Raw genomic sequence first — 54,296 nt, forward strand, 5'->3', positions numbered from 1 at the left:
GGGTGCCTTTCGGATCAGCAGTCGTAGGGCGGGTCTTGACCCGCCTGCTGTTCCGGTTTCGCGGAGATCAAGATCAAGAGCTTTCGCGCCGTGACGGCGCGAGCCACCTTTCTTTGCTTGTGCAAAGAAACCTGGCGCAAAGAAACACACCCCGCCTTCGCGCCCGACGCTACGCGTCGGGTTCGCGGAGCCGGCGGGATTCTTCGAAGGTGCATCCTGCCCCTGCGAAAAACGCCGCACATCCCTGTGCGGCGCCCCCGTATCAAGTACGGGGCAGGCTCTGCGGGTCTTGTCCGCCGGCTCCGCCGCTACGGAGGGGGCCCGAAGATCAAAGGCAACGACAAAGGCAAAGGCAACGACAAAGGCAAAGGCGCGGCTTTCGCCGCTCCTGCGAGAGCCAGCGGGTCAGGCCGCCGCGCCGCGGCGCTTCAGCATCTCGAACGCCGCGCGCAGGCCCTGCGCCTCGCCGCCGCAGGGGCGGCCGGGGCGGTCGCTGTCGTTCCAGGCGTACACGTCCACGTGCGCCCACGGCTGCGTGGCAGGCACGAAGCGCTCCAGGTACAGAGCCGCGGTGATGCTGCCGGCCATGCGGGTGGAGCTGCCGTTGGCGATGTCGGCGACGTGGCTGGTCAGGTAGCGCAGGTACGGCCGCCACAGCGGCATCCGCCACATCGGGTCGCGCACGCGCGCGGCGGCGGCGAGCCAGGCGTCGGCCAGCGCGTCGTCGTTGCTGTACAGCGCCGGCACGTCCGGGCCCAGCGCGATGCGTGCGGCGCCGGTGAGGGTGGCGAAGTCGAGCAGCAGCGCCGGTTCGAGTTCGCCGGCCAGCGCCAGCGCGTCGGCCAGGATCACCCGGCCCTCGGCGTCGGTGTTGTCGATCTCCACGCTCACGCCCTTGCGCGTGGCGACCACCTCGCCGGGACGGAACGCGTCCGGGCCGATCGCGTTCTCCACCGCAGGCACCAGCAGCGTCAGCCGCAGCGGCAGCTTGCGCGCCATCACCAGCTCGGCCAGCGCCAGCGCGTGCGCGGCGCCGCCCATGTCCTTCTTCATGTTGCGCATGCCGTCGGCGCCCTTGATGTCCAGGCCACCGGTGTCGAAGCACACGCCCTTGCCGACCAGCACGACGTGCTCGTGCGCGTCATCGCCCCAGTCCAAGCGGATCAGCCGCGGCGCGCGGTGCGATGCGCGGCCGACGGCGTGGATCGAGGGGAAGTTCCGTTCCAGCAGTTCGTCGCCGACGATGCTTTCGAACTTCGCGCCGTGCTTCTGCGCGATGTCGCGCGCGACGTCCTCCAGCTCCTGCGGACCCATGTCCTGGGTCGGCGTGTTGACCAGGTCGCGCACGCGCAGGCAGGCGGCAAGCACGTCGGCCACTTCCGGGTCGATCTCGTCCGCGACCAGCTGCGCCGGCATGCGCGTCGCATCGCGGTAACGGGTGAAGCGGTAGGCGCCAAGGCCCCAGCCCAGCTGCAGCGCGCGGCGCGCGGCGGCATCGAGTTCACCGCTGATCTCCCAGTGTCCGCCGGGCAAGGCCTGCGGTGCATGCGCGTACGAGAACGGGTCGAGCGCATCGCCGATGCCCAGCACCGCGCCGGCCAGCGCGCCGTCGCCGCCGGGCAGGGTCAGCTGGGATCCGGACGTGGCGTCGAAGCCGTGCATGCGCATCCACTGCACCAGCGCCTGCGGCTGGCGTTCGCGCCAGGCGTCGAGGCCGTCGCGGTTGACGAGGTACAGCGGGCGCAGCGTCAGCGCGGGGTCGCGCTCGGCGAAACCGTTGGGCAGGGTCATGCGGTGGCAGCCTTGGGAAGTCGGGGCGAAGCCGCGTCAAGCCAGTCGGCCAGCGCGGAGAGGGTGTCGAAGTGCAGGTCCGGGCGGATGTCGTCGTGCGGCCAGTCGCGCGATTCGCGGTCGATCCAGCAGCTGCGCAGCCCGGCGCGCGCGGCGCCGAGCACGTCCATCTCGATGTGGTCGCCGACGTGCAGCACCTCGCCCGGGGCGCAACCCAGGCGCATGCATGCGGCGTGGAAGATGCTGGCCTCGGGCTTGGCCGAGCCGTGCTCGCGCGGGCCCAAGTTGAAGCGGAAGTGGTGGCCGAGCCCGATGCGGTCGAGGTCGGCGTTGCCGTTGGTCACCGCCGCGACCGGCACCCGTGCGGCGATGCGGGCCAGCGCGTCGATGGCGTCGGGGTAGCACTCGACCTGGTTGCGCGCCTCGTAGAACGCCTCGTACGCGGCCCCGGCCAGCGCCGGGTCGCCGCCGCTTTCGCGCAGCGCGTGTTCGAGGGTCAGCAGGCGCAGCGCGCCGAGGTCATGGGCCAGTTGCGGGTTTTCGCTGAACACGCGCTCGCGCAGCTCGCGCATCGCCGCGGCCGGGAACCGCAGCGCGGTGGCCGGGCTGTGCTCGCGCATCCACGCGTCGAGCACGCGCTCGATGCGTTCGCCGATGGGGGCGAACGGCCAGAGCGTGTCGTCGAGATCGAGGGTGATGGCACGGACAGGGAAGCTCACACATCCATTCTACGCCGCCGTCTCGCGCGGGGCTGTGGAGTCGCTACTCCAGCAGCCGCGCCCAGCCCTCCATGCCCTCGATCTTCGCCAGCACCAGCTTCACGCACACCAGCAGCGGTACCGCCAGCAGCAGGCCGATGATTCCCCACAACCACCCGAACAGCATCAGCGCCAGGATCAGGATGAGCGGCGAGAGCGCCATGCGGCGGCCGAGGATGATCGGGGTGATGATCTGGCCTTCGAGCGTGTGCAGGCCGAGGTAGATCGCGGCGGGGACCAGCGACGGGCCGATTTCGTCGTAGGTGATGAAGCCCATCAGCAGCATCAGCACCACGCCCACCAGCGGGCCGACGTAGGGGGCGAAGTTGAGCAGCGTGGCCAGGGTGCCCCACAGCAGCGCCTCGGGCAGTTCCACGCCGAGCCAGTACAGCGCGCCGGCCAGGACCATGCCCAGCGCGGTGTTGATCAGGGTGATCGTCAGCACGTAGCGCGAGATCTCGCGTTCGATCGCCTGCAGGATGTCGACGGTGATCTTCTTGCGCTGGCGCGTGGGCAGCAGGGCGATTGCGTTGCGCTGCAGGTTCTCGCCGAAGACCATGAAGAAGTAGGTCAGCAGGACCACGGCCAGGACCGAGGCGATCATCTTCGGCGTGGCGGTCAGCGACTTCCACGGGTCGCTGTCCTGGATCGTGACCACCTGCACCTTGGCGGGCTTGCTGTCGCTGTTGGTGACCTGGGCGAATGTCTGTGCGGCCTGGTTGGCCTGCTGCATCGGCTCGGTCATGCGTTTGATCTTGGGCGTGAGCAGGCGCAGTTCGCGCGGGGCCTGCTGCACCCACTCGCTGGCCGGGACGACGAGTTGCCGGCCCAGCATCACGGCGGCCGCCAGGCCCACCAGCAGCAGCAACAGCGCGCCGAGGAAGCGCGGGATCCAGAGCCTGCGCAGGCCGCGCAGGATCGGGTTGCCGACCAGGGCGAAGAACATCGCCAGCGCGATCGGCAGCAGCACCGCCTGCGCCGCCCACAGCGTGTAGCCGATCGCCAGCGTGGCCAGCACGACCAGCGCGGTCGATGCGCGCGGGCGCGGCGGCGGCGCGGGTGGGGCGCTGCCGTCGTCGGTGGCGATCGGTTCCTGCGCGCTCAAGCGATGTCTCGGTCGATGGTGGGAAGAGGGGTGGAAAGATCAGCGCTGTTCGGAGATCTCGGTCGCCGCCTCGGCCGCGCCCGGAGGCGTGTTCCACGTCGGGTCGGGGCGACGGCGGTCGCTGCGCGGGAGTGGTTCCGGCGCGTCGGTGGCCGCTGGTGCCGACGTGGCCCCGTCGACGGCCGTCTGCGCGGCGGCCGCGGCCTCGCCGGCCTGGTTGGCGGCATCGTCGGCGCGATCCACCGCCTCGTCGGCGCCGGCCGCGGCGATGCTCGACTGCAGCGATGCGGCCAGGCCTGACAGCGCGCCGACCAGCTGGACCCAGCGGCCTCCGCTGCCCAGCTGCTTCAGCGCCCGGGTCGGGTCGGCGCGGCCGGCCAGGAAGCCGGCGGCCAGCCCGGCGAGGATGATCCGCGCCGGCGTCCAGCTTTCGCGCCAGGTGGTCTTGAGTGCGGCCGCGCGCACGCCGGTCTGCAGTGCGCGGCCATCGACCAGCTGCTCGCTGCGCTCGACGCGTCGGCGGATCGCCTCGAACTTCACTGCGCACCCGCCTGCGGCGCCGGCGCAGTTTCTTCGTCCGCCTCGTCGTCGTTCTCGTCGCCGATCCCGAAGCGTGCCAGCTGCCGGCGCGTGGCGTGCATGCCGGCGTGGTCGAAGAACACCGAGACCCGCCACGCCGCGAAGCCGGTGACGCCCAGGCTCAGCACCGCGCAGATCGCGAACGACGCCAGCCACGACAGCCCCAGTGAGTGCAGCAGCGCGGTCAGCACGCCCATCACCAGCAGCCAGGCCGAGGCGCCGAACACGATCGCCACCGCCACCCAGGCCAGCGCGCGGCCCATGGCGCTGCGCGCGAGCGCCAGGTCGGCCGAGACCAGCCTGCGCAGCGCGCGGCCGGTGTCGAGCGCGGAGTCCAGCGTCGCGCGGCCGGCGGCGCCGATGCGGCGCACGCTTTCGTCCAGGTGCGGCGGCTTCCCGTCGCCGGTGTCGTTGCCGGATTGTTCCTGCGGCTCGCGCTCGGTCACGTCATTCCCCCTGTGACCGCGGCTTACTTGTCTCCGCCGCCGCTGCGGGCGAGCTTGGCGATGATCCAGCCGGCGGCGAAGGCGACGCCGAACGAGGCGATCGGGCGCTCGCGGATCAGGTCGGCGGCGCTGTCGACCAGGTCCTGGCCCTTGACCATCAGCATGTCGACCTGTTCGCGTGCGGCGCCCGCGCCTTCCTCCATGGCGGCGATGCCTGACAGCGCGCTGTCGGCGAGATCCGCCTTCACCTGCGCCTTGCCCAGGCGCGCCTCGTCGCCGGCGACGCTGGCGGCACTGCGGAAGGCTTCGCTGGCGTGGCCGGCGGCCTGCTTGAGGTGGTCGCTGGCCTCGCCGAGGTTGCTCTTGAGGTTGTCGGTGTGGGTGGGATTCATCGCTGGACTCCGGTGGTGGGGCGGACAGTTCCCCGGATCATGGCCGATTCCGGGTCGGCGAGGCGTGAGGGGGCCGCTCACCGCATCGGCAGCGTGCCCTGGCTGTTGCCGCGCAGGATGCGCAGCACCAGCGACTGCGGATCGTCACCGACGCTGGCGCGGAAGCTGGGCAGGTCGCCGAAACCGCCGCTGCTGGCGGCGACCACCACGTCGCCCTGGCGCAGGCCGTTGCGTTCGGCGCGGCTGCCGCGCGCGACTTCCTCCACCAGCACGCCGCTGATCCCGCGGCGGCGCGCGGCCTCGGGCAGCTCGGCGAAGCGGGCGCCGGCCAGGCGCGGGTCGAGCGTGGCTCCGTCCAGCGCGCGCGGCTGCTCGCGCAGCGTGGCCGAAAGCTGCAGCGGCTTGCCCGCGCGGCGCACGTCCAGCGTCACCTTCGCGTCCGGCGCCTGCAGGCCCTGGAAGTTGCGCAGCGTCTCGCCGTCGTCGATGCGCTGGCCGTTGGCGCCCACGATCACGTCGCCCGGCTCCAGGCCGGCCTTCTCGGCGGCCGAGTCGGCGTACACGCGCGTCACCGCCGCGCCGCGCGCGACGTCCAGCCCCAGCGACTTGGCGATGCGCTCGTCCACGTCCTGGGTTTCCACGCCAAGCGTGCCGCGGCGGACCACGCCGCCGTTGGCCAGCTGGCGCATCACGCTGGCGGCCAGGTCCGACGGGATCGCGAAGCCCAGGCCGATGTTGCCTGCCATCGAACCGCGCGGGTTGAAGCTGGCGGTGTTGATGCCGACCAGCTCGCCGGCGAGGTTGACCAGCGCGCCGCCGGAGTTGCCCGGGTTGATCGAGGCGTCGGTCTGGATGAAGTTCTGGAAGCCCACGCCCGGCACGTTGCTGCGGCCGACCGCGGAGACGATGCCCGAAGTGACCGTCTGGCCGACGCCGAACGGGTTGCCCACCGCCACCACGAAGTCGCCCACGCGCAGCGCGTCGCTGTCGGCCAGCGGGATCGCGGTGAGGTTGTCGGCGTGGATCTGCATCAGCGCCACGTCGGTGTCCGGGTCGGAGCCGACGAACTCGGCCTTCACCGTGCGCCCGTCGGCCAGCGTCACCGTCACGTCGTCGGCGCCCTCGATCACGTGGTGGTTGGTCAGCACGTAGCCGTTGGCCGCGTCGATGATCACGCCCGAGCCCAGCGACTGGTTGAGCTGCTGCTGGGTCAGCTCGGGGAACATGCGGCGGAAGAACGGATCGTTGCCGAACGGACTGACCCGCACCACCTGCCGCGTGCGCACGCTGACCACGGCCGGCGTCACCTTCTCCAGCATCGGCGCCAGTGAAGGCAGTGGCTGGCCGGCGACCGCGCTGGGCAGCGCGGAGATGGCCGGCACCGTGGCCGGCGCGGCGGGTTCGGCGTTGGCGGGCTGCTCCAGGCCGGCGCGGATCGCGATCGCGGCGAAGCCGCCGAAGGCGGCGGCCAGGGTCAGGGCGAGCAGGGTCTTGCGGGTCGAGGGTGCGTGCATGTGGTGTCTTCCGGAGGCCAGGTCCGGCGCCGGTGCGGTGCGGCGCGGAAGGCGTCCCGGCCCGACCGGGACGCGTTGAAGCGTTCAGTTTCCGCATGGACCCTTGAATTGGCAATGAAGTTCGCCCCGCAGCCCGCCCTGCGGGGCTCGACCGCCCTTATGGGAGCGGCTTCAGCCGCGAGCTTGGCTCCCTCCCCTGCGAAGGCAGGGGAGGGCTGGGGAGGGGTGCCTTCTGGATCAGCGCGAACCGTGGACACCCCCTTCCAGCCTCCCCCTGCCGTCGCAGGGGGAGGGGCCGAGCCCCGTACTTGAAGCCATTCCCGCAACCCTTCGGCCCCCGGATTCCGCTCCGATCCGCCATTCCCTCGCCCCCGTATCCGCCCCGGACCGGCGTCACAAATTACCCTCTGCCAGCAGTTGACTTCGCTCCGGGGCAGGGTTAGCTTGGATGCCCGGTCGGCCACAACATCTTGGGGTCGGCCGGGAAGGTAAGGCCCAAGCATTGGGGGTCGCCTGGGTTTTCGTGTGAACACGACACCACGGGGGGTGGTGCGCGATGGGAGCAGGATCCACCGGCAAAAACCGCTGAATTCCAGCGCGACGCGAAACCTGCGGCGCGGCTTTGCCGTCGCCGCACAGGCACCCCGGCGGCGCGGCAGGACGGAACGGCGGCACCCGTCAACGCAACAGTTCCAACGCACCAGAACAACCGGACAAGAACAACAGGCCCCGGGACGACCCGGGCCAGCGATCAGGAAGGAGATCCAACCAGCATGAGCACCGTGCGCCTCGAGGCCGTGAAGAACACAACCACGAAGGACATCCCGATGCAGCCGGCTTCGGCCGACATCTGGGACAAGAAATACCGCCTCAAGACCAAGGCCGGGCAGGCCGTGGACGCCGACATCGACGGCACCTACCAGCGCGTGGCCAAGGCCCTGTCCGAGGCCGAGCCCAACGCCGAGAAGCAGAAATACTGGAACGAACGCTTCCTCTGGGCCCTGCGCCGCGGTGCGATCCCGGCCGGCCGCATCACGTCCAACGCCGGCGCCCTGGCGCACAAGCCGGCCACCAGCACCATCAACTGCACCGTGTCCGGGACCATCGTCGACTCGATGGACGGCATCCTCGAGAAGGTCCACGAAGCCGGGCTCACCCTCAAGGCCGGCTGCGGCATCGGCTACGAGTTCAGCACCCTGCGCCCGCGGGGGGCATTCGTCGCCGGCGCCGGCGCGTACACGTCGGGCCCGATGTCCTTCATGGATATCTACGACAAGATGTGTTTCACCGTGTCGTCCGCTGGCGGCCGCCGCGGCGCGCAGATGGGCACCTTCGACGTCAGCCACCCGGACGTGAAGGACTTCATCCGCGCCAAGCGCGAGGACGGGCGCCTGCGCCAGTTCAACCTGTCGCTGCTGATCACCGACGGCTTCATGGACGCGGTCAAGAACGACACCGACTGGCCGCTGGTGTTCCCGATCAACGAAAAGGAAACCGGCGACATCGACCTGGCCAACGCCGAGCAGGTGGTCTGGCGCGACTGGCCGCAGCACGCCGGCTACGTCACCCGCGACGACGGCCTGGTCGCCTGCAAGGTCTACGGCCACATCAAGGCCCGGCACCTGTGGGACATGATCATGGTCTCGACGTACGACTACGCCGAGCCGGGCTTCATCCTGATCGACCGCGTCAACGAGATGAACAACAACTGGTGGTGCGAGAACATCCGCGCCACCAACCCCTGCGGCGAGCAGCCGCTGCCGCCCTACGGCGCCTGCCTGCTGGGCTCGGTCAACCTGACCAAGTTCGTGCGCGACCCGTTCACCGACAAGGCCTCCTTCGACTGGGACGAGTACAAGGAAGTCGTGCGCGTGTTCACCCGCATGCTCGACAACGTGGTCGAGGTCAACGGCCTGCCGCTGGAGCAGCAGCGCAACGAGATCATGCGCAAGCGCCGCCACGGCATGGGCTTCCTCGGCCTGGGCAGCACCGTGACCATGATGAAGATGAAGTACGGCTCGGCGCAGTCCTGCGAGTTCACCGAGCGCGTGGCCCGCGAGATGGCCGTCGCCGGCTGGGAAACCGGCCTGTCGCTGGCCCAGGAGAAGGGCCCGGCGCCGATCATGGGCGAGCAGTTCGAGGTCACCGCCGAGATGCTGCGCAAGCGCCCGGAAATGGCCGCCGACGGCTGGCGCGTGGGCCAGAAGATCGAAGGCAAGCAGCTGCACGCGCGCTACAGCCGCTACATGCAGCAGATCGCCACCGTGGCCCCGGAGCTGGTCGAGGAGCTGGCCGAGACCGGTGCCCGCTTCACCCACCACAGCTCCATCGCCCCCACCGGCACCATCTCGCTGTCGCTGGCCAACAACGCCAGCAACGGCATCGAGCCCAGCTTCGCCCACCACTACAGCCGCAACGTGATCCGCGAGGGCAAGAAGTCGAAGGAAAAGGTCGACGTGTTCTCCTTCGAGCTGCTCGCCTACCGCGAGCTGGTCAACGCCAAGGCCATGCCCTTCAGCGACGACCCGGCCTCGAAGCTGCCCGACTACTTCATCGCCGCCGACGACATCACCCCCAAGGAGCACGTCGACGTCCAGGCCGCCGCGCAGAAGTGGGTCGACAGCTCGATCTCCAAGACCGCCAACGTCCCCACCGACTACCCGTACGAGGACTTCAAGGACATCTACCGCTACGCCCACGAAAAGGGCCTGAAGGGCTGCACAACCTTCCGCTTCAACCCGGCCGCCTTCCAGGGCGTGCTGGTCAAGGAAGCCGACCTGGCCAGCACCACCTACCGCTTCGAGCTCGACGACGGCTCCGTGGTGGAAGTCCCGGGCAACGAACAGATCGAATACGACGGCGAAATGCACACCGCCGCCAACCTGTTCGACGCCCTGAAGGAAGGGTATTACGGCAAGTTCTGATCCGCCTTGCTCCCTCCCCTGCGAAGGCAGGGGAGGGCCGGGGAGGGGTTGAGCAGGCACCCGCGTCCCCACCCCGGAAACCCGTGACCGCAACCGGCTTGCCACCGTTGCATACACGCCCCGAACTTCGCGCTACATTTCGCCGGCGGGCGCCCCGCCCGTAACAGACCTGACGAGGGAAACACAATGAGCAACGGCAACGGGGTCACCGCGACCCTTTCCACTGCCGCCGAAACCGTCGCCGACAAGGCGAAGGAAATCGGCAGCGCCGTGACCCGGCGCGCGAGCAAGGCGGTGAAGTCGGCGAAGAAGACCGCGAAAAAGGCGGAGAAGGCAGTCAGCAAGACCGCAGGCAAGGCGAAGAAGGCCGTGACCAAGCGCGTGACCAAGGCGAAGAAGTCGCTCGCCTCGGCCAGCGCCTCGGCCAAGGCCGAAGCCTCCGCGCTGAAGAAGAAGGGCGCCGGCAAGAAGGCCGCCAAGAAGAAGCCGGCGAAGAAAGCCGCGAAGAAGGCAGCCCCGCGCAAGGCCGTGAAGAAGGCGCCGGCGAAGAAGACCGGCGCGAAGAAGACGGCGAAGAAGGCCGCGCCACGCAAGGCCGCGAAGAAGGCGTCGGTGAAGAAGGCCACGAAGAAGGCGGCACCGCGCAAGGCAGCGAAGAAGGCAGCCCCGCGCAAGGCGGCAAAGAAAGCCGCCCCCCGCAAGGCCGCAAAAAAGAAGTAACCGCTGAAAGCCCCTCTCCCGCGAAGCGGGAGAGGGGTCGGGGTGAGGGCCCCGCTCCTTGCCCGACCCCCACCCGCACCACGCCCCACAAACACAGCACACCAGGAACCGCGTCATGGCCGTCAAGATCGAAAAGAAAATCACCGGATACGCCGTCGTCGGCGCCGACGACAAGGAAAAGGCCGCCACCGGCACCTCCGTCGCGCGCGAGAAGGCCGAGTCCGAACTACCCACGGCCGAAGTGATCCAGATGCACGAGCGCATCGAGCGCCCGGAGATGCTGATCGGCAGCACCTACAAGATCAAGTCGCCGCTGGTCGAGCACGCCATGTACGTGACGATCAACGACATCGTGCTCAACGCCGGCACCGAGCACGAGCAGCGCCGCCCGTTCGAGATCTTCGTCAACTCCAAGTCGATGGAACACTTCCAGTGGATCGTCGCGCTCACCCGCATCATGAGCGCCGTGTTCCGCAAGGGCGGCGACGTCACCTTCCTGGTCGACGAGATGAAGGCCGTGTTCGACCCCAAGGGCGGCTACTTCAAGGCCGGCGGCGTGTACATGCCGTCGCTGGTCGCCGAGCTCGGCAGCATCATCGAGGACCACCTCAAGTCCATCGGCATGATCCACGACCCCGAGATGAGCGCCGCCCAGAAGGCCCTGATCGCCGAAAAGCGCGCCGCCTACGAACAGCGCTCAAAAAAAAACCCTGACGTAAGCGGCCAGGCCGAAAAGCCCGAGCCGATCGACTACACCGCCAACATGGAAGACCCCGCCGAGGACATCGCCGTCACCGGCGACGGCGCCACCTTCCCGCCGTCCGCGTCCATGTGCCACAAGTGCAGCACCAAGGCCGTGGTGATCATGGACGGGTGTGCGACTTGTTTGAACTGCGGTTACTCGAAATGCGGATGAGCCGCGCCGAGATGTTCGAGCCGATGTGATGATGTGATCTACGGCTTGCATGACGTAGAGCAGGTTATTTAAGGGGGCGACAATGTCAGACAACCGACCAACCCTGGGTCAAGCCATCGACCAGCTTCTTAATGCACTTGGGCCTTTAGATGACGGAGCCCGTCGAACCGCATTAGCCGCTGTATGTATGCAACTCGATATATCGTTAGCGGACACTCGTACTTCTGCAGCAGCCCGAAGACCTGATCTTGCGAATCCTGATCAGAGCGATAGACAACCCGTTGTCACCTCCTCTATTAAGACAACGCCGGCAGCGCAGCCTCCAGTCAAGCAGATCGATATCCGTACATTCAAGGAGCAGAAGAAGCCCACAAGTGCGCGTCAAATGGCATGCGTAGTGGCATTTTACGTGCAGGAGTTGGCTCACGCTGACGAACGAAAAGAGACGATTAACACCCAGGATCTTGAAAAGTACTTTAAGCAGGCTGGATTCAGACTTCCCGGAAAAATTAATCAAATTCTTGCTGATGCAAAGGCAGCTGGGTACTTCGATGTTGTCTCTCGTGGTGAGTACAAGTTGAACGCTGTTGGATACAACCTTGTAGCGCATAATTTGCCTAGCGCTTCTGAGTAGAAATGACTACTCACGTCACAAGTTTCATAGCCGAACTTGAAAAGCAAAGAAAAGCGCTAAACGTTTTGAATGGCGGGCAGGTTCATTCTGCAAAAGTTCGGGGCGCATTGCGTGGATTGGCGGAGCGATACTTCTCGGATATACGGCCCACGCTAATTGACCCGTCGGGCGACGAAAGCCATATCACTGCGGTGAACTCTGCTATGCAGAAGCTTGTGCAGGAATGTCACAAGCGTGGGATGGCGAGGACATACATTGAGCTCTTGCGCGCGGCCAAGAGCCATCTCATTAAGCTCGATAGCACGTTGATATCTATCAACCAGCAAAACGATCGCCCGGAGAAGGCGCCCGTTGATATCCGCATAATTACTACGCTAAGAGCATTGGTGCCTAGTGCCGCACTCTCATATGAGCAGGCGTTGCAAGACTTAGGTCAGCCAGAGAGGCTGTCGTGGCGTGGCCCCGCTACGGACCTGCGTGAAGCTCTGCGTGAAGTTCTAGATCGCCTTGCTCCTGATGATGAGGTCAGGGCAATGTCTGGCTACAAGGATGAGCCAGATGCGCGAGGTCCGACCATGAAGCAGAAGGTCAGATTTATACTGCGTAATCGCCAAACATCGAAAGCATTAGCTGCGACTACAGAGGACGCGACTAGGTCAGTTGATGAAGCGATAGGAGCTTTCGTTCGATCTGTTTATACGCGCTCTTCGGTTTCAACGCACACTCCAACAGATAAAAACGAGGTGCTACGAGTCCTCGATCTTGTTCGCGTTGTCCTATCAGAGCTGTTAGAGGTGAGGTAAGACGAAAAGGCGGGCAAGGGTCAGAGAACATTTCCGTTTGAATCCGGAGTCCGCAAAGCAAAGCGAGAGACCAGCCGCCAGGGACTTGCCAATGATCCGCCTCAACATCCTCTATCCCAACACGCCCGGTAGCCGCTTCGACCTGGACTACTACTTCGGCACCCACATGCCGATGTCCAGGCGCCTGCTGGGCGACGCGTGCAAGGGCATCACGCTGGAGCGCGGTATCGCCGGTGCCGAGCCGGGTTCGCCGGCTGCGTATGTCATGTCGTGCCACATGCTGTTCGAGTCCATCGAGGATTTCCTGGCGATCTGGGCGCAGGTCGGCGATCGCCTCGGTGGCGATATCCCCAACTACACCGATGTGCAGCCGCTGATCCAGTTCAGCGAAGTGTTGCCGGCGCCTTGATGGCCGACGCAGGTTGAACCTGAGCCCGTTTCCTGGCCTGGTTCTGTCGTTGGTTGAGAAACAGGGGTCAGAGTCGACTTTCTTCAAGGGATGCGCCATGTCACGGTTCCTGAGCATTGTCATCATCGCGCTGGCGACCTTCTTCCCGGCGATGGCGCTCGCTACCGCGCAGATCCCGGACCAGAACAGGGGATGGAGTGCGCTTTTCTTTTCAAAGGGCCGGAAGAACGGGGCCAGGTGTACTTCTGAAACAGGGGTCAGAGTCTGAGGTTTCCCCACCTTTCATCTCTCAAGACCTCGTAGGGCGGAACCCGCGCAGCGGATTCCGCCGCATGCCTTCCGGGCTGCATCGCTCGATCCGCATCTACGTCATCCGGCGCTATCTGTCGCCGGGGACTTTGAGCGAAGGCGCGGCCGCCCAATCGGGGGCATACACACCTCTCTCGACATAGGCGGCGAAGCTGGAGTGCGGCCAATCCGCCGTCCGCGCAACCAGGTCGTGTTTGACCGGGTTGAAGTGGATGTAGTCGGTGTGGTGCCGAAGGTCTGTCTCGTCGCGGATCTGGTGCTCCCAGAACCTGCGTTGCCAGATGCCGCGTTCGCCACGCGACTGCCGGACCTTCGAGCGACGTTCCGATCGGGACAATCCGCGGCTGAAATCGGTCTTGATGCGTCGCCATCGCGTTGAATAGTCGGAGTCACCCGGTGGCAGGCGCCACAGCCAATGCATGTGTTCAGGCAGGACGACCCAGGCCAGGATCGCGAATGGACGGCGCGAGCGTTCGACTTGCAGGCAGGTGCGTAGGCGCTCGATCTCGTCCACCAGCAGTGTGTTGCGGTGGCGTTCGAGCAGGTTGACGGTGAAGAACCACGTGGCACCCGTGGCGCGGGCCCGTCGGTAATCAGGCATGCCATCAATCCTTTGATGTGCGGGAGTTGTATCTTGCCGGGTTGGGGTGACTGCGGGAACGGTTTCGTAGGGCGGAACCCGCGCAGCGGATTCCGCCGCATGTGTTTCGGGTTGCGTCGCTCGATCCGCATCCGGCGGAATCGCCTGCGGCGGTTCCGCCCTACGCCCTGATCGCCGAGGAGCGCGCCGCCTACGAACAGCGCTAAGAAAAAAGCCCTGACGTAAGCGGCCAGGCCGAAAAGCCCGAGCCGATCGACTACACCGCCAACATGGAAGACCCCGCCGAGGACATCGCCGTCACCGGCGACGGCGCCACCTTCCCGCCGTCCGCGTCCATGTGCCACAAGTGCTCGACGAAAGCCGTGGTGATCATGGATGGGTGTGCTACTTGTTTGAATTGTGGGTATTCGAAGTGCGGGTGAGGGAATCAATATGCGGTTGACGGGGCAAGAATCCTGCTAGGCTAGCCGCCTCATGCACGGAATGGTCTAGGGGGAAGGGGCATGGGGAAATGGTCGCGAACGGTCAAGATCGCAGCAGCCCAGTTTCTCGTAATAGCACTTGTTGGCTGTTCTTCGTCCGGTTCATCCGGGAATGGAGATGCTCACCGGGCAGGCAGTACTCAATTGGACTCGCCTGGGCTCGTGCTCCCGTGGAGTGCACCTTTGCGGCCGCCGCAGGCCAGCATTGATGCTGCAGGAACAATGAAGGTGGGCACTGGGGAGTTCGAGTTCATCCTGCCGCACAAGCTGTACGAGATTGGCGATTGGCATGACAGCACCAATAGCTGGCCTCATGCCGTCGAGATCGGAGACGTCACGCGAGACGGGCGAAATGACGTCGTACTGATGACACTGCTATATGGCGCGTCACCGATGAACGACTCGATTCTGGTCTATGCCCAAGACGGGTCCGGCGAATTGCGAGATCCGGTTGCCTATTCGTACGTAGAAGGAATTCCTGCCGGCAAGCGCCTATATGTCCCGGATGGCGATGTTGCGCTGGCGGATATTGACAGGGATGGATTCTCCGACGTGCTCGTTGCCTTCGGGCAACGGTTGCTCGTGATGCGGTCCAGGCCAGACGGTTTCGATACTCGGGCCTACCCCATTGCCGAGGAGTTCCAAGGCGATCCCCTGGAGGTGGAGAGTGCCCAGTGGATGAGGGAAATGGCCGTAGTCGATCTGGATATCGATGGCGATCTGGACGTCGTCGCATTCAATATCGCGAGCAGTGCGACTGCCTACTACAACAATGGCGATGGAACGTTCACACAATCGGAAGCGGTTTTCGGCTTCGTGGAATTGCCGTACGACGTGAAGGTCTCGGACTTCGATCGGGATGGGCACGACGAGCTCGTTGTTTTGTCCGGCGCACGGACGGTTCACAAGATCTGGATCGTCGATCATCACCGACCTGCAGGGGAAACCGCCTACATTGAGCATGTCCTCCCGCAGGGCGGTTGGAAGTATGGGGGGCTGGCGATAGGCGATTGGACTGGGGATCGGGTGCCGGATATTGCGGTGTCCGTCGAGAAGAACACGCCGGTGGAGATCATTGTTCTGAAGCAGGGGAATGCGGGCGAGCTGAGTTCGCCCTTTCTCATTGATACCTGGGAAGTGCCTTCGGGGATGCTCAGCGCAGACTTGAATGGGGATGGCTGGCTGGACCTTTTCGTGGACCACGCCGGTTGGGACATGGGGTATTACCTTGCGGGCGAGAACGGGTTGTCCCCCGAAAGAATTATCAATCATGGCCGCCTTGGCGGAAATGGCTTCGGTAGCCAGTTGATCGCCGTTGGAGACATCAACAGCGATGGCTGCAAGGATGCCGTCAGGGCAGAGTCAAGCTTGGGGCTCATCGTCTATGTCTCCAGGAACTGTCAGGCACGTGATCATCTCCTTGGTGGAGTGCTGCCACCGATTCGCTTGAACTGATTCCCGCGAACAAGAACTGGGTCAAGTTCTAAGGTTTCCCCACGTTTTCATCGGGCCAGAGCCATTTGATCCAGCTCGTAGGATGGGTAGAGCGAAGCGAAACCCATCGCCCAGTTGCGCGTGATTGCAGGCTGGATGATGAAGAACGGGGTCGGGTTCACTTGTGTGGCTGTTGAAAAGTGAATCTGACCCGCTTCGGCCCTGCGAGCCGGCCCCGGTCGGGTCGGCTGCCGGGAAAGATCCGGCGATGTGGGCCATCGGGAGACTCTGCGCGAGGCGATTTGGCTTGCGCGCAAGGGTTTCAGGTCTGCGCGCAAGGGTTCAAGGCTTGCGCGCAAGGCAAAAAGTGCCGGACTCCGACCGCGAAGGTCCGAACGCCGACTGATTTCATTGAACGACCGACCGTTCTGGTCGGGCCGCGAACCAAAAAGCCTCGCGCGCCGGGTGTTGCGGCTCGCGGCTGGAGCAAGAAGCACCGCGGTTCGGTCCGGGAAGGCCGGTGCGCGGGGCAATCCGGTCGGAACGCCGGGCGGTTTGGCTGGAACGCCAGGCTTTTCGCCTTGCGCGCGAGGCTTTTTCGTTGGCGCTCGGGACTTTTTCGCTGGCGCGCCGGGCTCAGACCCTTGCGCGCAAGCCCTGGACCCTTGCGCGCAAGGGTCGGAGGCTTGCGGTCTGAAGCAGGGGGCATGAAACAGAGGTCAGAGTGGACATTCTCTCGTGCCGCCCACGGTGGCGCCGTTCCTCGTGGCTTCGTCACGCCATGGCAGTTGTCGATCTGGTGCAGGCTCGTTCGTCGAGAGGACAAGGCCAGGCTGCTTGCGGCTTGGGCGTAGGCTTTGGTACGAACGATGTGGAGAACAGGCATGGCGGGCGTGTTGACCATCTGGACCTACGACTGGGTGCCCGCGGGCAAGTCCGGGCCGCGCGGTTTCGTCCGCGACCTACGGCTGCGCTGGGCGTGCGAGGAGGCGGGGCTGGGCTACGAGGTCCGGTCGGTTCCGCTCAAGGACCGCGGGCCGGAGCACTTCGCGCGCCAGCCGTTCGGGCAGGTGCCGTTCCTCGAAGACGGCGACATCACCATGTTCGAAAGCGGTGCATGCCTGCTGCATCTGGCGCGCAAAAGCGAAGCGCTGATGCCGCGCGATGCCGTTGGCGAGGCGGAGACGCTGCAATGGACGATCGCCGCGCTCAATTCGATCGAGATGGTGACCGTGCCCTGGTGGTTCATTGGCCTGTCCGCCGACGCGGACAATCCGCTGGAAGGGTGGGTGCTCAAGCGACTGGCGCACCTGGATGCGGTGCTGGCGCGGCGGGAATGGCTGGCCGCCGGGCGGTTCACCGTCGCCGACCTGCTGATGGCGGATGTGCTGCGGGTCCCGAAGGTGCGGGCGGCCGGCGATTTCCCGTCGATCCGCGCCTACGTCGACCGGACCTGCGCGCGTCCCGCGTTCAAGCGGGCATACGACGGCCAGATGGCGCATTTCGCCGCGCACGACGAACCGGCGTGATCCTGCGCGCGAAGCGTCTCGGGAGCCTTTCCGAGCAGAAACAGGGGTCAGAGTCGACTTTCTCCTTCCTGCGTCAGCCACAAGGAGGTCCCATGCCACGGCTCCTGATCATCGCCATCCTCGCGCTGTCGACCATGTTCCCGTCGATGGCCCTTGCCACTGCGCAGATCCCGGACCGGATCCTCATCGACGGCCAGGACTACGCGCTCAACACCAATCCGCTCACGCCCCGGCTCGTCGCCAGCGGATGGCTGCCGCCGAAGGAGGCGATGGTTTCCTCGGCCAACTGGCGTGGCTACACCGCCTCGTGGGAGATCGCCGACGGCAAGCTCGTGCTGCGGGACGCGACGATCCTCGTCGCCGGGGAAGAGCCTGGCGACTACACGCCGAAAAGCATCCTCGGCGATCTGTTCCCCTCGGCCGCGGCGCCGGTGGTCGCCGACTGGTACAGCGGTGCGCTCATCGTCCCGGACGGGGAGATGACGCACTACGTCCATATGGGCTACGGGTCTTCGTACGAGCGCTACCAGGTGCTGCGCATCGTGGCCGGCCGCGTGGTCGAACATGTGAGGCTGTCGGCGGATGAGTTCGAGCGCTACAAGGCGGACAAGTTCGAGGCATTCACCGCCACCGAGGAATACAGGAAGTCGCTCGAGGAACTGCGCGAGCAGGGCGACGCGCTCAGCGATGAACAGCTGCGCAACTTCATGATGAGCTACTACGCCGAGCAGTACCTGTCGTTGTGACCGATGGATGCGGTGGTTCGAGATCCCATGCGTCTCGCGACCGGGCATGCACGTGGCGCAGCACGCCACGCAGGCAACGCCGGCTTGCCGGAAACGAAAAAGGGAGGCGTTTCTCGCCTCCCCACCATGAATTTATAACCCCCGGAGGGGCTTGCGGCAAGGCGCATCGCGCTCACTAGAATCGCCGCCCTGCCGATCGGGCAGGAGACGCGAGAACCGGACGATGCACGATGACGAGTTCGCCCCGGACAATGACTGGGTTCCCGTTTCCCCCGGCAATTGCGACAGCGTGGCCGGCCCGTTCTACCACGGGACAAAAGCCGACCTCGCGGTTGGCGACCTGCTGAGCGCGGGCTTCAGGTCCAACTATGACCACAGCGTGGTGATGAACCACATCTACTTCACGAGTGTTCCAAAGGGCGCCGGGCTGGCCGCCGACATGGCCCGAGGGCCCGGCCGGCCACGGGTGTATCTCGTCGTGCCCACCGGCGCGTTCGAGGACGATCCCAACGTCACCAACCAGAAGTTCCCGGGCAACCCGACACGGTCCTACCGCAGCACCCATCCCTTGAAGATCGTCGGCGAAATCGAAAGCTGGGAACTGTTCGACCCGGAATTCCTCCGGCACCTGAGGGAACGCATCGAGGCGGGCATGGGCGAGATCATCAACTAGGGACGAATGTCCTGCACGTTGGCGGCGGCGTGGCATCGCCGCTGTCGTGCCAAGCCGGTATGTTGTTGCCACCGGAGCCAGCAGGTGCTGCCATGACATCGTTCGACCTCAGTGCAATCGACACGCCGGCCCTCGTCCTCGACGAGGCGCGGATGCGCGCCAACATCCGCCGGTTGGCGGAAAAACTGGCACCGCTCGATGTCGTGCCGCGCCCGCACCTGAAGACGGCCAAATCGGTGGAGGTGGCCCGGCAACTGCTGGCCGGCGGCAACGGGCCGGCGACGGTGTCGACGTTGCGCGAAGCCGAATACTTCGCCGCGGCGGGCGTGCGCGACATCCTGTATGCGGTGGGCATCGCGCCGGGGAAGCTCGCGCGCGTAAAGGCGTTGCGCGATGCCGGCTGCGACCTGGCCATCGTGCTCGACTCGGCCGAACAGGCGCGCGCGGTGGCCGATGCCGCCGCGCACATGCGCGACACGTTCCCGACCCTGATCGAGATCGACTGCGACGGCCATCGTTCGGGGCTCAGGCCCGACGACCCGCGGCTGGTGGAAGTGGGGCGGATCCTGCACGACGGTGGCGTGGAACTGCGCGGCGTGATGACGCACGCCGGTGACAGCTACGGCGCGGTGGGAGACGAAGCCCTCGCGGCATTCGCCGAGCAGGAACGCATGGCCGTGGTCAACGCCGCGCGCATGTTGCGCGATGCCGGCCTGCCGTGCCCGGTGGTGTCCGTCGGGTCGAGCCCCACCGCCCACTTCGCGCGCAACCTCGACGGCGTCACCGAGGTGCGTGCGGGCGTCTACGTGTTCTTCGACCTGGTGATGGCTGGCATCGGCGTCTGCGAACTCGACGACATCGCGATCTCGGTGCTGGCCACGGTCATCGGCCACCAGCGCGACAAGGGCCGGGTCATCGTCGACGCGGGCTGGATGGCGCTGTCGCGCGACCGCGGAACGGCGAGCCAGCGCGTGGACCAGGGCTACGGCGTGGTCTGCGACGAGGCCGGCTCGCCGCTGCCCGACCTGCTGGTCACCGGCGCCAACCAGGAGCACGGCATCGTCGAGCTGCGGCCGGGAAGCGGGGCGCCGCTGCCCGAGCTGCCGGTGGGCACGCGCCTGCGGATCCTGCCCAACCACGCCTGCGCCACCGCCGCGCAGTTCGACGAATACCACGTGCTGTCGGCCGATCGACCGGGCGAGGTGCTGCGCTGGGAGCGCATGCGCGGATGGTGATGCCCGGCCTCCGGCCCGCGTTGCTGCGATCGTCGCGATATGATCCGGCCGGGAGATCATCAAGGGGGCGGAACATGCGGATCATGCGTCTGGTAGTCATCGCGCTGGTGGCGATGTGCGGAATCGCGACGGCGGGGTCCAGGCAGCCGGAGACGATCGATGTCTGGCTGCGCGCTGGCGTGCAGATCGACGAGGCCGGCCACGTGCAGGACCTGCAGTGGGAAGAGCAGTCCAAGGTGCACGCGATCATCGCCGAGCGCCTGGCGCCCGTCGTGCGCAGCTGGGAGTTCGAGCCGGCCACCGCCGATGGCCAGCCCGCGTCGACGCAGACGGGCCTGCTGATCCACATCCTTGTCGACGAGCTTGCCGATGGGTCCCTGGCCATGCGCCTGGCCGATGCGAAGACGGGACCGTCCGCACGGAGCCTTGTGCTGCCGGCCTATCCGATGGACGCCGTGCGCCTCGGCATCGAAGCGACGGTGACCGTGACCGTTGAAGTGAATGCCGATGGTTCGCCGGTCATCGTCGAGACGACGTACGAGATCAGCGACAAGAGCCGCTCGGCCCGTTACGGCAAGGTGTTCCTCGCCTCGGCCACCGAGGCGGTCAAGCACTGGAAGTTCCGGCCCGAACTGGTGGCGGGCCACGTCGTGCCAGGCTCGACGGTCAGGATCCCGATCGAATACTGCCTGGGAGTGTCGTCGAGCGACTGCAACCGCAAGCGGGAGAACGCGGCCGCGGAACGCAAGCTGCCCGCCGGCCTGTACCAGGGCGACGCGAGCGCGGTGGTGCTGAAGACCGACATCCGCGGCCAGGCGATCTGACGACGGGAAGGTTTCGACAGCCAGCATGGGTCGGGCATGGAGGATGAGATGCGGCCTGCCGGTGATCTGTTTTCCGCGGTGACACCGGTTCTCCCGGCCAGTCGCGGGAACCGCTACTGCGTCCGCTGGCTGTCGGTAAGCCGATAGATGCGCACGTTGGCGTCGTGCGAGGCGATGGGCTCGACGCGGGCGCCTGCCACGCGGATGCCCTGGATGGGCGCGGTGGCCTCGCTTACGGCGCGTCGGACTTCGGCGTCGAGCGGGTCCGGTTGCAGTGCGTAAACCAGTGCCAGCACGCACAGCGAGGCGCAGGCGCCAGCGACGGGCAACTTCCAGCCGAAGGCATGCGTGCCGCGGTCGCGCAGCGCTTCGCGCAGCCGGCGTTCGCCGCCCGGCGGTGGTGCCAGCCTGGACAGGTTGCCGGTCGGCATGTGGTCATCGTGCATCGGGTCGTGCGCCATCAGCGTTCTCCCAGCCACTGTTTCAACCGTAGCACCGCGCCATGCTTGCGCGAGGCAACGGTGCCTTCGGGGATGCCGAGCGCGAGCGCGATCTCGCGCGTGCCCATGCCGCTGAACTCGGCCATCAGCACCACTTCCAGCATCGCGACCGGAAGCCGCCGCAGCGCGGTGTGCAGGCGCGCCTGCTCCGCGGATGCCTGCGGATCGTCCTCGCCGGCAATGGCGTCCACCGCCTCCGGCGCCGCGGGCCAGCCGCGCAGCCTGCGCCAGCGCAGGCGGTTGCGGGCCAGGTTGAGCGAGGCCGTCCACGCCAGCGCGTCGATGCGGTCGGCATCGACGCGCGCCTTGCGCTGCCACAGGCGCAGGTAGGCGTCGTGGATCACGTCCTGGCATTCCTGCGCGTCCCACAGCATGCGGTACAGCGCGTTGTAGAGCGGATGCTCGACGCGACGATACGACGCAACGAGTTCCGTCTCGTCGACCGGCATGGGCTCAGGACTTGTCCGCGGGCAGTTGCGCCTGGGCAACGATCAGCCGCATGTTGCCGTCCGTGCCCGCGGTGCTGCTCAGGACCAGGAACTGGCCCGGCTCCAGCAGGGCGTCGGTGTGGATCGAACCCGACCAGCCACCACTCATCTGGGCGGCGTCGATGCTGGCGCTGAGCGCCACGCCGGACGCCTGAGGGCTGGCTTTGCCTGCGACGTTGATGTTGCTGGCTTCCGACCGGAATGGCTTGCCCGGCGACGTCAGCACATCGGTGAATCCCTGCAGCGTGTATCCCTGCAGCCCGAGCCCGCGGGATGCCTCGTCCAGCGCCGGCTTGAGCGGCGCCAGGCGCGGGTCGGGCGGGGTGGCCTTGGCGCTGCCTTCCAGCAGCCAGAAGCGCAGGCGGACCGGACCGTCCCCGCCCGGTGCGCTGTCTGCCGGGCGTTTGGAGAGTTCCTCGATCGCCTTGCCGATCGAGGCCTGCGTGCTGGCCGGGGCCAGCACCACCAGGCGGCCATCGCTGCTCGATACCGAGCCGGTCTTGCTGCCGGACAGCACGATGCTGAGCGCGCTTTCCGTCGATTGCAGCTGCGCCGGCGGCACCTCGTAGATCCGCACCGCTTTCGCCTCGCCGTCCGCGGACGTGCCGCCGTTGCCACGGTCGCACGCTGCCAGGGTGGCCAGCGCCGCAATGGCGAGGAACGCGACGCTTCGCGCCTTCGATATCCGCATGTGTATTCTCCCTTCCGGTTTCCGGCCACGCCGGGCCGCTCCCTCCTTTCTACACGCCGGGGGTGGAATCCTTCATTCCGATGCCCGTTCGCGCCGCTTTCGCGTCCTTCCGGTCCGGTACTCTTGCCGGCAAGCGGGTGTCGTGGTGCGGAAGATGGGCATGCAATCGCCGGCAGTGAGGATGGGCCTGTCGATCGCCGTCGCGACGGGGCTGTACGGCGTGTCGTTCGGCGCGCTGGGCGTGGCGGCGGGCCTGGGGGTGTGGCAGACGGTGGCGCTGAGCCTGCTGATGTTTACCGGCGGCTCGCAGTTCGCCTTCATCGGGGTCGTGGCCGGCGGTGGCGCGGGGCCGGCGGCGTTCGGCGCGGCCACGCTGCTGGGCGTGCGCAACGCGGTGTACGGCATGCAGATGAACCAGATGCTGCGGCCGCGGGGCTGGCGCAAGTGGGCGGCCGCGCAGGTGACCATCGACGAGTCCGCGGCCACCGCCGCCGGCCAGGTCGACGCGGACGAACAGCGGCGCGGATTCTGGGCGGCCGGCGTGGGCGTCTTCGTCCTCTGGAACGTGTTCACCCTCGTCGGCGCGCTGCTCGGCGACGCGCTGGGCGACCCGCGCCGGTGGGGGCTGGACGGCGCGGCGGTGGCGGCCTTCCTCGGCCTGCTGTGGCCGCGGCTGCGGCAGCGCGAGCCGGTGGCGCTGGCGGTGGTGTGCGCGCTGGTCACGGTGCTGGCGCTGCCGGTGGTGCCGTCCGGCATTCCCATCCTGATCGCGGCGCTGGTGGCGGCGCTGTGGGGCTGGTTCAGCCGCGGGCCCGCGGACGAGGGCCTGGAGCCGGACGTCGATCCGGTCGAGCTCGCGACGCGCCGGGAGCAGCACTGATGCAGCTGACCGGATGGCTGCTGCTGGCCTGCGCCGCGGCGTACGCGATCAAGCTGGCGGGCTACCTGGTGCCGCCGCGCTGGCTGGAGAACGCGCGCATGACCCGCGTCGCCGGCACGCTGACGATCGGGCTGCTGGCGTCGCTGACCGCGATGAACACCTTCGGCAGCGGCGCGGGACTGGCGCTCGATGCGCGGCTGGGCGCGCTGCTGGTTGCCGGCGTGGCGCTGTGGCTGCGCGCGCCGTTCCTGCTGGTGGTCGTCGTCGGCGCGGCGGCCGCCGCGTTGCTGCGGTGGATGGGCGTGGGCTGACCAACGCCTGCGTTGGCTACGCCGATGCCGCGAACGCTTCGGCGATAGTCGGCGGAGCCGTGGGGCGCGCGTACATCTTCGCCAGGTACGCACGCAGCTGCGGCGCGTCGTCGAGCATCCGTGCCGTGTTCGCCCAGTCGAGCGTGTACGCGGCGTTGAAGTCGGCCACGCTCAGCCGGTCGCCCGCCATGAATTCGCGGCCCGCCATGTGGCGTTCCAGCACCGCCACCATCGCCAGGCAGTCCTGCCGGGCCAGTGCGATGTCCTGCGGCAGGCGCTTGTCTTCGGGATAGATGGCCGTGTGCCGCGCGATGCGCCACAGGGGCTGCTCGATCTCGGTCACCAGGAAGAAGATCCAGCGATACATCTGCGCCCGGTCGTCCAGCGCCTCCGGGATGAGGCCCGCCTCGGGGTGTTTTTCGGCGAGGTAGAGCTGGATGGCAGCCGACTCGGTCAGCACGACGTCGCCATCGACCAGCACCGGGAACCTTGGCCGCGGGGTTGAGGTCGAGGAACGCCGGCCGCTGCGCCTCGCCCTTCATGAAGTCCACCGGGCAGCGCTCGTATTCCAGGCCCAGCTCGTTGAGCAGCCAGATGACGCGCAGGGCGCGGGTCGGGGGTGTTCCGTAGAGTTTCATCAATGTCTTGTTCCTTCGGTCTGCGGGCACGCTTTCCTGATTGACGAACAAGGCACTGCCGGATCGACACGGCGCCACGGGACGACCAACCCATGGCCCGCGCAAGTACGCAGGCCCCTGTCGGGGCGGTTGCCGGACTTCCCGGCGAGCCGGGTTGACGCGCCCCGTCGGCAGGGAGAGGCTGGCGCTCCACTCCGACGGAGCACTGCCATGGGCGACCACGTCTACAAGTCGACCGAGTTGACCGGTTCCTCCACCGAAAGCATCGATGACGCCGTGCGCACGGCCATCGAGCGTGCGTCGAAGACCTTGCGCGACATCCGCTGGTTCGAGGTCATGGATACGCGCGGGCACGTGAAGGATGGCAAGGTCGCGCACTGGCAGGTGACGGTGAAGGTGGGGTTCACGCTGGACGACTGAAGCGTTCCGGCGGCCGCGCAGCGGCCTGCGCGCACATCGCGGGGCACGACTCCGACATCAGGTTCGTCCCCGCACGGGCGTGCTTCGTCGCCGGCGCCGGTGTTCCGTCGCAGGGAGCCACACGATGGTGCGGGCGGGTGGCATGGTGCGGTCGTCGCGTGCGGATGGGCTGCGGCGCTCCGGCGTCGTTCCGTCCGGCGCTTATCCGCATCGCTGGAGGCCACTTGAAGATTCCGTTGTTGGGCCCTGCAGGTCCGCTCGCATGCGCTGCGCGTGCCAGCGTTGCAATCGTGCTCCTGCTCGCATCGGGCCAGCCCGCCGCGTGGGCACAAATGCGCGGCAACGACTGCCCGATCGGCAGCTATCGACTGGACGACGGCAGCCATGTCGACGTGGGGAAGGGCAATGACGACCACCTGCGCTGGCGCCGGCAGGACGGCACCACTGGTGAGCTCACGCGAGGCGTGGACGGCACCTGGACGAGCACGCTCGGCTGGACCGGACGCGACGACGGCAAACGCATCGGTTTCGATTGCGACGCCGGACGCATCACGTTTGCCGGCGTGCCCGGGCGACGCATCGAACTGGAAGTCACCGACACCAGCTTCGACGGCGCGGGCGTGCGCCTGGCCGGGCGCCTGGTGATGCCGAAGGGCAATGCGCGCGTGCCGATCGTCGTCCTGGTGCACGGCTCGGAGCATTCCTCCGCGCGCGATTCCTATCCGCTGCAGCGCCAGCTCCCGGCCGAGGGCGTCGGCGTGTTCGTCTACGACAAGCGCGGCACCGGTGCGTCCGGCGGCAACTACACGCAGAACTACCTGCTGCTCGCCAACGACGCGATCGCCGCGCTGGGCGAGGCCCGGCGCCTGGCCGGCGTGCGCGCCGGGCGCATCGGCTACCAGGGCGGCAGCCAGGGCGGCTGGGTGGCGCCGCTTGCGGCGAAGATCGCGCCGGTGGACTTCGTGATCGTCGGGTTCGGGCTGGCGGTGTCGCCGCTCGACGAGGATCGCGAAGCCATCGCGCTCGACCTCGCCAGCCATGGCTACGGGCCGGATGAGGTGACGAAGGCGATGCAGGTCGCCGACGCCACGGCGGCCATCGTCGCCAGTGGCTTCCGCGAAGGCTACGACCAGCTCGCGGCCGTGCGCGCGAAGTATGGCGACGAGCCCTGGTTCGAGCACGTGCGCGGCAACATCAGCTTCTTCATGCTCGACAACCCGGAGGCCACGGTACGCGAGCAGGGCCCCGTGCTGCTGCCCGGCGTGCCGGCGCACTACGACCCGATGCCGGTGCTGCGCAACCTCGACACGCCGCAGCTGTGGATCCTCGGTGCCGACGACCGCGACGCACCGAGCGCCGAAACCGTGCGGCGGCTGCGCGCGCTGCAGGCGGCCGGCAAGCCGATCACGGTGGCGGTGTTCCCTGGTGCGGGACACGGCATCTACGAGTATGAAACCACTGCCGACGGCGGGCGCGTGGATACCCGCAACCCGGAAGGCTACTTCGCGATGATGCGCGACTTCGTGCTGCACGGACGCCTGGGTGGGCGGCGTTACGGCACGAGTGCGATCTACCGCGCAGGAGAGGAAGAGCAAGTCGCCGGGCCCCCGGTGGCCGGTCCTGCGCGGCGATAGCCCGCGAAGCACGCGGGGCGGCACGCGAACCGGGGCGTGGTGCAGGCCGCGAGCCGCGAACCGTGGCCGCGACGGCGTGTCGTACACTGCGCCGCATCCGCCTTCCGGGAGTCCGTCCATGCGCCTGCCGCTGCTCGTCCTGATGCTGTCGATCCCCTTCGCCCTCCATGCCGGAGACACCAGGACCTACGGTGCGCCGATCGCGGAGGATGCCGCCGTGGTGCCGATCTCCGTCGCCGCGGCGGACACCGGTGCCTACACCGGCACCGAACACCGCTTCAGCGGACGCATCACCGAGGTCTGTCAGAAGGAGGGCTGCTGGATGATGCTCGAGGACGACGGCCACGCCGCGCGCGTGATGATGCGCGACCACGCCTTCCTCGTGCCGAAGGACGCCAGCGGCCAGGCCGAAGTGTATGGCGTCCTGTCGGTCAAGGAACTGTCGAAGGAAGCCGCCGAGCACCTGGCCGAGGATGCCGGCGGCGACGTAGTGCCCGTTACGCGCGAATTGCGCATCGACGCGACCGGCGTGCGCATCGAGGGCTGAGCCGCCGGCACGGGGCTGAGTGAAGGAAACCATGTCCGGGGGAGACATGCGAATCATGCGTTTGGCCATCGTCGCGCTGGCAGCGATGTTCTGTGTCGCCGCGGCCGCTGCGCCGAAGCAGTCGAAGCAGCCCGAATCGATCGATGTATGGATCGGCGGCGCGCTGGAAATCGACGAGCAGGGCAACGTCGTGGGCCTGGAGTGGGACAAGGGATCGGCGCTCCAGGCTGCGATCGCCGGAGACCTGTCGCCCGCCGTCCGGCATTGGAAGTTCGTGCCTGCCACCGTCAACGGGCAGTCGGCGAACGTCCGGACCGGCCTGCTGGTCCACGTCGTGCTGGAGCCGATCGAGAACGGGGCGGCCGCCAGGCTTCATGTTGTTCGCGTGCGAACCGGGGCGATGGCGTTCGGGGCACTCCCGGATGGTCCGCGCTATCCGAAGGACGCGATGTTCGACGACGTCAGTGCGGTGCTGGAGCTCCTCGTGGAAGTTGAAGCGGACGGGACTCCGGTCGTTCGAGACATCGGCTACGAAAGCAGCAGTCGTTCCGATCGCTACCGCAAGCTGTTCCTTGCCTCGGTGATGGAGTTCCTCGAGCACCGGACGTTTCGCCCGGAAGTGGTGGCGGGCCATGTCGTGCGCGCGCCGGTCTCGATGACGTCTGCATTCTGCAGCGGAAACACGCGCTGGTGCGAGACACACGCCAAGGCCGACAAGCGCGAACTGCCAGTCGGGCTGCACATGGCCGAGTCGAGCGCGGTCGCGCTCAGGACCGATGCTGACTCGCTTGTCCCGTGATGCATGCCCGTGTAATTGCATCTCGCGCAGCAAGGCCGCCGATTTTCATCGGCGGCCTTGTCGCTTGTTGCACAGTCGTTTGATGCGCAGTGACTTGTCGAGTGCGATCAGAAGTCGAAGCGCGCCTGCAGCTGGGCCAGGTCGACGTCCACGTCCTCGATCTCGAAACGGCTGTACTCGCCGCGCAGCGCGAACGCGTCGGTGAATCGGTACTGCAGTCCGAGGCCGTAGGTCGGGTCGGTGCCGCTGTCATCGCCGGTGCCGGCCAGGCCGGGGATGGAAGTGTCGAGGTCCCAGCGCTGGAATCCGGCCTTGGCGTAGCCGGAGAACCTGTCGGTGAACGGCAGCGTGCCGACGGCGGTGAGATAGGCCGAGCTGGCTTCGAGCGACGTCCCGGCCGCGCCGGGCTCGAGCTCGCCGAGGTCGGCGTAGCCGGCTTCCAGGCCGAACCACTGGTTGAACTGGTAGCCGCCGAACGCGGAGAACGCGGTGTCTTCGTCGTCATAGCCGGTTTCGTCGACGAACGACTGGCCGACGCCGGCGCCGAGGTAGAAGCCGGGTTTCTCGGCCGCCTGCGCGCCGAAGGTGGCGGCGCCGATCAGGACGGCGAACAGGGCACGGGACAGCATCTTGTTCTTGCTCATTGTGTTGGACTCCTGCAGCGGATATCGCACGAGGGGGAGGGAGGCGATTTCCGTGCGACGGGCCCCGGCGGTGTGCCTGGACTGCCGTCGCTGCAGGGAAGAGATGGGCGCGCAAGCGCGATGCAGAAGTGCGGAATCAGGGATGGTTTGTCCCATCGCGAAACTTGGACACGATCCCGCGCGGCGCCGGCGACTATTCCAGCGAAACCCGCACCGGGCTGGTGAAGCCCGGGAAGCGCTGTTCCATTTCCGCTCCCGAGGCCTGCACGGCGAGGATGGCGCGGCACATGCCGGTGGCCGCCTGCGGGAACGCGTCGCGCCGAGTGAATGCCTTGGCGACCTTCGCCATCGATCCGGCGTTGTCGAGGAAACCGCGCAGGTCGTCGTGGTAGCCACGCACGGCTTCGTCGCGGAACACCTGGTTGCCGGATTCGATCCGGTCGGGCGTGACGACGATGGTGCCGTCGCGGCCCTCGAAGCGCAGTGCGTCGGCAGCTACGCCAACGTCGTAGGGCAGGTCGACGTCTGCGATGCGGCTGCATCCGGCATCCCCGCCTTCGGCGGCCAGGCAGGGCGGGGCCAGCGCGGAAAGGAGGAGGCCGGCAACGACGAGGGGACGCTTGTTCATGGCGATGCTCCGCTGTTGTGGGTGCGGTGATTACAATCGATCGCGTCGCGCCGTCCGCGTGCGATCGGTTGCCCAACCATTGGCCTGGTGCGCCGGGTGCGCGCACACTTGCGCGTCGGCCCCGGTACGCGGATGTGCGCGCGAGTCGTGATCCCCCGGAGCCGCGGCGGGCCGCACGATGCCCGGTCGCCGCGGGCCAGGCGTCGGCCCGCAACATTCCCCCACGGAGCCCCGCATGCACGTCGTCATGATGGTCCTGTTGTTCCTGCTGGCGGTGGTCGTCAGCGGGTTCATTGCCCGCCTGCTGCCGCTGAAGGTGCCGCTGCCGCTGCTGCAGATCGCGCTGGGCGCGGGACTGTCATGGATCGGCTTCGACGTCGCGTTCGATCCGCACCTGTTCCTGCTGCTGTTCATCCCGCCGCTGCTGTTCCTCGACGGCTGGCGCATTCCGAAGGGCGCGTTCTTCCGCGACTGGAAGCCGATCCTGGCGCTGGCGATCGGGCTGGTGGTGTTCACCGTGGTCGGCATGGGCTGGTTCATCGAATGGCTGGTGCCGGCGATGCCGCTGGCGGTGGCGTTCGCGCTCGCCGCGATCCTGTCGCCGACCGATCCGGTCGCGGTCGCGGCGATGACCCACAACTCGCCGCTGCCGCCGCGGCTGATGCACATCCTCGAGGGTGAGTCGCTGCTCAACGACGCCACCGGCCTGGTCTGCTTCAGCTTTGCCGTGACCGCCGCGCTGACCGGCCACTTCTCGCTGGCAGAGGCCTCGCTGAGCTTCGTGCTGGTGGCCGGCGGCGGCGTGGCCGTGGGCGTGGCGGTGACCTGGCTGATCGGCCGTGCCAACCGCCTGCTGGTGCGGCGCGGGGGCGAGGACCCGGGCATCCAGATCCTGGTCAGCCTGCTGATCCCGTTCGCCGCCTACCTTGTGGCCGAGCACATCCACGTGTCCGGCATCCTCGCCGCGGTGGTCGCCGGCATCGCGATGCACTACGGCGAGCTGTCGGGCCGCCCGCTGGCGGCGACGCGCATGCAGCGCAATGCGGTGTGGGACACCGTGCAGACCGTGCTCAACGGCATCATCTTCGTGCTGCTTGGCGAACAACTGCCGCGCATGCTGCGCGCCCTGCCCGAGGCGGCGTCGCGCAGCGGCAGCGGCAACGACGTATGGCACCTGCTGGGCTACGTGGTGGTCATCACGATCGCGCTGGGCGCGCTGCGCTTCGCGTGGGTGTGGGTGGCGGTGCGGCTGACGGTGTTCCGCGCGGCATGGCAGGGCCGGGAAGCGAAGATGCCGCATACGCGCCTGCTGGCGATCATCGCCACCGCCGGCGTGCGCGGCGCGATCACCCTGGCCGGCGTGCTGACCCTGCCGCTGCTGATGCCCGACGGCTCGCTGTTCCCGGCGCGCGAGGTGGCGATCCTGATCGCGATGGGCGTGATCCTGCTGTCGCTGGTGATCGCCAGCATCGGCCTGCCGCTGCTCACGCGCGGGCTGACGGCCAGCCTGCCCGAACCCGAGCGCAAGGACACCGAAGCCAACGCGCGCGTGGCCGCCTCGGAGGCCGCGATCCGGCGCATCGAGAAGGCGATCGCCGAGCCGCTTGCCGACCAGCGCGACGTCGATGTGCGCGCCGAAGCCGCGGTGCACCTGCTCGATGTCTACCGCCGGCACCTGGACTACGGCGACCTCAGCGGCGAGAGCGCCGAGGACATGCGGCGCCTGGACGAGGCCGAACGCCGGCTGCGGCTGGTTGCGCTCGATGCCGAGCGCGACGAGCTGTACCGGCTGCGGCGCGCGTTCGCGATCGACGACGTCGTGCACCAGAAGCTGGTGGGCGAGATCGACCTGATGGAGGCGAGTCTGCTGGGCAAGTCGGCGCGCTGAGCAGCACGCCGGACCGGAATGCAGATGCGGTCGCGCTCAGCAGGTGATGCCGACCTCCAGCGCCACCGAGGCATCCCACTGCGCGCGGCCCTGCAGCGTGGCGATTTCCAGCAGCACCGATGCGCCGACCACGGTTGCGCCCTGCTGCCGCGCCAGTGCGAGCGCGGCGCAAAGCGTGCCGCCGGTGGCGAGCACGTCGTCGACCAGCAGCACGCGCGCGCCGGGCGCCACCGCGTCGGCATGGATCTCCAGGCGGTCGCTGCCGTACTCGAGTTCATATGCCTGCGCGAGCGTGCGCCCCGGCAGCTTGCCCGGCTTGCGCACCGGCACGAAGCCGGTACCCAGCGCCCGCGCCAGCGCCGCGCCGAGGATGAAGCCGCGCGACTCGATGCCCAGTACCGCGTCGAGCGCCACGCCGCGCCAGGGCGCGGCCATCGCATCGACCGCGGCGGCATAGCCGTCCGCGTCGGCGAGCAGCGGGGTGATGTCCTTGAACACCACCCCGGGTTTCGGGAAATCCGGGATGTCGCGGATCAAGTCCTGCCAATCGGGCATGGGTTGTTCGCCGTTTCGGAATCACGACGATGCTAGCGGAGATGGCGCGTGGCCACGAGTGGGCACCGCAGCGTCCGTCGCGTCGCACGCGCTGGATCAGCGCCAGGAGGTTGGCTTCGCTTACTCGGGCCTTCGCCGGGCGGTCGCGGTGCGCGCGAGCCGCAGCGCCGCGTCGACCGCTTCCGCCGATGGCGCGCGCACGTCCGGCTGTACGCCGACGCCTTCCCAGTTGCCGCCGCTGAACGGGTTGAGCGGCGAGCCGGTGGGAACGAACACCTCCAGGCCTTCGCGCGTGGCGACCGGTCCGCCGGGGTTGGCCGCGCCGCCGCTGGTTTCGCCCACGATCGTCGCGCGTCCGGCCTGCTGCAGGGTATAGGCGAACGATTCGGCGGCCGAGCCGGTGCGCGCATCGATGACCACGTACAGCGGCACCGTCGTGCGCGGCGCGCGGTACCAGTCAGCGGGCGCTTCGCTGAACGTGCCGGCGCGGCTGTGGAAGGTGTTGAAGATGTCCGCGCCGCGGGTGACGAATGCGCTGGCGAGGTAGCCGACCATGGCCGGCGAGCCGCCGCGGTTGCCACGCAGGTCGACCACCACCGCATCGGCGTGCGCGAGTTCCTGCAGCGCCGCGTCGATGGCCTGCCGCGCGGGCTGGTCGTCGCGGCCGAATTCGAAGTCGGCGAATCCGCGCAGGCCGAGCAAGCCGATGTCGCCGGCCAGCATTTCGGCGCGCGTGATTCCACTGTCGGGGTCGGCGTCGGCCGGTGACCCGCGCCGTGCAAGGGGTTTGCGCTCGCCCTCGCGCAGTACGTGCACGCGGAAGTGGCGATCGAGCGGCTTCAGGCGCGCGGTCAGGGCCTCGGCCAGCGCCTGCGGCGAGCCTTGCGCGTCGAATGCGCCGGCGTCCGCGGCCGAGCGCAGGCCCTGCGCGATGTCGCGGCCGCGCTCGGCGTCGAAGTAGTGGTCCTCGATTGCCTGCGCCACGCCGGCGACCTGCGAGCGTGGCGTGGCATCGGCGGCCAGGGCGCCGGGGCACGCCAGCAGCAGTGACAGGAGCAACAGGGCGGTGCGGTGGCGAAACGACGGCATGGGGAGGCTCCGGCAAGGTGATATTCGAATGGATGCCGCAGCGGGCGATTGCGTCGCAGCGGCATGGCCGCGGCAGGCGCGGCGCGCAGCCCGTATCCTTCAGCCACGTCCCGCGCCGGAGGTTCGTCAGCATGCCCAATGTCCCATTCTCGATCCGCGAGCTGGACCGCGATGATGTGGCGCCGATGCGCGCGATGCTGGCGATGTTCGGCGAGGCGTTCGACGATGTCCACGCCTATTCCGGGCGCCCGCCGCGTGCGGCGTGGTTGCAGCGCCTGCTCGGCAGCGACGCATTCATCGCCATCGCCGCAACCAGGGACGACGAGGTAATAGGCGGGATCGCCGCCTATGTGCTGCCCAAGTTCGAGCAGGAGCGCAGCGAGATCTACATCTACGACCTGGCCGTGGCGCAGGCGCACCGGCGACAGGGGATCGCCACCGCCATGATCGACGAACTCCGGCGCACCGCATCGCGGCGCGGTGCATACGTGATCTACGTGCAGGCCGATCTCGGAGACGACCCGGCCATCGCCCTGTACACGAAGCTGGGCACGCGCGAGGACGTGCTGCACTTCGATATCGAGCCGATGCCGGCTGCTCCGGCTGCGGCAAGGTAGGGCGCTTCGCTTCCGCTCCCATTTTCGCGGCCGGTCACAATCGGCGCCTGCCAACGTCCTGTCCATGGCCGGCGGACAATGCCGGGCATCCGCCCGGGCCGCTGCGCGGGCGGGCGCGATCGGGCGCCAGGTCGTCAAACCAACCAGTCGAGGCATGTCGAAGATGAAACCCGGGTTCTGGATCAGGCGGTTGCTGGTTGTCTTCCTCGTCGTGTCGGTCATCCTGTTCGTGGTCGAACTGGTGAAGGGACACGAGAGTGGCGCCGCATTGAGGTTCGCGCTCTTCTGGGGCGCCATGACGGCGGGCGTCTTCACGCTGGTCGGCTACATCCGCTTCCGGCGCAATCCGGCGTGCATGCTGCCGAAATCAAGGATGGACAACCTTGAGGATTGAGTCGCGCGTCGCGCGTGGGGCGCGCCGGCCACCATCGGCAGGCGCCCGTCGTGCACCGGCAATCAGGCGTTGCCGCCGTCCTGCCCGTCGCGCAGGCGGCGATCGAACAGTGCCAGCGTGCGCTTCCAGGCTTCCGCGGCGGCGTCCTCGTCGTAGCGCGGCGTGGTGTCGTTGTTGAAACCGTGCTGGGTGCCCGCCGGCTGGTACAGCGCGTACTGCACGCCTGCGGCTTTCAGCGCTGCCTCGTAGCCGGGCCAGGCGGCATTGATGCGCTCGTCGTTCGCGGCCAGCACCACCAGCAGCTCGGCCTTGATCTTCGGCACGTCTTCCAGCGGCGGTGGGCTGCCGTAGAACGGCGCCGCCGCGGCGAGGTCAGGCAGGCGCGTGGCCAGGAAGTTGGCCATCGCGCCGCCCCAGCAGAAGCCCACCGTGCCGAGCCTGCCGTTGCCGCCTTCGACCTTGCGCAGGAAACCGGCGGCGGCGAGGAAATCCTCGCGCACCTTGTCCTGGTCGACCTTGCCGAACAGCGCGCGCGCCGCGTCCTCGTCGCCGGGATATCCGCCGAGCGGGAACAGTGCGTCGGGTGCGAACGCGATGAATCCCTCCAGCGCCAATCGCCGCGTGATGTCCTCGATGTGCGGGTTGAGGCCGCGGTTCTCGTGCGCGACCAGCACCAGTGGCGCAGGCTTGCCGGCCTCCGCGGGCTTGGCCAGGTAGCCGCGCGCGGTGCCGTAGCCCTTGGGCGATGCGAACTCGACGTGCCTGGCCGACAGCCGCGCGTCGTCGGGCTTGATCTGCTGCGCGGCGGCGAACTGCGGCGTCAGCGCGGCCAGCAACCCCGCCGCGCCGCTGGCGCCGACCGCGAAGCGCGCCGCGCCGGAGAGGAAGCCGCGCCGGTCGATCAGTCCGTGCACGTACTGGTCGAATAGGCGCAGCACTTCCGGATCGAAGTCGCTGGCCGTGGCCCTGCGCTTGTCGGTCATGGACGTGCCTCCACTTCGTGGGAAGACGGGAATCTAACCGGCAGCGGGGAAAGAACGCGTTATGGCTGCGGTCGACCGGCATGCGGCATCACGCCGCGTACGCGATGCCGCGCACGCCCGTCATCCGGGTTTGGGCGGCGGTTCCGGCCGCTCCGGGCGACCGGGCGTGCCGGGGTCATGCACCGGTCGAATCACCGGATCGACCGGCCGGCCGGGCATCGGGTCGCGTGCGGGGTTCGGTACCTGGCCGGGGGGATCCGGCTCGGGCCGTGGATCGGGGCGGGGGTCGGGCGGGCGAGTCGGCATGCCTGCGCTCCTCGGGCGAATCTTGCGCCATCATTGCGCGGTGCGGGCCGCTGCGCCGTGAAGTGCGGATGCCGTCGCGGAGGGAGTGCATGCCATGACCCGCAAACATCAGGAAACGCCATGATCGCGCACCTTCCCCATCGCACCGACCGCCTGCTGCTGCGCACGCTGCGGGTTTCCGACGTGGATGCGTTCCACGGCTACCGCAGCCGCGAGGACGTGGCGCGGCTGCAGGGCTGGTCGCCGATGTCCAGGGAGCAGGCGCTTGAATTCCTGCGCGGTGAAGCCACGGATGCGCCGTTGCTGCCCGGCGCGTGGCGCCAGGTCGGCATCGCGATGCACGACGATGTCCTGGTCGGCGACATCGGCATCCATCTTTCCGCCGACCTGCATGCCGCCGAATTCGGGCTTTCGATCGACCCCCGGCGACAGGCGCGGGGATTGGGGACGGAAGCCGTGCAGGCGCTGGTGTCGCTGCTGCTGCGCCATACGCCCGTTGCGACGATCATCGCCGCCACCGACGCGCGCAACCTGGCGTGCCGGCGGATGCTGGACAAGGCGGGCCTGCGGAAGACGGGTGAGCGGACGGCGATGTTCAAGGGCGAGCCGTGCATGGAGCACGTCTTCGCCATCGAGCGTGATGGCCACCGATGACCCGATGCGGCACGCCTTTGCAGGAGCGGCTCCAGCCGCGAGCTTTCAGCTCCCTCCCCTGCGAAGGCAGGGGGTGAGGAAGCGCGTTGACGAGCCACCGGCTCGTGCGCTGATGAACGATCGCCAGCTGTGCTGGCGGGCCGGACGGGTTGGGGAGGGGTGCCTTTGGGATCAATGCGAACCGTAGACACCCCCTCCCAGCCTCCCCCTGCCTTCGCAGGGGGAGGAGCAACAGCAAGAGCTCGCGGCTACCTACTCGCTGCCGCGTTCGCGCTCGATCGCGCGCCAGCCGATGTCGTGGCGGTGGAACTCGCCCGGCCAGGAAATGCCGGCCACTTCCGCGTACGCGCGCTGCTGCGCATCGGCGACCGTGTCGCCCAGCGCGCACACGCACAGCACGCGGCCGCCGGCGGTGACGACGCGGTCGCCGTCCAGGCGCGTGCTGGCGTGGAACACCTTGGTGTCGTCCACGTCGGGCACGTCCCAGGTGTTGATCATGTTGCCGGTGCGCGGCTTGCCGGGGTAGCCCTCTGCCGCCATCACCACGCCCAGCGCGGGACGCGGGTCCCACAGCGCGCGGCTGCGGTCGAGGTGGCCGTCGATGGCGTGCTCGATGTGTTCGAGCAGGTCCGAGCGCAGCCGCATCATGATCGGCTGCGTCTCGGGATCGCCGAAGCGCACGTTGAACTCGATGACCTTCGGCGCGCCGGCCTTGTCGATCATCAGGCCGGCGTAGAGGAAGCCGGTGAACGGTGCGCCGTCGGCAGCCATGCCGCGCACCGTGGGCGCGATGACCTCGCGCAGGATGCGTTCTTCGACTTCGGGCGTGACCACTGGCGCGGGCGAGTAGGCGCCCATGCCGCCGGTGTTCGGGCCGGTGTCGCCGTCGCCGACGCGCTTGTGGTCCTGCGAGGTCGCCATCGGCAGCGCGAAGCGGCCGTCGACCATGGCGATGAAGCTGGCTTCCTCGCCGTCGAGGAACTCCTCGACCACCACGCGCGCGCCCGCCTCGCCGAAAGCGTTGCCGGCGAGCATGTCGGTGACCGCGGCCTCCGCCTCGGCCAGGGTCATCGCCACGATCACGCCCTTGCCGGCGGCCAGGCCGTCGGCCTTGATCACGATGCGTTGATCAGAAGCGCGTGCGCACTTGTCGCGGACGTAGGCGAGCGCGTCGTCCAGCTGCGTGTGCACCGCGTAGTGCGCGGTGGGGATGCCGTGGCGGGCCAGGAAATCCTTGGCGAAGGCCTTGCTGCCCTCCAGCTGCGCGGCGGCGGCCGTGGGGCCGAAGATGCGCAGGCCCTCGGCGCGGAAACGGTCGACGATGCCGGCGACCAGCGGACCTTCCGGGCCGACGACGGTGAGCGCGACGCCTTCATCGCGTGCGAGCGCCAGCAGGCCGTCGAGGTCGGTGGCGGCCACGTCCGCGTTGCGGCATTTGCCTTCGGTCGCGGTGCCGGCGTTGCCCGGCGCGACGATCACCTCGTCCACGCGCGGCGACTGCGCCAGCTTCCATGCCAGGGCGTGCTCGCGTCCGCCGGCGCCGATGACGAGGATCTTCATGCAGGTCTCCTTCGGAAACTACCTTGGCCCTGTGGGAGCGGCTTCAGCCGCGAGCTTCTTTGATTCCGGATGGTTGCGAAAAAGCTCGCGGCTGAAGCCGCTCCCACAAAAGTCCGGCGCCGCCATAGAGAACGTTCAATGCGTGGAATGCCGGACGGCAAGTTTAGCCCGCTGAGTCAGGGGGCGATTCGTGCCGCAGGCGTGAATGGGGGTGTGGCAGCGCGGGCGGGGGCCAGAAGTCCGCGCAGCGAACTTCGGGATTGATGCCGGCGCAGCCGGGATCAATGCCTGAAATGACGGACGCCGGTGAACACCATCGCGATGTCGTGCTCGTCGGCCGCGGCGATCACTTCCTTGTCGCGCATCGAGCCGCCGGGCTGGATCACCGCGCGGATGCCCGCTGCGGCGGCGGCGTCGATGCCGTCGCGGAACGGGAAGAACGCATCGCTCGCCATCACCGAACCCGGCACGACGAGCCCGGCTTCCTCGGCCTTGAGCCCCGCGATCTTCGCGCTGACCACGCGGCTCATCTGGCCGGCGCCGATGCCGATCGTGCGCTGGTCCTTCGCGTAGACGATCGCGTTGGACTTGACGAACTTGGCCACCCGCCAGGCGAACAGCAGGGTGTCGAGCTTCGCGTCGGACGGCGCACGCCGGGTCACCACCTTCAATTCGTCGCGCGTGACCACGCGGTCATCGGCGGTCTGCATCAGCAGCCCGGAGCCGACGCGCTTGGTGTCGATGAAGCCAGCCGTCGGCGGCGCCGGCGGGATGCGAAGGACGCGCACGTTGGCCTTCTTTTTCGCGTAGTCGAGTGCGCTTTCCTCGTAGCCGGGTGCGATCAGCACCTCGACGAACTGGCGGTCGAGGATGGCCTTCACCGTCGCCGTGTCCAGCGTGCGGTTGAAGGCGATGATGCCGCCGAAGGCCGAGGTCGGGTCGGTGGCGTAAGCGAGTTCGTAGGCGTCGCCGCAGCCCGCGCCGACCGCCACGCCGCAGGGGTTGGCGTGCTTGACGATCACGCACGCCGGCGCGTCGAACTGGCGCACGCATTCCCATGCCGCGTCGCTGTCGGCGATGTTGTTGTAGCTCAGCTCCTTGCCCTGCAGCTGCGTGAACGTCGCCAGCGAGCCGGGCGCGGGGTAAAGGTCGCGGTAGAACGCGGCCTGCTGGTGCGGGTTCTCGCCGTAGCGCAGGTCCATGACCTTGACGAAGCTGCCGTTGGCCTGAGCGGAGAATGCGCTGCGGCTGCCGTCCTCGCCGATCGAGGAAAGATAGTTGCTGATGCAGGCGTCGTACTGCGCGACGCGGTCGAACGCCGCCACCGAGAGCGCGAAGCGCGTCTTCGCCGACAGCGTGCCGTCGTTGGCGTCGAGTTCCTCGAGCAGGCCCGCGTACTGCGCGGGATCGGTCGCGACCGCGACGCGTGCGAAGTTCTTCGCCGCCGAGCGCAGCATCGCCGGGCCGCCGATGTCGATGTTCTCGACGATCTGCTCCATCGTGCTGGACGGATCGGCGGAGACCTTCTCGAACGGGTAGAGGTTGAGCACCAGCAGGTCGATCGGCGCGATCCCGTGTTCGGCCATCACCGCGTCGTCGGTGCCGGCGCGGCCGAGCAGGCCGCCGTGCACCACCGGGTGCAGGGTCTTGACCCGCCCGTCCATCATCTCCGGGAAGCCGGTGGCCTCGGACACGTCGCGCACCGGCAGGCCGGCGTCGCGGATCGCCTTGGCGGTACCGCCGGTCGACAACAGGTCGACGCCGCGCGCGGCGAGGGCGCGCGCGAGGTCGAGCAGGCCGGTCTTGTCGGACACGGAGAGCAGGGCGCGGCTGATTTTCACCGATGTGTCCTTCACCGGTGCGGCGGGCGGATGTGCGGGCATGGCGACAAGGCGGTGCGGCGGGGGCGATATTGTAGTCTGCGGACCCGTCGCGGGCAGGTCCGCTTGCAGGAGCGCACGACGATCGGCAGGGAATGGAGACGGCTGCGCATGCAATCGAACGAATCCGGCCAGGCAACGCGCGCCGCGCACGCGATCTCGCTGCTGTGGGGCTTTGCCGAGGCGACGGTGTTCTTCGTGGTGCCGGACGTGTGGATCAGCCGGCGGGCGCTGTCGTCGTGGCCGGCGGCGCTGCGCAGCTGCGGATTCGCGCTGGCCGGCGCGCTGGCCGGCGGCGTGCTGCTGTACTTCGCCGGCCGGCAGCATGAAGCGGCGCTGCTGGCGCTGTTCGAGCGCCTGCCGGCGATCGGCCCCGGGTTGGTCTCCCGTGTGCAGGCGCAGCTGCAGGACCTGGGTGGCGCCGGCCTGCTGATCGGCGGCTTCAGCGGCGCGCCGTACAAGCTGTATGCGGTGCAGGCGGCGTCGGCGGGGCTGGGGCTGCCGGTATTCGTCGCCTGCAGCATCGTGGCGCGCGGCGCACGCTTCCTGGCCGTGGCCCTGCTCGTCCACGGCATCGCGCGCTGGGCGACGCCGCGCCTGGGCGTCACGATGGTGCGGCGGATCTGGTGGGTCGCGTGGATCGCGTTCTACGCGCTGTACTGGACGCTGATGCCGGGGTGAGCCGCGGCAGGCGCCTGCTCCATCGCGAGGAGGCTCGCGGCTTCCGCCGCTCCTACAACTTCTTCCGCTCCTGCAAGAGCGGTTGCGGTCGACTGGCGATCAGTCGATCCCGTACTCGCGCAGCTTCTTGCGCAGCGTGGCGCGATGGATGCCGAGCATCGTGGCGGCGCGGCTCTGGTTGCCGTCGCAGTGGTTGAGCACTTCGACGAACAGCGGGATCTCGAGTTCGCGCAGCGCGATCTGGTAGAGGTTGTCGGCGCCGCTGCCGTTGAGGTCGCCGATGTAGCGGCGTACCGAGTTCGCAACGTGCTCGCGCAGGGGCGCGCGGGCGCCGCTGCGGTTGGCGTTGTCTGAACGTTCGGCGTTCAATGAGGCGTCCCCGGTGAGTCATGCCCGACGACGGGCGGCGGGGACAGGGAGTCTAGCGCGCCGCCGTCGCGCGCGCCAATGCGATGCGCATCGTCCGGCCGGTGGCGCCGCTCAGAGCAGGTCGAAATCGAACGCGACGCTGCGCGGCCCGGATTCGACGACGTCCATCGCGATCGACGCGCTCTGGCCGCTGCGCAGTTCCGCCTGCGCAGGCGCGTTGCCGAGGTAGTCGCGCGCATCGAAGTCGCGCGTGGCCACGGCATTGCCGTTGACGTCCGACAGCGTCAACCGCACCCGTGGCCAGGGCTGCGGCCAGCGCGCATCGTTGCGGAACGTCGCGGTGACGCGCAGCACTTCCGGCTTCGACGGATGCGGGCGCACGTCGCGCGCGAGCAGGGCGAACGCCTCCGGCTCGCGCCACGGCGGCAGCGTGCATCCGAGCACGCCGCAGACGTTCGCCAACAGGGGACGCCAGCGCGCGTCGGCGGCCAGGCGGTCGCGGTCGGCCAGCAGCAGTTGCAGCAGCAGCAGCAGCGTGAGCGCGACGATGGCCGCCGCCGATTTCCAGTGCAGGCCGGACGCGTCGAGGGCGGCGCGGCGGCGCGCGAAGCTGGGCAGCGCCCGGGGCGCGGGTTGCGTGGCTGCTGCGGTTCCGGCGGGTGCTTCCGCGATTGTCGCGATCGCCTCGACTTCCGCGGCGCCAGGTTCTGAAGCAGCAGGCGGTGCATCTGCGGCGTCCGGCGCGGCTTCGACATCGGATGGAGCGGAGGCGGCCGCCTCGGTGGCGACATCCGCGCTCGAGTCCGGGACATCGGCCGGAGGCGTGTCCGCGACGGCCACCTGGTCTGCCTGGGCAGGTGTTTGCGCATCGCCGGCGCCTGTCTGTACAGCAACCGGGGCGGTGGCCGGTGGCGCGGCGTCGGCGGCAGGCTCCGGCTCCGTAGGCACGGCTGCCCCCTCGTCGCGGCCCGCAGCGTCCGGTGTGGTGGCCGACGCAGGTCCGGGATCGGCAGGCTTGAGCATCGTGGCGATCGGCGCGATGGCGGCCGGGCCGATCGATGTGGGCGTCGAAGCTCCCAGGGTGACGGTCTGGTGGATCTGCGATGACAGTTCGGAAGGCGCGGCATCGCCGATGCCCTGGATGAACGGCGCGTCGGGTATCGGGACCTGGAGCAGGAAGTTCGGATCCAGTGCCGGCGCACCGGTCTGTCCGTCCTGCGGCGCGGGAGACACGGCGGGTGCCGGCGCGTCCGCGGCTACGCCGCGCAGCTTCGCCGCGCAGCGCGGACAGTGCTCGGGCGGCTGGTCGGTGGCCGGGTTGGTGGCGACCAGGGCCTTGCAGAACGGGCAGTTGATGAACATGGCGCTTATTGTAGGTCGGGGTTACGCCCCCGACGCCCGCGAAACACCACAATTGCGACGTGTTCGTGCCGGTGTGCGTGAAGCATCCGCATGGAGTGGTTTCGGGCGCTACGGATTCCGGGGCGTCGGGGGCATAGCCCCGACCCCGGATCAAGTCCGGGGCAGGCTCTGCGCGCGGCGCACGCCGTCGATGCGGACCCAGTCGCCTTCGGTCGCAACTTGCAGGTCGTCGAACCATGCCGCGTAACGCTGCAGCAGCGGCGCCTGCTGGCCGTCGAGAATGCCCGACAGCGCGATCCGCCCGCCCGGCGCGACGCGCGCGGCGAGGGTGTCGGCCAGTGCATCGAGTGCGGACGCGAGGATGTTGGCGACCACGACCGGATACGTCGCGGGCGCTTCGTCGTCCGGCAGGAAAACCACCAGCGCATCGCCGACGCCGTTGCGATCGGCATTGTCTCGCGTGGCCAGCAGCGCCTGCGGATCGTTGTCGACGCCGACCGCGCGCGTGGCGCCTAGCTTGAGTGCCGCCAGCGCGAGGATGCCGCTGCCGCAGCCGAAATCCAGCACTTCGCGGCCCTGCAGTTCGCCGCGCGCGGCCAGCGCGTCGAGCCACTGCAGGCACAGCGACGTGGTCGGGTGCGTGCCGGAGCCGAACGCCAGGCCCGGGTCGAGCCGCACCACCGCCGCGCCGGACGCATCGGCTTCGGCGGGCAGTTCATGGTCCCACGGCACGATCCAGGTGCGCGCGCCGAACCGCAGCGGCGCGTACTGGTCCATCCACGCGCGCTCCCAGTCCTGGTCTTCGACGTTGCGGAACGCCGCCTGAGACCAGTCCAGCGCCGGGTCGAAGGCTTCGAGTGCCGCGAGCAGCCCCAGCGCGTCGGCATCATGCGGGAACAACGCGGTCAAGGTGATCGCATCCCAGAGCGGCGTCTGCCCGACGCCCGGTTCGAGGATCGCGTGCTCGTTGTCGGTGTCCGCATTGGCGTCGAGCATCGTCACCGCCAGCGCACCGACGTCCTCCAGCGCGTGCTCGTAGCGCGGCTGCTCGGATTCGCGGCAAGGGACGGTGAGTTCGAGGAAGGGCATGGATGCGAGAACGTTCGATTGCCGTGTTTTGCAGGAGCGGCTTCAGCCGCGAGCTTCCGCTTGGCTCCTCCCCCTGCGAAGGCAGGGGGAGGTTGGGAGGGGGTGCCCACGGTTCGCGATGATCCAAAAGGCACCCCTCCCCAACCCTCCCCTGCCTTCGCAGGGGAGGGAGCAGAGTTCGTCACCCGATCGACAGCGCCTTGTCCTTGCGCTCGGCCAGGCGCTTTTCGAGGTAATGGATGTTCTGCCCGCCGGCGCCGAAGCCGCCGTCGGCGAGGATGCGCTGCTGCAGCGGGATGTTGGTCTTGATGCCGTCGACGACCATTTCGCTCAGCGCCACGCGCATGCGGGCGATGGCGGTGTCGCGGTCGGAGCCGTGGACGATCAGCTTGCCGATCATCGAGTCGTAGTTGGGCGGCACGCGATAGCCTTCGTAGATGTGCGAATCCACGCGCACGCCGGGGCCGCCTGGGGCGTGGAAGTGCTGGATCAGGCCGGGCGAGGGCATGAAGGTTTCCGGGTCCTCGGCGTTGATGCGGCACTCGATCGCGTGGCCGCGCAGCACCACGTCGCTTTGCCTGATCGTCAGCTTCTGCCCGGCGGCGACCAGCAGCTGCTCGCGCACCAGGTCGATGCCGGTGACCATCTCGGTGACCGGATGTTCGACCTGCACGCGGGTGTTCATCTCGATGAAGTAGAAGCGGCCGTTCTCGTACAGGAATTCGAACGTGCCCGCGCCGCGATAGCCGATGCGCACGCAGGCCTCGGTGCAGACCCTGCCGATTTCGGCGCGCTGTTCGTCGGTGATGCCGGGTGCAGGCGCTTCCTCGACCACCTTCTGGTGGCGGCGCTGCATCGAGCAGTCGCGTTCGCCCAGGTGGATGGCGTTGCCCTGGCCGTCGGCCAGCACCTGGATCTCGACGTGGCGCGGGTTTTCGAGGAACTTCTCCATGTACACCATGTCGTTGCCGAACGCGGCCTTGGCTTCCGACTTGGTGGTGGCGATGGCGTTGTTGAGCGCGGCTTCGGTGTGGACCACGCGCATGCCGCGACCGCCGCCGCCGCCGGCGGCCTTGACGATCACCGGATAGCCGATCTCGCGACCGATCGCGAGGTTGGCGTCGTTGTCATCGCCCAGCGGCCCGCCGCTGCCCGGCACGCAGGGCACGCCCGCGGCCTTCATCGCGCGGATCGCTTCGACCTTGTCGCCCATCAGGCGGATGGTCTCGGCCTTCGGCCCGATGAACACGAAACCGGACTGCTCCACGCGCTCGGCGAAGTCCGCGTTCTCGCTGAGGAAGCCGTAGCCCGGGTGGATGGCCTGCGCGTCGGTGACCTCGGCCGCGGCGATGATCGAGGCCATGTTGAGGTAGCTCTCGGTCGACGGCGCCGGACCGATGCACACCGACTCGTCGGCCATCGCCACGTGCTTGAGGTTGCGGTCGACGGTGGAATGCACCGCGACCGTGCGGATGCCCAGGGCGTGGCACGCGCGCAGGATGCGCAGCGCGATCTCGCCGCGGTTGGCGATGACGACTTTGTCCAGCATCGCGGCCGCCTCAGCCGATCACGAACAGCGGCTGGTCGAACTCCACCGGCTGCCCGCTTTCGCACTGGATCGCGAGCACGGTGCCGGCGACGTCGGCCTCGATCGGGTTGAACATCTTCATCGCCTCGATGATGCCTAGCGTCTCGCCGGCCTTGACCTGCTGGCCGACCGTCACGAACGCCGGTTTGTCCGGCGCGGGCGAGGCGTAGTAGGTGCCGACCATCGGCGCGCGCACGACGTGGCCGTCGGGCAGGGCGGGGCCTGCGTCGGCCGGGCGGCCGCCGGTGGCGGCGTCGACCGGGGACTGCATCGGCATCGGCTGCTGCGCGCGCGGGGCGTCGGCATAAGCCGGCGCGGGCGCGTAGGCCATCGGCGCGCCGCCGGACGGCGTGCGGGCCAGGCGCACGGACTCCTCGCCTTCCTTGATCTCGATTTCGGCGAGGTTGGATTCCTCGAGCAGGTCGATGAGCTTCTTGATCTTGCGCAGGTCCATGAAGGCCTCTTGTGGTTTGTCGTGGTGCGCCCGCGCGGGGCGGGCGGAAGTTTGTCGGGGTGCCGGCGCGTCAGCCGCCGCGGGCGTGGCTCATGCGGGCGCCCTGCCTTCGAGCTGCCGGGTCGCGGCGATCAGCGCCAGCCCGTAGCCCAGCGCGCCGAAGCCGCAGACCACGCCCACGGCCAGGTCGCTGAAGTAGCTCTGGCGGCGGAACGGCTCGCGCGCGTGCGGGTTGGACAGGTGGACCTCGATGAAGGGGATGGCGACGGCTGCCAGCGCATCGCGCAGGGAGACCGAGGTATGGGTCAGGCCGGCCGGGTTGACCAGGATGAAATCGGTGCCGTCGTCGCGGGCGGCCTGGACGCGCTCGACCAGGGCGTGCTCGGCGTTGGACTGGAAGCTGGACAACTCGTGGCCCTTTTCCAGCGCGCGCGCGGCCAGGTCGGCGTCGATCTCGTCGAGCGTGGTGCGGCCATAGACCTCCGGCTCGCGCGTGCCGAGCAGGTTGAGGTTGGGACCGTGCAGGACCAGCAGCTTGGCCATGGGACGCCGGGGCGAAACGGGCGGCCAGTCTGCGCGAAGCGGGCGATGCTGTCCAGATCGCCGAAGTTTCGCCAAATCAGGGCGATTTAATCGCTTGTTTGAGTTTTGGGGCCGGGCAGGCGTTTTGCAGGATTGGCGGAAGTCGCGGGCTTTTGACGGTTGCGGCAGGCGCCGAAAAGCAAATCCCCCATACCCCCTTTTTCAAAGGGGGCAAAGGCAAGAGCCTTTCCCGAATCCCGAATCCCGAATCCCGAATCCCGAATCCCGAATCCCGAATCCCGAATCCCGAATCCCGAATCCCGAATCCCGAATCCCGAATCCCGAATCCCGAATCCCGAATCCCGAATCCCGAATCCCGGGCCCCTGGATCAGGGCTTGGCCCAGCCGTCGATTTCCCCATGCTCGAACGGTCCGATGCGCTGCTTGAGCAGCACGCCGTCGGCGGACACCAGTACCGAGTAGGGCAGCACGCCCTTGGGATTGCCCAGCCGCACGCCTGCGTCGGCCGGGCCGGCGGCGTCGACCAGGATCGGGTAGTCGACCGGCACCCGCTGCAGGAAGTCCCGCACAGCGTCCACGTCGTCCAGTGCGATGCCGACCACCTGCACGCCGTTCGTGCCCTGTTCGGCGTGGAATCGCTGCAGTTCCGGCATCTCCTCGATGCACGGGCCGCACCAGCTGGCCCAGATGTTGATCAGCATTGGCTTGCCGGCCCAGGCGGTGGAAACGTCGACCGGCGTGCCGTCCAGCCCGGGCACGGTGAACGACGGAATCCTGTCGCCGCGGTCGGCGACCGTCACGCCCGCCGGCGGCTCCGGCGCGGCGGCCTTGTAGGCTTCCTGCACCACGCGCTGCCCGGCCTCGGTGCCCAGCAGCGGTCCGGGGCCGTTCGTCACGATGCTGGCGACGACGCCCAGCGCGCCGGCGGCCAGCGCGACCAGCACGATCTTCGCGCCCGACTTCATGGCCGCGCGCCCATCACGGCGCCCCGGCCGCGGCACGTTGCACGCGTTCGGCGAACGGCGCGGCCTTCTCGAAACCGACCAGCCGCAGCCCGCGGCGCTCGTCGGCCGAGCCGTTGAAGAACAGCGTCGCCGGCGGGCCGATGATGCCGAAGCGCTGCATCAGCGCCTGGTCGACTTCGTCGTTGGCGGTGACATCGGCCTTGAGCAGGACGAAGTCCGCCAGTGCCGCCTGCACCGCCGGGTCGGTGAACGTGTAGGCCTCCATCTCCTTGCACGACACGCACCAGTCGGCATAGAAGTCGAACAGCAGCGGCTTGCCCGCGGCCTGCGCGGCGGCCAGTTCGCGATCGAGGTCCTCGCTGGACTTGATCATGCGGAACGCGAGCTCCGCCTGCGCCTGCCCGCCGCCGAAACCAGCCAGCGGCTGCAGCGGGTTGCGGCTGCCGGCCAGCGCGCCGAACAGTTCGGCCGTGCCGACCACCGCCAGCAGCAGCCCGGCGAAGCGCGCGAACCAGCGCAGCCGCGCGCTGTCGCTGCGCGCGCCGCCCCACGCCCACGCCGCCGCGGCCAGCGCGAGCACACCGTACAGCGCCAGCGTCAGCGGCCCGGGCACGATCCGCGACAGCATCCACACCGCCAGCGCCAGGAACACGAAGCCGAACGCGCGCTGCACGCCGGTCATCCACGGCCCGCTGGTCGGCATTCCGCGCCCGGCCGCCGCGCCGAAGGCCAGCAGCGGCAGGCCCATGCCCATCGCCAGCAGGAACAGCGCCAGCCCGCCGAACGCCGGATCCTGGCTCTGTCCGATGTACAGCACCGCAGCCGCCAGCGGCGGCGCCACGCAGGGGCCGACGATCAGCGCCGACAGCGCGCCCATCGCCGCCACCCCGGCCAGCGAACCACCGCGCTGGCGATCGCTCACCCGGCCCAGCTTCGACCGCAGCGCCGCCGGCAGCTGCAGCTCGTACAGCCCGAACGAGGACAGCGCCAGCGCCACGAACAGCAGCGCGAACAGCGCGATCACCCACGGCACCTGGAACGCGACCTGCAGGTTCGCGCCCACCAGCCCGGCGACGATGCCGGCGACGGTGAATACCAGCGCATTGGCCAGCACGTAGACGAACGACAGCCACAGCGCCCGCCGCGTGCCGATGCGCGTCCCGGCGCCGGCAATCAGGCCCGACAGGATCGGGATCATCGGCAGCACGCAGGGCGTGAACGCAAGGCCGAGGCCGCCGAGGAAGAACCACAGCAAGGTCAGCCAGCGGCCGGAGCCGGTGAGCGCGGCGGCGAGGCGGGTGTCTTCGGCGAGTTCGGCGTCGGGGTTGGCAATCCCCGTGGGAGCGGCTTCGGCCGCGATCTTTTGATCTGTCGCGTTGGCGCCGGGCGTTGCGTCGTTGTCGGCGGGAAACCCATCCCCACCCAACCCTCCCCTTGAAGGGGAGGGCTTCAAATCTGGGGCTGCGGTGACAGCGGCATCTGAACCCACCGGATCAAGCTCCCTCCCCTTCAAGGGGGCGAGAGCAGGCGTTTGCGGACCACTGGTCCGCGCCTGATCGAGCGCCCGAGGGCTATGCCCGAGGGCCGGACGGGCTGGGGTGGGGATGGGTTTCCCATCCGCCGCCGCGACAGTTGCATCCCCCGCCGGCAGTGCAATCCGCGCCGTCCGTGTCATCGGCGGATAGCAGATCCCCTCGTCCTGGCAGCCCTGGAAGGTCGCGGTCAGGGTGACCTTCTGCGGCTGCGTCTTCGTGCGCCGCAGCGGCACCGGCACCTCGACCTGGTCGAAATACACAACCACGTCGCCGAAGTGTTCGTCGTGGTACGACGTGCCCTGCGGCCAGCGCGGCTTGTCCAGCGTGATGCCGTCGGCGGCCAGCTGCAGCGTGGTGTTGTCGCGATACAGGTAATAGCCCGGCGCCGGGGTGAAGCGCAGCAGCAGCGCGTTGCCGCCGTCGGCGATGGCGTCGAAGCCGAAAGCCTGCTCGGGCGGCAGCGGCTGCGCGTCGCGGCCCGCGGCCGCGCCGGCGAGGCCCGTGCCGCGCGGTTGGCCGAGCGACTGACCCAATGCAGCGAAGCCGGCATCTCCTGTTGCCGCCGCTCCTGCACCTGCGGCGCCAGCCGGCATCGCCACCGCCAGCGTCCGCGTCTGCGGCGGATAGCACACGCCGATGTCCGCGCAGCCCTGGTAGCTGACCTTCAGCGTGACCTTGCCGCCGTCGGCGGCCTGCACCGGCACGCTGCCGGCCAGGCGCTGGCGGAAGGTTTCGACGTGACCGAAGAACTCGTCCTCGTGCGGCTCGCCGCGGGGCAGGTCCAGTTCGCCCAGGCGGCTGCCGTCGCCGGCAACGGCCTTGGTGCGGTGCCGGTACAGGTAGTAGCCGTCGGCGATCTTCCACTCCAGCGCGATGCGGTCGGCCGAGGTCGCCTTCGCGGTCAGCACGAAGGCCTGGTCGACCGGCAGCAGGTCGTCCTCGTAGATCGCCGCCAGCGCGGGCGACACACAGGCAAGGCAAAGGGCGAGGGCGGCGGCGATCCGCGGCCAGCGGGGGAAGAACGGCTTCGACATCAGGGCTCCTGTCCGCCGGGGTTCGGCGCGACCTGGGCGGAAATCCATTCCAGGTAGGCCGGCAGTCCGGCGGCGGCTTCGACCGCAACCACTTCCGGGAGTTCGTACGGATGCAGTGCGACGATACGTTCAGCCAGTGCGGGCATCCGCGTGGCCGTGGTCTTGGCCAGCAGTTGCACCTCGTCGGCGCGCTCGATCCCACCCTGCCAGCGGTAGACCGACTGCACGCCGGGCAGCACGCTCACGCAGGCGGCCAGCCGCTCGCCGACCAGCGCATCGGCGATGCGCGAGGCGGTGGCGGCGTCGGGGCAGGTGCAGAACGCGAGGACGACTTGCGGCATGGCCCTGATTGTACGGGGCCGTGCGCGGGCGGGCTCCTCGCCGCCGGCGGTCAGTTCAACTGGCAGGTTGCCGGCGACGAGGACTCGAACAGCGCCTGCGTCGCCCATTCGGGATGGTCGATGAAGGGATTGCGGTTGCCCTGGAAGCTGTAGACCACCTCGTTGCGCGCGGCTTCGGCGGCGTCAGGCGGATCGGCCTGGTGCCAGGCGAGCAGGGTGGACAGCAGGCCCATGTAGGCCGGCGAGCCCGAGGTCTTCACGATCAGGCTGCGGTTGTCGGTGAGTTCGAGGTCGGGCTCGGACTGCCCGGTAGCAGCGTCCTGCCCGCCCTCGTAGCGGATCGCCATGTACATCACCGCGCGCGCCATGTCGCCCTTGCGCGCGTCCCAGGGCTCGAAGGAGCCGCCGTTGCCGTCCGGGCCCTTCACCCAGTTCGAGTCGCCCGCGCCGCTGCCGCCGCCGCGGCCGCCGTTGGCCTCGGTGGCGCGCGCGCCGCAGTTGGCCGACGCCGGGCAGTCGGCGTTGGGCTTGTTGCCGCGATCGCTGTTGTAGCCCGTGTCCGCGAGATAGAGCATGTGGGTGTCGGTGTAGGGCGCGTTGGGCAGGCCCCTGTCGCCGGTCCGGCTGCCGAAGCCCAGCGAGTTGGGCCAGGTGTGCTCGCGGTTGTAGGTGAGCCCAGAGCCGGTACCCGCACGGTCGCTGCCCTTGGCGTAGCTGCGGTTGCGATAGGCGTCGATGACGCGGCCGGCGTTGTCCGGGTCCTCGTCGGCGATCTCCAGGATCGTCCACGTGCTGGTGCCACTGCCGCTGTACGGATACACGGTGTGGCCGCGGATCGTTTCGTGCAGCGAGCAGCGCAGCTGGCCCGGGCTGCTGGCGTTGACGCGCGAGTAGTAGTCGTCGTCCCCGTCGCCACCGCCGCCTTTGGCGACGTCGAAGCCGATCGACGCACCGGTGCCCGGATGCGCGCCGCCGGCGTCGGTGAGCTTTGCAGCGTCGATCGACAGCACGCAGTGCTCGCCGCCGTGCAGCGCGGTATTGGTGGACAGCACGAAGCCCGCGCCCGAGGCCGGATGCGTCAGCGGCACGTTGCCGGACACGTCGCACGTCAGCGCGAAGGCGCCGTTGGCAGCGCTCACCACTTCGTTGAACACCACTTCCAGGTCGCCCGCGGCCGGGAAGCCGGTGGCGCCATCGGCGGGCGTGGTCGACACCAGGATCGGCGCCGGGTTGCCGCCGCTGAAGCTCTGGCCATCGTTGCAGGCGCCGAAGCTGTCCGCCGACGAACCCGCCCAGCTGAAGTCGTCGTAGCCGCTGCCCGAGCCGCGCAACTGCAGCGAGGTCCCGGCGGGCGTGCTGCCGTTTTCGGCCACCGGCAGGCTGTCGCTGGTCAGGCCGGCGGCCGGGCCGCTGGCCGCGGTGACGCTGCCTTCGTAGCCGAGGAACTGCACCACCTGACCGCTGGCGTCGACCAGGGCGATGGCGTCGTTGGGGCCGTTCTGCAGGCCGCTGCGCACCACCGTGGCGATCCGCACGCTGCCGCCGCAGCTCGTGGTGCTGCCGCCGGGCACCGCCGCGCTGCCGTAGGTGCCTGCGCTGCCGGGCGAGCTGCCGCCGCTGTACAGGTGGATCCGGTAGCCGGCCAGGCTCTCGCCGTCGGTGGCGACAATCTCGATCCGCTCCCCGCTGTCGCCACCGGCGTTGTCGTAGTGCAGCTCGTTGACGAAGACCGCGGCCGGGGCGCTGCCGCAGGCCAGCAGCAGCGTGCCGGCGAGTAGGCGGGCGAGGCGGAGGTGCGCGAGGGCCATGGCGTGCTCCGGAGGGACGATCCGGCCATCGTCTCCACCCGTCCCCGCCGCCACAATCCGGGGCCAACCCTATCCACCGGACGAGGGTGGGTGCCTGCGCCGGAAATTTTCCGCCGGCGGCCTTGAAAGGTCCGCAGCCCGCCCCATCTCCGGTGCATCCCCGGCCTGCCGGGTTTTCTCGTCCGCTGGTTTGGCACTCGCCTTGCGCGACTGCTAGAATCCGCGCCCCGTTCTACCTGTTTTCTCAAACTAATCAATCACTTGCGAGGGTTGCAATGAATCTCAAGCCGCTCTACGACCGCGTGGTCGTCAAGCCGATCGAAGCCGACGAAGTCTCCGCCGGCGGCATCGTCATCCCCGACAACGCCAAGGAAAAGCCGACCAAGGGCGAAGTGGTCGCCGTCGGCGAAGGCAAGGCGCTGGACAACGGCCAGCTGCGCGCCCCCAAGGTCAAGGTCGGCGACAAGGTCATCTACGGCCAGTACTCGGGCAGCGCCTACAAGCTCGAAGGCGTCGAATACAAGATCGTGCGCGAGGACGACATCCTGGCGGTTCTCGCCTGATGTAGGGCGGGTCTCGACCCGCCATCGCGCAATCGCTCATTCCAGTGGCGGGTCAAGACCCGCCCTACGACTCGAATTCCCAATCCCGGAGTTTCAACATGTCCGCAAAAGAAATCCGCTTCGGTGAAGACGCGCGCGCAAAGATGGTGCGCGGCGTCAACACCCTCGCCAACGCCGTCAAGGCAACCCTCGGCCCGAAGGGCCGCAACGTCGTGCTCGACAAGAGCTATGGCGCCCCGACGATCACCAAGGACGGCGTGTCCGTCGCCAAGGAGATCGAGCTGGCCGACAAGTTCGAGAACATGGGCGCGCAGATGGTGAAGGAAGTTGCTTCCAAGACTTCCGACAACGCCGGCGACGGCACCACCACCGCCACCGTGCTGGCGCAGGCCTTCATCCGCGAAGGTTCCAAGGCGGTCGCCGCCGGCATGAACCCGATGGACCTCAAGCGCGGCATCGACCAGGCCGTCAAGGCCGCCGTCGACGAGCTCAAGAAGCTCTCCAAGCCCACCGCCGACGACAAGGCCATCGCCCAGGTCGGCACGATCTCGGCCAACTCCGACGCCTCGATCGGCGACATCATCGCCGACGCGATGAAGAAGGTCGGCAAGGAAGGCGTGATCACCGTTGAAGAGGGCTCGGGCCTGGACAACGAACTCGACGTCGTCGAAGGCATGCAGTTCGACCGCGGCTACCTGTCGCCGTACTTCATCAACAACCAGCAGTCGATGTCGGCCGAGCTGGATGATCCCTTCATCCTGCTGCACGACAAGAAGATCTCCAACGTCCGCGACCTGCTGCCCGTGCTCGAAGGCGTGGCCAAGGCCGGCAAGCCGCTGCTGATCGTGGCGGAAGAGGTTGAAGGCGAAGCCCTGGCGACCCTGGTGGTCAACACCATCCGCGGCATCGTCAAGGTCTGCGCCGTGAAGGCCCCGGGCTTCGGCGACCGCCGCAAGGCGATGCTCGAGGACATGGCGATCCTCACCGGCGGCACCGTGATCAGCGAGGAAGTGGGCCTGTCGCTCGAGAAGGCGACGATCAAGGACCTCGGCCGCGCCAAGAAGATCCAGGTCTCGAAGGAGAACACCACCATCATCGACGGCGCCGGCGACACCTCCGGCATCGAAGGCCGCATCAAGCAGATCAAGGCGCAGATCGAAGAGACCTCTTCGGACTACGACCGCGAAAAGCTGCAGGAGCGCGTGGCCAAGCTGGCCGGCGGCGTGGCGGTGATCAAGGTCGGCGCCTCGACCGAGATCGAGATGAAGGAAAAGAAGGCCCGCGTCGAAGACGCCCTGCACGCCACGCGCGCAGCCGTCGAAGAAGGCGTGGTCCCGGGCGGCGGCGTCGCCCTGGTGCGCGCGCTGCAGGCGATCGGCGAGATCAAGGGCGCCAACGAAGACCAGAACCACGGCATCGTCATCGCCCTGCGCGCAATGGAAGCCCCGCTGCGCGAGATCGTCGCCAACTGCGGCGAAGAGCCGAGCGTGGTCCTCAACGCGGTCAAGGACGGCAAGGGCAACTACGGCTACAACGCCGCGACCGGCGAGTACGGCGACATGATCGAGTTCGGCATCCTCGACCCGACCAAGGTCACCCGCTCGGCGCTGCAGAACGCAGCCTCGATCGCCGGCCTGATGATCACCACCGAAGCCATGGTGGCCGAGCTGCCGAAGAAGGAAGAGCCGGCGATGCCGCCGGGCGGCGGCATGGGCGACATGGGCGGCATGGGTTTCTGATCCACGCCAACCGCTGCAATCGCAACAACGAAAACCCCGCCGCGAGGCGGGGTTTTTGTTTGTGCGCAAGGGACATCGTCGTGGTGTGGCTTGAGCAAGGCCGTCCACGGGGCTAGGCTGCGCGCCCATGCCAACCTCACTGATCATCGTCGACGACTTCCTCGGCCCCGCGGATGCGCAGGGGCTGCGCGAGGCGGCGCTCGGGTTGACCTATCCCGAGCAGCAGGGCGCGTTCCCGGGGCGCAACTCGGTGGAGCGGATGGAGATCGGCGGGTTGACGGAGGCGGTGTCGCGGATCGTCGGCGAGCCGCTCAAGCCGATGCCGCCGACGCAGTCGCATGCGAAGTTCCGGATCACGCTGGCCAGCGACGTGGGCCGGGCGAAAGTGCACGTGGATTCCTCGCATTGGTCGGGGATCCTGTACCTGAGCCGGCCCGAGGATTGCCAGGGCGGCACGGAGTTCTTCCGCCACATCCCGACCAACACCGAGCGCGCTCCGTACGACGACGAGGAGCTGGCGGCGATGGGTTACGCGTCGCGCAAGGAAATGTTCGGCGAGGTCATCAACCGCGACGGCACCGACGACTCGAAGTGGGAAATGACCATGCGCGTGCCGATGCGCTTCAACCGGCTGGTGCTGCTGCGGCCGTGGCTGTGGCACACGGCGGGGCCGGCGTTCGGCGACCGCATGGAGAACGGGCGGCTGGTGTACCTGATGTTCTTCGCCGCGGGCTGAGTCCCGTTGTGCATCGTGCCGCTGCGGCTGTCCACAGCGCGGCGATTCCGGAAATGAAAACTCCCCGGCCGAAGCCGGGGAGTGCCAGTGCCTGCCGAAGGTCCGGGCCATAGCAGCCCGTATCGTCATTCCCGCGAAAGAGCGGGAACCCAGCGTCTTTGTTTTCAACGATGCAAGTAGCTGGATCCCCGCTTTCGCGGGGATGACGACACGGCCCTCTCTACGCCCTTGGGTTGGCTTACAGGTCGATGCCGAAACCCGCGCCGACCGAGCGGTCGCTGCCGCTGAACGCGCCGCCCAGCGAGAACGAGGCGCGGCCGATGCGCTTGCCATAGCCGACAGACAGGCCGCGTTCGCCGCCCTGGAAGCCGGCGCCGATGGCGATGCGGCCGCGTTCGCTCTGGGTGCCGGCGGCGTTGATCGCCATGTTGAGCATCGCCGCGCTCATCGCGCCCATGCGGTCGATGCGGCGGTCCTGCTGGTGCAGGCGGCGGTCGACGTCGTCGAAACGGTCCTCGAGCGCGCTGACGCGACCTTCAAGCTCGCTGGCATCGAAGCC

56 protein-coding genes and 3 pseudogenes (1 of these 59 only partly in view) are annotated in these 54,296 nt (G+C 68.3%); 27 read left to right on the top strand and 32 right to left on the bottom strand.

What is annotated here, in order from left to right; genetic code table 11:
* Positions 1-405: 405 nt before the first annotated feature.
* The 7 genes from ACFONC_RS10400 to ACFONC_RS10430 form a co-directional block, all read right to left on the bottom strand.
* Positions 406-1,791: a leucyl aminopeptidase family protein gene (locus tag ACFONC_RS10400; protein ID WP_386743817.1), complete on the bottom strand. Its 1,386-nt coding sequence runs from the start codon at positions 1,789-1,791 to the stop codon at positions 406-408.
* Complete coding sequence (locus ACFONC_RS10405) at positions 1,788-2,510, bottom strand: HAD family hydrolase (RefSeq protein ID WP_386743819.1); 723 nt, start codon at positions 2,508-2,510, stop codon at positions 1,788-1,790. The genes ACFONC_RS10400 and ACFONC_RS10405 overlap by 4 nt, the downstream gene beginning before the upstream one ends.
* A gap of 43 nt (positions 2,511-2,553) precedes the next feature.
* Positions 2,554-3,654 carry an AI-2E family transporter gene (locus tag ACFONC_RS10410; protein WP_386743820.1) on the bottom strand — a complete coding sequence of 367 codons (1,101 nt, stop codon included), beginning with the start codon at positions 3,652-3,654 and terminating at the stop codon, positions 2,554-2,556.
* 39 nt (positions 3,655-3,693) lie between these two features.
* Complete coding sequence (locus ACFONC_RS10415; RefSeq protein WP_386743821.1) at positions 3,694-4,194, bottom strand: protein sip-5; 501 nt, start codon at positions 4,192-4,194, stop codon at positions 3,694-3,696.
* A complete protein-coding gene (locus tag ACFONC_RS10420; RefSeq protein WP_386743822.1) occupies positions 4,191-4,679 on the bottom strand; it encodes a phage holin family protein in 489 nt (162 codons plus the stop codon). The genes ACFONC_RS10415 and ACFONC_RS10420 overlap by 4 nt, the downstream gene beginning before the upstream one ends.
* A gap of 23 nt (positions 4,680-4,702) precedes the next feature.
* Entirely contained in the window at positions 4,703-5,071 is a 369-nt protein-coding gene (locus tag ACFONC_RS10425) for a hypothetical protein (protein ID WP_386743823.1), read from the bottom strand.
* A gap of 77 nt (positions 5,072-5,148) precedes the next feature.
* Positions 5,149-6,585 (bottom strand): Do family serine endopeptidase, encoded by a 1,437-nt coding sequence (locus ACFONC_RS10430; protein ID WP_386743825.1) that lies wholly within the window; start codon positions 6,583-6,585, stop codon positions 5,149-5,151.
* Positions 6,586-7,358: 773 nt separating this feature from the next.
* Here ACFONC_RS10430 and ACFONC_RS10435 point away from each other — a divergent pair.
* The 6 genes from ACFONC_RS10435 to ACFONC_RS10460 all read left to right on the top strand — a co-directional run bounded on the left by ACFONC_RS10435 (position 7,359) and on the right by ACFONC_RS10460 (position 12,991).
* Positions 7,359-9,509 (top strand): adenosylcobalamin-dependent ribonucleoside-diphosphate reductase, encoded by a 2,151-nt coding sequence (locus ACFONC_RS10435; protein WP_386743827.1) that lies wholly within the window; start codon positions 7,359-7,361, stop codon positions 9,507-9,509.
* A gap of 186 nt (positions 9,510-9,695) precedes the next feature.
* Entirely contained in the window at positions 9,696-10,229 is a 534-nt protein-coding gene (locus tag ACFONC_RS10440; protein ID WP_386743829.1) for a hypothetical protein, read from the top strand.
* A 115-nt stretch (positions 10,230-10,344) separates the two neighbouring features.
* A complete protein-coding gene (locus ACFONC_RS10445) occupies positions 10,345-11,145 on the top strand; it encodes a TSCPD domain-containing protein (RefSeq protein ID WP_386743831.1) in 801 nt (266 codons plus the stop codon).
* Positions 11,146-11,227: 82 nt separating this feature from the next.
* The gene (locus ACFONC_RS10450) at positions 11,228-11,779 is read left to right on the top strand and encodes a hypothetical protein (protein WP_386743833.1); all 552 of its coding nucleotides are present in this window, start codon (positions 11,228-11,230) and stop codon (positions 11,777-11,779) included.
* Positions 11,780-11,781: 2 nt separating this feature from the next.
* Positions 11,782-12,582 (top strand): pPIWI-associating nuclease domain-containing protein, encoded by an 801-nt coding sequence (locus tag ACFONC_RS10455; RefSeq protein ID WP_386743835.1) that lies wholly within the window; start codon positions 11,782-11,784, stop codon positions 12,580-12,582.
* Positions 12,583-12,673: 91 nt separating this feature from the next.
* On the top strand, positions 12,674-12,991 hold the full coding sequence (locus ACFONC_RS10460; protein WP_386743837.1) for an EthD family reductase: 318 nt from the start codon (positions 12,674-12,676) through the stop codon (positions 12,989-12,991).
* A 379-nt stretch (positions 12,992-13,370) separates the two neighbouring features.
* Here the strand turns inward: ACFONC_RS10460 and ACFONC_RS10465 are convergent, their stop codons facing one another.
* Positions 13,371-13,901, bottom strand: coding sequence for an REP-associated tyrosine transposase (locus ACFONC_RS10465; protein WP_386743839.1), 531 nt, complete (start codon positions 13,899-13,901; stop codon positions 13,371-13,373).
* 275 nt (positions 13,902-14,176) lie between these two features.
* On the opposite strand from ACFONC_RS10465, the pseudogene ACFONC_RS10470 reads away from it, so the two are divergent.
* The 7 genes and pseudogenes from ACFONC_RS10470 to ACFONC_RS10500 all read left to right on the top strand — a co-directional run.
* Positions 14,177-14,323, top strand: a pseudogene (locus tag ACFONC_RS10470) (NrdJb); the annotation flags it as partial.
* Between the two features lie 282 nt (positions 14,324-14,605).
* Positions 14,606-15,838 carry an FG-GAP repeat domain-containing protein gene (locus tag ACFONC_RS10475; protein ID WP_386743840.1) on the top strand — a complete coding sequence of 411 codons (1,233 nt, stop codon included), beginning with the start codon at positions 14,606-14,608 and terminating at the stop codon, positions 15,836-15,838.
* A gap of 899 nt (positions 15,839-16,737) precedes the next feature.
* The gene (locus ACFONC_RS10480) at positions 16,738-17,346 is read left to right on the top strand and encodes a glutathione S-transferase family protein (protein ID WP_386743841.1); all 609 of its coding nucleotides are present in this window, start codon (positions 16,738-16,740) and stop codon (positions 17,344-17,346) included.
* Between the two features lie 92 nt (positions 17,347-17,438).
* Positions 17,439-18,092: a hypothetical protein gene (locus ACFONC_RS10485; RefSeq protein ID WP_386743843.1), complete on the top strand. Its 654-nt coding sequence runs from the start codon at positions 17,439-17,441 to the stop codon at positions 18,090-18,092.
* Positions 18,093-18,315: 223 nt separating this feature from the next.
* Positions 18,316-18,765 carry an NAD(+)--rifampin ADP-ribosyltransferase gene (gene arr / locus ACFONC_RS10490; protein ID WP_386743845.1) on the top strand — a complete coding sequence of 150 codons (450 nt, stop codon included), beginning with the start codon at positions 18,316-18,318 and terminating at the stop codon, positions 18,763-18,765.
* A 92-nt stretch (positions 18,766-18,857) separates the two neighbouring features.
* Complete coding sequence (locus ACFONC_RS10495) at positions 18,858-20,000, top strand: DSD1 family PLP-dependent enzyme (protein WP_386743846.1); 1,143 nt, start codon at positions 18,858-18,860, stop codon at positions 19,998-20,000.
* A 74-nt stretch (positions 20,001-20,074) separates the two neighbouring features.
* Positions 20,075-20,824 (top strand): energy transducer TonB, encoded by a 750-nt coding sequence (locus tag ACFONC_RS10500; RefSeq protein ID WP_386743848.1) that lies wholly within the window; start codon positions 20,075-20,077, stop codon positions 20,822-20,824.
* A gap of 113 nt (positions 20,825-20,937) precedes the next feature.
* Here ACFONC_RS10500 and ACFONC_RS10505 read toward each other — a convergent pair whose 3' ends face one another.
* From ACFONC_RS10505 to ACFONC_RS10515, 3 genes are read right to left on the bottom strand one after another with little or no spacing between them, the layout of a single operon-like run.
* On the bottom strand, positions 20,938-21,285 hold the full coding sequence (locus ACFONC_RS10505) for a hypothetical protein (protein ID WP_386743849.1): 348 nt from the start codon (positions 21,283-21,285) through the stop codon (positions 20,938-20,940).
* Positions 21,285-21,773 (bottom strand): RNA polymerase sigma factor, encoded by a 489-nt coding sequence (locus ACFONC_RS10510; protein ID WP_386743851.1) that lies wholly within the window; start codon positions 21,771-21,773, stop codon positions 21,285-21,287. Before ACFONC_RS10510 ends, ACFONC_RS10505 begins: the two co-directional genes overlap by 1 nt.
* A gap of 4 nt (positions 21,774-21,777) precedes the next feature.
* Positions 21,778-22,503, bottom strand: coding sequence for a hypothetical protein (locus tag ACFONC_RS10515; protein WP_386743852.1), 726 nt, complete (start codon positions 22,501-22,503; stop codon positions 21,778-21,780).
* Positions 22,504-22,663: 160 nt separating this feature from the next.
* Here ACFONC_RS10515 and ACFONC_RS10520 point away from each other — a divergent pair, with 160 nt between their 5' ends.
* The gene (locus tag ACFONC_RS10520; protein WP_386743853.1) at positions 22,664-23,383 is read left to right on the top strand and encodes an AzlC family ABC transporter permease; all 720 of its coding nucleotides are present in this window, start codon (positions 22,664-22,666) and stop codon (positions 23,381-23,383) included.
* Positions 23,383-23,694, top strand: coding sequence for an AzlD domain-containing protein (locus tag ACFONC_RS10525; protein ID WP_386743855.1), 312 nt, complete (start codon positions 23,383-23,385; stop codon positions 23,692-23,694). Before ACFONC_RS10520 ends, ACFONC_RS10525 begins: the two co-directional genes overlap by 1 nt.
* 16 nt (positions 23,695-23,710) lie before the next feature.
* Here the strand turns inward: ACFONC_RS10525 and ACFONC_RS10530 are convergent, their stop codons facing one another.
* From ACFONC_RS10530 to ACFONC_RS10540, 3 genes and pseudogenes are all read right to left on the bottom strand, one after another.
* Positions 23,711-24,061 (bottom strand): glutathione S-transferase C-terminal domain-containing protein, encoded by a 351-nt coding sequence (locus ACFONC_RS10530; protein WP_386744644.1) that lies wholly within the window; start codon positions 24,059-24,061, stop codon positions 23,711-23,713.
* Between the two features lie 51 nt (positions 24,062-24,112).
* Positions 24,113-24,187 (bottom strand): annotated as a pseudogene (locus tag ACFONC_RS10535) (hypothetical protein); the annotation flags it as partial.
* Position 24,188: 1 nt separating this feature from the next.
* A pseudogene (locus ACFONC_RS10540) lies at positions 24,189-24,332 on the bottom strand (glutathione S-transferase family protein); the annotation flags it as partial.
* 210 nt (positions 24,333-24,542) lie between these two features.
* On the opposite strand from ACFONC_RS10540, the gene ACFONC_RS10545 reads away from it, so the two are divergent.
* The 4 genes from ACFONC_RS10545 to ACFONC_RS10560 all read left to right on the top strand — a co-directional run bounded on the left by ACFONC_RS10545 (position 24,543) and on the right by ACFONC_RS10560 (position 27,732).
* Entirely contained in the window at positions 24,543-24,752 is a 210-nt protein-coding gene (locus ACFONC_RS10545; RefSeq protein WP_386743857.1) for a dodecin, read from the top strand.
* Positions 24,753-25,042: 290 nt separating this feature from the next.
* Positions 25,043-26,386 (top strand): alpha/beta hydrolase family protein, encoded by a 1,344-nt coding sequence (locus ACFONC_RS10550; protein WP_386743859.1) that lies wholly within the window; start codon positions 25,043-25,045, stop codon positions 26,384-26,386.
* A gap of 118 nt (positions 26,387-26,504) precedes the next feature.
* Entirely contained in the window at positions 26,505-26,933 is a 429-nt protein-coding gene (locus ACFONC_RS10555) for a DUF4920 domain-containing protein (RefSeq protein ID WP_386743861.1), read from the top strand.
* A gap of 55 nt (positions 26,934-26,988) precedes the next feature.
* A complete protein-coding gene (locus ACFONC_RS10560) occupies positions 26,989-27,732 on the top strand; it encodes an energy transducer TonB (RefSeq protein WP_386743863.1) in 744 nt (247 codons plus the stop codon).
* A gap of 107 nt (positions 27,733-27,839) precedes the next feature.
* On the opposite strand, the gene ACFONC_RS10565 is transcribed toward ACFONC_RS10560, so the two are convergent.
* Positions 27,840-28,376 (bottom strand): porin family protein, encoded by a 537-nt coding sequence (locus tag ACFONC_RS10565; protein WP_386743865.1) that lies wholly within the window; start codon positions 28,374-28,376, stop codon positions 27,840-27,842.
* 193 nt (positions 28,377-28,569) lie between these two features.
* Entirely contained in the window at positions 28,570-29,004 is a 435-nt protein-coding gene (locus ACFONC_RS10570; protein ID WP_386743867.1) for a hypothetical protein, read from the bottom strand.
* A gap of 235 nt (positions 29,005-29,239) precedes the next feature.
* On the opposite strand from ACFONC_RS10570, the gene ACFONC_RS10575 reads away from it, so the two are divergent.
* Positions 29,240-30,892, top strand: coding sequence for a Na+/H+ antiporter (locus ACFONC_RS10575; RefSeq protein ID WP_386743869.1), 1,653 nt, complete (start codon positions 29,240-29,242; stop codon positions 30,890-30,892).
* Positions 30,893-30,928: 36 nt separating this feature from the next.
* Here ACFONC_RS10575 and ACFONC_RS10580 read toward each other — a convergent pair whose 3' ends face one another.
* Both ACFONC_RS10580 and ACFONC_RS10585 read right to left on the bottom strand, forming a co-directional pair.
* On the bottom strand, positions 30,929-31,447 hold the full coding sequence (locus ACFONC_RS10580; RefSeq protein WP_386743871.1) for an adenine phosphoribosyltransferase: 519 nt from the start codon (positions 31,445-31,447) through the stop codon (positions 30,929-30,931).
* Between the two features lie 120 nt (positions 31,448-31,567).
* Entirely contained in the window at positions 31,568-32,536 is a 969-nt protein-coding gene (locus ACFONC_RS10585) for a S41 family peptidase (RefSeq protein ID WP_386743873.1), read from the bottom strand.
* A 131-nt stretch (positions 32,537-32,667) separates the two neighbouring features.
* Between ACFONC_RS10585 and ACFONC_RS10590 the strand changes: the two genes are divergently transcribed.
* Together ACFONC_RS10590 and ACFONC_RS10595 are read left to right on the top strand one after the other, a co-directional pair.
* Positions 32,668-33,153, top strand: a complete 486-nt coding sequence (locus tag ACFONC_RS10590) for an AAC(3)-I family aminoglycoside N-acetyltransferase (RefSeq protein ID WP_386743875.1) — start codon at positions 32,668-32,670, stop codon at positions 33,151-33,153.
* Positions 33,154-33,307: 154 nt separating this feature from the next.
* Positions 33,308-33,547, top strand: coding sequence for a hypothetical protein (locus tag ACFONC_RS10595; RefSeq protein ID WP_386743877.1), 240 nt, complete (start codon positions 33,308-33,310; stop codon positions 33,545-33,547).
* 62 nt (positions 33,548-33,609) lie between these two features.
* Here ACFONC_RS10595 and ACFONC_RS10600 read toward each other — a convergent pair whose 3' ends face one another.
* Entirely contained in the window at positions 33,610-34,530 is a 921-nt protein-coding gene (locus tag ACFONC_RS10600) for a dienelactone hydrolase family protein (RefSeq protein WP_386743879.1), read from the bottom strand.
* A 426-nt stretch (positions 34,531-34,956) separates the two neighbouring features.
* Between ACFONC_RS10600 and ACFONC_RS10605 the strand changes: the two genes are divergently transcribed.
* On the top strand, positions 34,957-35,490 hold the full coding sequence (locus ACFONC_RS10605; protein WP_386743881.1) for a GNAT family N-acetyltransferase: 534 nt from the start codon (positions 34,957-34,959) through the stop codon (positions 35,488-35,490).
* A 252-nt stretch (positions 35,491-35,742) separates the two neighbouring features.
* On the opposite strand, the gene purD is transcribed toward ACFONC_RS10605, so the two are convergent.
* Positions 35,743-37,050 carry a phosphoribosylamine--glycine ligase gene (purD, locus tag ACFONC_RS10610; protein ID WP_386743883.1) on the bottom strand — a complete coding sequence of 436 codons (1,308 nt, stop codon included), beginning with the start codon at positions 37,048-37,050 and terminating at the stop codon, positions 35,743-35,745.
* A 281-nt stretch (positions 37,051-37,331) separates the two neighbouring features.
* Positions 37,332-38,933, bottom strand: a complete 1,602-nt coding sequence (gene purH / locus ACFONC_RS10615) for a bifunctional phosphoribosylaminoimidazolecarboxamide formyltransferase/IMP cyclohydrolase (protein WP_386743884.1) — start codon at positions 38,931-38,933, stop codon at positions 37,332-37,334.
* Between the two features lie 108 nt (positions 38,934-39,041).
* On the opposite strand from purH, the gene ACFONC_RS10620 reads away from it, so the two are divergent.
* On the top strand, positions 39,042-39,611 hold the full coding sequence (locus ACFONC_RS10620; protein WP_386743886.1) for a hypothetical protein: 570 nt from the start codon (positions 39,042-39,044) through the stop codon (positions 39,609-39,611).
* A 99-nt stretch (positions 39,612-39,710) separates the two neighbouring features.
* Here ACFONC_RS10620 and fis read toward each other — a convergent pair whose 3' ends face one another.
* From fis to ACFONC_RS10670, 10 genes are all read right to left on the bottom strand, one after another.
* Complete coding sequence (gene fis, locus ACFONC_RS10625) at positions 39,711-39,980, bottom strand: DNA-binding transcriptional regulator Fis (RefSeq protein ID WP_386743888.1); 270 nt, start codon at positions 39,978-39,980, stop codon at positions 39,711-39,713.
* A gap of 111 nt (positions 39,981-40,091) precedes the next feature.
* Positions 40,092-41,342 (bottom strand): DUF3426 domain-containing protein, encoded by a 1,251-nt coding sequence (locus ACFONC_RS10630; RefSeq protein ID WP_386743890.1) that lies wholly within the window; start codon positions 41,340-41,342, stop codon positions 40,092-40,094.
* 150 nt (positions 41,343-41,492) lie between these two features.
* The gene (gene prmA, locus ACFONC_RS10635; protein ID WP_386743892.1) at positions 41,493-42,431 is read right to left on the bottom strand and encodes a 50S ribosomal protein L11 methyltransferase; all 939 of its coding nucleotides are present in this window, start codon (positions 42,429-42,431) and stop codon (positions 41,493-41,495) included.
* Positions 42,432-42,612: 181 nt separating this feature from the next.
* Complete coding sequence (accC, locus tag ACFONC_RS10640; protein WP_386743894.1) at positions 42,613-43,980, bottom strand: acetyl-CoA carboxylase biotin carboxylase subunit; 1,368 nt, start codon at positions 43,978-43,980, stop codon at positions 42,613-42,615.
* 10 nt (positions 43,981-43,990) lie between these two features.
* Entirely contained in the window at positions 43,991-44,473 is a 483-nt protein-coding gene (gene accB / locus ACFONC_RS10645; protein ID WP_386743896.1) for an acetyl-CoA carboxylase biotin carboxyl carrier protein, read from the bottom strand.
* A gap of 90 nt (positions 44,474-44,563) precedes the next feature.
* Positions 44,564-45,016 carry a type II 3-dehydroquinate dehydratase gene (gene aroQ, locus ACFONC_RS10650; RefSeq protein WP_386743898.1) on the bottom strand — a complete coding sequence of 151 codons (453 nt, stop codon included), beginning with the start codon at positions 45,014-45,016 and terminating at the stop codon, positions 44,564-44,566.
* Positions 45,017-45,384: 368 nt separating this feature from the next.
* Positions 45,385-45,981, bottom strand: a complete 597-nt coding sequence (locus ACFONC_RS10655) for a TlpA disulfide reductase family protein (protein ID WP_386743900.1) — start codon at positions 45,979-45,981, stop codon at positions 45,385-45,387.
* Positions 45,982-45,994: 13 nt separating this feature from the next.
* Positions 45,995-48,550 (bottom strand): protein-disulfide reductase DsbD, encoded by a 2,556-nt coding sequence (gene dsbD / locus ACFONC_RS10660; protein ID WP_386743902.1) that lies wholly within the window; start codon positions 48,548-48,550, stop codon positions 45,995-45,997.
* Positions 48,550-48,891 (bottom strand): divalent-cation tolerance protein CutA, encoded by a 342-nt coding sequence (gene cutA / locus ACFONC_RS10665; protein WP_386743903.1) that lies wholly within the window; start codon positions 48,889-48,891, stop codon positions 48,550-48,552. Before cutA ends, dsbD begins: the two co-directional genes overlap by 1 nt.
* Before the next feature lie 50 nt (positions 48,892-48,941).
* Positions 48,942-50,699 carry an endonuclease gene (locus ACFONC_RS10670; protein ID WP_386743905.1) on the bottom strand — a complete coding sequence of 586 codons (1,758 nt, stop codon included), beginning with the start codon at positions 50,697-50,699 and terminating at the stop codon, positions 48,942-48,944.
* Between the two features lie 275 nt (positions 50,700-50,974).
* Here ACFONC_RS10670 and groES point away from each other — a divergent pair, with 275 nt between their 5' ends.
* The 3 genes from groES to ACFONC_RS10685 all read left to right on the top strand — a co-directional run bounded on the left by groES (position 50,975) and on the right by ACFONC_RS10685 (position 53,737).
* A complete protein-coding gene (gene groES, locus ACFONC_RS10675) occupies positions 50,975-51,262 on the top strand; it encodes a co-chaperone GroES (protein WP_386743907.1) in 288 nt (95 codons plus the stop codon).
* Between the two features lie 98 nt (positions 51,263-51,360).
* Complete coding sequence (groL, locus tag ACFONC_RS10680; RefSeq protein ID WP_386743908.1) at positions 51,361-53,001, top strand: chaperonin GroEL; 1,641 nt, start codon at positions 51,361-51,363, stop codon at positions 52,999-53,001.
* Between the two features lie 127 nt (positions 53,002-53,128).
* The gene (locus tag ACFONC_RS10685) at positions 53,129-53,737 is read left to right on the top strand and encodes a DUF6445 family protein (protein ID WP_386743910.1); all 609 of its coding nucleotides are present in this window, start codon (positions 53,129-53,131) and stop codon (positions 53,735-53,737) included.
* 238 nt (positions 53,738-53,975) lie between these two features.
* Here ACFONC_RS10685 and ACFONC_RS10690 read toward each other — a convergent pair whose 3' ends face one another.
* Positions 53,976-54,296, bottom strand: the 3' portion of a protein-coding gene (locus ACFONC_RS10690) for a hypothetical protein (protein WP_386743912.1). It continues 1,596 nt past the right edge of the window; only the last 321 of its 1,917 coding nucleotides appear in the window; the start codon falls outside the window, past its right edge; the stop codon is at positions 53,976-53,978.

The organism is Luteimonas soli (assembly GCF_042648865.1).
Classification (GTDB): Bacteria; Pseudomonadota; Gammaproteobacteria; order Xanthomonadales; family Xanthomonadaceae; genus Luteimonas; species Luteimonas soli.

Excerpts from the sequence above, each read along its gene's own strand:
- ACFONC_RS10400 (WP_386743817.1), bottom strand. The coding sequence starts at position 1,791 with ATGACCCTGCCCAACGGTTTCGCCGAGCGCGACCCCGCGCTGACGCTG.
- ACFONC_RS10425 (WP_386743823.1), bottom strand. The coding sequence starts at position 5,071 with ATGAATCCCACCCACACCGACAACCTCAAGAGCAACCTCGGCGAGGCC.
- ACFONC_RS10430 (WP_386743825.1), bottom strand. The coding sequence starts at position 6,585 with ATGCACGCACCCTCGACCCGCAAGACCCTGCTCGCCCTGACCCTGGCC.
- ACFONC_RS10435 (WP_386743827.1), top strand. The coding sequence starts at position 7,359 with ATGAGCACCGTGCGCCTCGAGGCCGTGAAGAACACAACCACGAAGGAC.
- ACFONC_RS10440 (WP_386743829.1), top strand. The coding sequence starts at position 9,696 with ATGAGCAACGGCAACGGGGTCACCGCGACCCTTTCCACTGCCGCCGAA.
- ACFONC_RS10445 (WP_386743831.1), top strand. The coding sequence starts at position 10,345 with ATGGCCGTCAAGATCGAAAAGAAAATCACCGGATACGCCGTCGTCGGC.
- ACFONC_RS10450 (WP_386743833.1), top strand. The coding sequence starts at position 11,228 with ATGTCAGACAACCGACCAACCCTGGGTCAAGCCATCGACCAGCTTCTT.
- ACFONC_RS10455 (WP_386743835.1), top strand. The coding sequence starts at position 11,782 with ATGACTACTCACGTCACAAGTTTCATAGCCGAACTTGAAAAGCAAAGA.
- ACFONC_RS10460 (WP_386743837.1), top strand. The coding sequence starts at position 12,674 with ATGATCCGCCTCAACATCCTCTATCCCAACACGCCCGGTAGCCGCTTC.
- ACFONC_RS10465 (WP_386743839.1), bottom strand. The coding sequence starts at position 13,901 with ATGCCTGATTACCGACGGGCCCGCGCCACGGGTGCCACGTGGTTCTTC.
- ACFONC_RS10475 (WP_386743840.1), top strand. The coding sequence starts at position 14,606 with ATGAAGGTGGGCACTGGGGAGTTCGAGTTCATCCTGCCGCACAAGCTG.
- ACFONC_RS10485 (WP_386743843.1), top strand. The coding sequence starts at position 17,439 with ATGCCACGGCTCCTGATCATCGCCATCCTCGCGCTGTCGACCATGTTC.
- arr (WP_386743845.1), top strand. The coding sequence starts at position 18,316 with ATGCACGATGACGAGTTCGCCCCGGACAATGACTGGGTTCCCGTTTCC.
- ACFONC_RS10495 (WP_386743846.1), top strand. The coding sequence starts at position 18,858 with ATGACATCGTTCGACCTCAGTGCAATCGACACGCCGGCCCTCGTCCTC.
- ACFONC_RS10500 (WP_386743848.1), top strand. The coding sequence starts at position 20,075 with ATGCGGATCATGCGTCTGGTAGTCATCGCGCTGGTGGCGATGTGCGGA.
- ACFONC_RS10505 (WP_386743849.1), bottom strand. The coding sequence starts at position 21,285 with ATGGCGCACGACCCGATGCACGATGACCACATGCCGACCGGCAACCTG.
- ACFONC_RS10510 (WP_386743851.1), bottom strand. The coding sequence starts at position 21,773 with ATGCCGGTCGACGAGACGGAACTCGTTGCGTCGTATCGTCGCGTCGAG.
- ACFONC_RS10515 (WP_386743852.1), bottom strand. The coding sequence starts at position 22,503 with ATGCGGATATCGAAGGCGCGAAGCGTCGCGTTCCTCGCCATTGCGGCG.
- ACFONC_RS10520 (WP_386743853.1), top strand. The coding sequence starts at position 22,664 with ATGCAATCGCCGGCAGTGAGGATGGGCCTGTCGATCGCCGTCGCGACG.
- ACFONC_RS10525 (WP_386743855.1), top strand. The coding sequence starts at position 23,383 with ATGCAGCTGACCGGATGGCTGCTGCTGGCCTGCGCCGCGGCGTACGCG.
- ACFONC_RS10530 (WP_386744644.1), bottom strand. The coding sequence starts at position 24,061 with ATGTATCGCTGGATCTTCTTCCTGGTGACCGAGATCGAGCAGCCCCTG.
- ACFONC_RS10545 (WP_386743857.1), top strand. The coding sequence starts at position 24,543 with ATGGGCGACCACGTCTACAAGTCGACCGAGTTGACCGGTTCCTCCACC.
- ACFONC_RS10555 (WP_386743861.1), top strand. The coding sequence starts at position 26,505 with ATGCGCCTGCCGCTGCTCGTCCTGATGCTGTCGATCCCCTTCGCCCTC.
- ACFONC_RS10560 (WP_386743863.1), top strand. The coding sequence starts at position 26,989 with ATGCGTTTGGCCATCGTCGCGCTGGCAGCGATGTTCTGTGTCGCCGCG.
- ACFONC_RS10565 (WP_386743865.1), bottom strand. The coding sequence starts at position 28,376 with ATGAGCAAGAACAAGATGCTGTCCCGTGCCCTGTTCGCCGTCCTGATC.
- ACFONC_RS10570 (WP_386743867.1), bottom strand. The coding sequence starts at position 29,004 with ATGAACAAGCGTCCCCTCGTCGTTGCCGGCCTCCTCCTTTCCGCGCTG.
- ACFONC_RS10575 (WP_386743869.1), top strand. The coding sequence starts at position 29,240 with ATGCACGTCGTCATGATGGTCCTGTTGTTCCTGCTGGCGGTGGTCGTC.
- ACFONC_RS10580 (WP_386743871.1), bottom strand. The coding sequence starts at position 31,447 with ATGCCCGATTGGCAGGACTTGATCCGCGACATCCCGGATTTCCCGAAA.
- ACFONC_RS10585 (WP_386743873.1), bottom strand. The coding sequence starts at position 32,536 with ATGCCGTCGTTTCGCCACCGCACCGCCCTGTTGCTCCTGTCACTGCTG.
- ACFONC_RS10590 (WP_386743875.1), top strand. The coding sequence starts at position 32,668 with ATGCCCAATGTCCCATTCTCGATCCGCGAGCTGGACCGCGATGATGTG.
- ACFONC_RS10595 (WP_386743877.1), top strand. The coding sequence starts at position 33,308 with ATGTCGAAGATGAAACCCGGGTTCTGGATCAGGCGGTTGCTGGTTGTC.
- ACFONC_RS10600 (WP_386743879.1), bottom strand. The coding sequence starts at position 34,530 with ATGACCGACAAGCGCAGGGCCACGGCCAGCGACTTCGATCCGGAAGTG.
- ACFONC_RS10605 (WP_386743881.1), top strand. The coding sequence starts at position 34,957 with ATGATCGCGCACCTTCCCCATCGCACCGACCGCCTGCTGCTGCGCACG.
- purD (WP_386743883.1), bottom strand. The coding sequence starts at position 37,050 with ATGAAGATCCTCGTCATCGGCGCCGGCGGACGCGAGCACGCCCTGGCA.
- purH (WP_386743884.1), bottom strand. The coding sequence starts at position 38,933 with ATGCCCGCACATCCGCCCGCCGCACCGGTGAAGGACACATCGGTGAAA.
- ACFONC_RS10620 (WP_386743886.1), top strand. The coding sequence starts at position 39,042 with ATGCAATCGAACGAATCCGGCCAGGCAACGCGCGCCGCGCACGCGATC.
- ACFONC_RS10630 (WP_386743890.1), bottom strand. The coding sequence starts at position 41,342 with ATGTTCATCAACTGCCCGTTCTGCAAGGCCCTGGTCGCCACCAACCCG.
- prmA (WP_386743892.1), bottom strand. The coding sequence starts at position 42,431 with ATGCCCTTCCTCGAACTCACCGTCCCTTGCCGCGAATCCGAGCAGCCG.
- accC (WP_386743894.1), bottom strand. The coding sequence starts at position 43,980 with ATGCTGGACAAAGTCGTCATCGCCAACCGCGGCGAGATCGCGCTGCGC.
- accB (WP_386743896.1), bottom strand. The coding sequence starts at position 44,473 with ATGGACCTGCGCAAGATCAAGAAGCTCATCGACCTGCTCGAGGAATCC.
- aroQ (WP_386743898.1), bottom strand. The coding sequence starts at position 45,016 with ATGGCCAAGCTGCTGGTCCTGCACGGTCCCAACCTCAACCTGCTCGGC.
- ACFONC_RS10655 (WP_386743900.1), bottom strand. The coding sequence starts at position 45,981 with ATGAAGTCGGGCGCGAAGATCGTGCTGGTCGCGCTGGCCGCCGGCGCG.
- dsbD (WP_386743902.1), bottom strand. The coding sequence starts at position 48,550 with ATGTCGAAGCCGTTCTTCCCCCGCTGGCCGCGGATCGCCGCCGCCCTC.
- cutA (WP_386743903.1), bottom strand. The coding sequence starts at position 48,891 with ATGCCGCAAGTCGTCCTCGCGTTCTGCACCTGCCCCGACGCCGCCACC.
- ACFONC_RS10670 (WP_386743905.1), bottom strand. The coding sequence starts at position 50,699 with ATGGCCCTCGCGCACCTCCGCCTCGCCCGCCTACTCGCCGGCACGCTG.
- groES (WP_386743907.1), top strand. The coding sequence starts at position 50,975 with ATGAATCTCAAGCCGCTCTACGACCGCGTGGTCGTCAAGCCGATCGAA.
- groL (WP_386743908.1), top strand. The coding sequence starts at position 51,361 with ATGTCCGCAAAAGAAATCCGCTTCGGTGAAGACGCGCGCGCAAAGATG.
- ACFONC_RS10685 (WP_386743910.1), top strand. The coding sequence starts at position 53,129 with ATGCCAACCTCACTGATCATCGTCGACGACTTCCTCGGCCCCGCGGAT.